Origin of the sequence: Lentzea flaviverrucosa, from assembly GCF_003350445.1 — a bacterium.
In the GTDB taxonomy this organism is placed as follows: Bacteria; Actinomycetota; Actinomycetes; order Mycobacteriales; family Pseudonocardiaceae; genus Lentzea; species Lentzea californiensis.
In genome coordinates, this window is record NZ_QQAU01000004.1 from 1 (window position 1) to 55,794 (window position 55,794).

Here is a 55,794-nt window from a genome sequence, read left to right on the forward strand (position 1 = left end):
ATAAGGATTGTGTTTGATCGCTCCAGACGGAATATGTCTGGCATCAATCTAGTCTTGCCTCAAAGGAACTACCTCGACGAGGAGGTAATTCATATATTACTGGCTGTGTTTCGGCACGCTGTTGAGTTCTCAAAGAACACGCGCTCACCGGTTCCAGTCTCCGTTTCCGGAGGCTTTCTCTCGGGGCTTGTGTTGAAAGCTTAGCCAGTTCGTTTTCGCTTTGTCAAATCGGCCGTTTCGGCTTCTTTAGCTCGGCGCAAACTCGCTTCGCATTCAGTTTTTGGCTTGGTTCAGAAGTTATCTGAGTGGCTTTCCCGGTGTCAAATCGGGGTCATTTTCAGATCCCGGACAGCACGTTAGGCCGCTTATTTACTTCTGGGGGGTTTGACGCCGTGGAACTCTACTCGGCCCGATCCGCGGTGTCAACCGCTCGTTCCGTGGTCCCGCTTGCGACCTGGAGAAAGTTACTCACGGGGACGATCAAAGTCAAATCGCCTGGTCAGCGGGCTGCTTGATCGGCACGGACGGCGAAGGGGCAGGTGGCTTGGCCCCGACCGGGCGCGGTCGCAGCCACAGGGTGATGGAACGAAGTCCCTCCATCGCCCGCACGATCTGGTCCGGCGCGGCGGGCTGACGGGTCGCCACCGGCACCAGGTCGTAGCCCCAGACGCCGAACTCCTTGAGCACCGTCACCGGATCGTCACCGAAGTCCGCCGTCGCGGTCGCGGAGAACTCGAGGAACACGTGCGGCCTGTCGCGACGCAACAACCGGACGAGTCCCGCGAGAGCGCGATGCCCGCGTCCAGGCGTGTCGACCTTGACGACGGAAAGCTTCATCCCCTGCACCAAGGCGATCTCTTCGAGCGCCTTGTCCAGGCGCACCGCCTGCACGCGCGCGACCTCGGCCGGGGCATCGGCGGCCAGCGGCGAGACCGACACACCGCCGGTCAGCGTCGGCGACACGGCCAGCTCCCCCGCGCTCTCCCACGCCGCGCCCTCGACCACGGTCATCCGTTCGGCGACGGCGGCGGGCAGGTTCGCCGAGACGTTGTGCCTGAGCAGAGCAGCGGCGGAAGCGTCCGGCTCCACGGCGACAACGGCGCCCATCAGCCCGAGCCGCGACAACACCCGGATCGAGTGGTAGCCGACGTACGCGCCGACGTCGAGGAAGATGCCGTCCGGTTCCAGCACGGAGTCGAGCAGTTCCGCGAGGTCGGGCTCCCACACGCCGTTGGACGACAACAGCGGGAGCATGAACGCGTCGTCGGAGGGCAGCCGCATCATGCCCGCGTCGCACAACACCAGCGACGAACGCACCGCAGGCGCGTCGCCGGCGTTCTCGTGTTGACGAACGACCACGCGACGCAGCGCGTCCGCGGTCTGTTGTGCCTGGTGAGCGGTGCGAAGTGCGGCGTCCAGGCGCGTGTCGCGCTCGCGGAACACCTCGACGACCTTGGACTCCAGCGAGTCGATCCGGTCCAGCGTGCGGTCGAGCGCCACGGTCAGCTTGTCGATCCGCTCGGCGAGCACCTCGTCCGACTTCGCGCGCTTGGCCGCCTCGGCGACGACCGCGTCCTCGACGTCGCGCTGCCGGCGGCCCTGCCCCGCCATGTCCGCGCGCACGCGCACGACCCCGTCGTCGACGCCGACCAACTGGTCGACGAAGTGCGACTGCCGTTGCGCGACCTGCTCGACCTCGGCGCGGAGCAGTTCCAGCTCACCGGCACCGACGCCGGCCTTCAGCGCGTCCTGCCTGTTGACCAGCTCGGACACCGTGCGCTCGACCCCGTCGATCAGGGTGTGCAGCACCTGGCGCATGTGGTTGTCGTAGTGGTCCAGCGCGCGCAGCACGACCTTGCGCAGCGCGGGTGCCATCGGCGTCCGGTGAGGGCCGTCCACGGTCGGCTGCCTCAGCAAGGCGTGCTTGGCCGACTGCAGCGCGAGCATCGGGTCGACCTCGGTCTTCTGCTTCGGCCGGCGCGCCCGCCATCCGCGGTACGCGTGCTCGACGCGTTCGCGGAGAACCTCGGCGACCCGTGCGACCGAGCGCACGGACAGCACGTGCTGACGGCCGGCCGAACCGAGCGCCGCGGCCGTGGGCAGGTCATCGGCCAATGAACGCAGCAGCTTCGCGGCGGCCTGCACGTCCGGTTCGGCGCCCTGGTGGCACGGCACGAGAACAGCCGTCTTGCCGAACAGCTCGGCGACGGCGCCGTGGTCCGACGCGACGACCGGGACTCCCCGCACGGCGAGCTCGGCCAGGCGCAACGCGATCCGGTCGTCCGCCCCGCCGCGGTGCAGCGACACCACGGCGTCGGCGGTCGCGGCCACGTCGAGGCCGTCCACCAGCGAGATCCGCGGGTCGGAGGACGTGGCCAGGCGCAGTCGCTCGGCCGCCTCCGGGTGTTCGAGCGCACCGGACACGGCGATCTTCAGCTCGACGTCCGTCCGGTCCGGGAACGCGGTCAGGAACGCGGACACGGCGCCCAGCACGTTGCCGGGCCTGTCGAGGTCGTGGTCCGCGATCGCCGCGAACACCACCACTTCGCCGGGCTCGTGGTCACGCGCGCCGACGTCCCGCACGGGCACCGGCACCACGCGCACGATGGGCCCGCCGATGCGTTCGGCAGCAGCGCGCGACGCCTCGGACGAGAGCCATAGTTCGTTCACGCCCGTGCGGTCGTCCGCGGCGGTGACGTCCAACGCGACGTCGACGACGAACCGGCCGGAGGGCACCTCGTCCGAAGAAGAGGCGCGCACCACGACGGGATATCCGGCGGCGGCCGACACCGGCAGCCCTGACGCACGCGCGGCGGCGAGCATCAGTTCCGCCAGCTGTCCTGAGCCGATGACGGACACACCGAGCTGGTCGAGCAGCGCCGGCCCTTCCGAGCGGGGCTGCGGCACGGCGGGCGCGGGCAACCGTCCAGAAGCGACGCCGACCCCGGCGCACCACTCGCGCCAGGCTTCCGCGTCCGCGCCGAAGGGTGCCGGGAACTGCTGCTGCAGCGCGGTGTCCGCACGCCATACGGCGTCGGCCCAGCGGGTACCACCGGCCTCGGTCTGCTCGCACGCCCACATGAGGAACCCGCCTCCACCGTCCTCACCGAACGCCGGCGGCGGCGTCTGCGCGGAGGCCCGGTAGTCGGCACGCAGCTCGGACGGGATCTGCGTCCCGTCGATCAGGGTGTCGAACCGGTACGGCACTGGTGCCACGGACCAGCCGTTCCGCACCAGTTCGGCGCGGTAGGACTGGCAGAGCTCGGCTACCTCCGTGTGTTCCGAGAGCAGCACACGGGGACGTTCGGCGAAATCGGCGGACAGCAACCACGGCCGCCGTGGGTCGAACCCGCGGAAGTGCACCGTCAGCAGGTCTTGGCCGATCACGGCCAACGAACCGGATTCGGTGCGGTGCAACGGCCGGTCCGCGACGTTCCACACGGACACACCGATCCGTGCGTCGCGCACGACGTGGTGCGGCACGATCGCCGGCATGTCCAAAGAGGTCAGGTAGGGCTCGGAACCGGGGCCGACGGCGATGAACCCGGGGTCGAAGGCACCCTGGTCGTGCAGGTCGGCGGGACCGGGCTGCAGGCCGTCGGACGCCAACGGCCGCAACGTGCGCGGCAGCATCACGACCGGTGCGGTGCGCAGCGCCTCCAGCACGACCTTCGTGAGCGACCCGAACACCTGCACCCACGGGTCGAGGTACAGCACGGGCATGCCCTGCGACAGCAACGCCTCCAGCAGCCGCGGCACCATCGCGGCCTTCAGCCCGGCGGCGTCCAGGGACGTCGCGAGCACGTGCAGCTCGTCCTCGGCGACGCCGATGTCCAGCGGCGTCATCATCCCGGGCCCCGCGTGCTCCGGCTGCGCGTCGACGACCAGCGCGACGAACCTGCCCTCGGGGTGCTCCGCGAGGAACGAGCTGGACAGGACCTTGACCGCGGGCAGCTCCGCCGCCGTGGCGACGGTGCACGCGCAGATCGTCGGCTGGAACTCGGGTACCTCAGTCACGGAGAGCACGTATCTGCCTCACAGCATGGGGAGAAGTGTGCGCAACTCGTACGGGGTGACGCTACGACGGTACGCGTCCCACTCCGTCCTCTTGTTGCGCAGGAAGAAGTCGTAGACGTGCTCGCCCAGTGCCTCGGGGAGCAGCTCCGAGTTCTCCAGTTCGGTGAGCGCCTCGCCGAGGTTCTGCGGCAGGTTCGCGTACCCCGCCGCGCGCCTTTCGCGGTCCGTCAGCGACCACACGTCGTCCTCGGCGGGCGGCGGCAGCTCGTAGCCCTTCTCGATGCCCCGCAGGCCGGCGGCCAGGATCACCGAGTACGCCAGGTACGGGTTGCACGCGGAGTCCAGCGAACGGACCTCGACGCGGCGCGACGACGACTTGCCGGGCGAGTACATCGGCACGCGCACCAGAGCGGAGCGGTTGGCGTGACCCCAGCACACGGCCGTGGGGGCCTCACCGCCGACGATCAGGCGCTTGTACGAGTTGACCCATTGGTTCGTGACGCCGGAGATCTCGCGCGCGTGCTTGAGGATGCCCGCGACGAACTGCTTGCCGATGTCGGAGAGCTGGTACGGGTCTTCCTCGTCGTAGAAGGCGTTGCGGTCGCCCTCGAACAGCGAGAAGTGCGTGTGCATGCCCGACCCGGGCTGGTCGGAGAACGGCTTGGGCATGAACGAGGCGCGCACGCCCTGCGTGATCGCGACCTCCTTCACCAGGTAGCGGAACGTCATGACGTTGTCCGCCATGGTCAGGGCGTCGGCGTAGCGCAGGTCGATCTCCTGCTGGCCGGGCGCGCCCTCGTGGTGGCTGAACTCGACGGAGATGCCCATCGCCTCGAGCGCCTCGATGGCGTGACGGCGGAAGTGCGTCGCGGTCTCGTGCGAGGTCTGGTCGAAGAAGCCGCCGTTGTCCGCGGGCTCGGGCTCGCTGCCGTCACCGGGCAGGCCCTTGAGCAGGAAGAACTCGATCTCGGGGTGCACGTAGCAGGTGAACCCGGCCTCACTGGCCTTCGACAGCGTGCGGCGCAGGACGTGGCGCGGGTCGGCCCACGACGGGGAGCCGTCCGGCATGGTGATGTCGCAGTACATGCGCGCCGAGTAGTTGCTGCCCTCCGGTGTCTGCCAGGGCAGCACCTGGAACGTCGAGGGGTCCGGCTTCGCGACCATGTCCGACTCGTAGACGCGGGCGAAGCCCTCGATCGCCGACCCGTCGAACCCGATGCCCTCGCTGAAGGCACCTTCGAGCTCGGCCGGTGCGACCGCCACGGACTTCAAGAAGCCCAGGACGTCCGTGAACCAGAGCCGGACGAACCGGATGTCGCGTTCCTCTAGCGTGCGGAGCACGAACTCCTGCTGGCGGTCCATAGAGCGCAGCTTAGGGCCCGCCGACGTACGTTTCTAAGCGGAGGCGGCATTTGACACAGTAGGAGTCTCTACGATCAGCGCATGTCCGCCCGTTGGTTGTTGGTTTGCGCACTCGCCCTGCTCACGAGCTGCACGTCCGGGGGAGATCTCCCCGATGGTGCGACCTTGCTCTCGAAGTCGGCCGAATCGATGCGCTCGGTCCAGAGCGTCCACTTCACCATCAAGGTCGACGGTGAGCTGCCGGACGTGCCGGTGAAGGAGGCCGACGGCGACCTCACCTCGGCCGGTGACTCGAAGGGCACCGCGAAGGTGACGTTCGGCGGGCAGCTGCTGTCCATCGAGTACGTGCTCACCGGCGGAAACCTGCACTTCAAGGGCCCGACCGGCGGGTTCACGAAGCTGCCGGCGGCGTTCGCCGGCCAGGTGTACGACCCCTCGGCCATCCTGAACCCGGACAAGGGCGTCGCGAAGGTCCTGTCCAGCTCGAAGGACGCGAAGACCAAGTCGTCCGGTGACGTGTCGGTGGTCGAGGCGACGGTGCCCAAGGACGTGGCGGCCGGGCTGGTGCCGGGCATCTCCGCGGACGTGAAGGCGACGTTCTCGATCGACAAGGACAACAAGCTCAAGAGCGCGTTGTTCGAGCTCACCACCGGTCAGAAGGTCGACATCGGCCTCACGGACTTCGACAAGCCCGTCACGGTCACGGCGCCCGCGTAGATGAGACGAGTCGCTCTCGCCGCGTCCGGCGCGGCCGTGCTGCTGGGGGCGCTCGACGCGTACGTCGTCGTCGGCGTCCTGACGGACATGGTCCGTGACCTGGGCATCGCGGTGAACGAGCTGGAGCAGGCGACGCCGATCGTCACCGGGTACCTGCTCGGGTACGTGGCGGGCATGCCGCTGCTCGGGCAGCTGTCGGACCGGCTCGGGCGGCGGTTCGTGCTGCAGGTCTCGCTGCTCGGGTTCCTGGTGGGCTCGGTGATCACGGCGCTGGCCGCGGACGTGCCGTTGCTCGTCCTCGGGCGGGTGGTGCAGGGCCTGGCCGGTGGCGCGCTGCTGCCGGTGACGATGGCGCTGGTCGCGGACCTGTGGGAGGAGCAACGGCGGTCGGCCGCTCTCGGGACCGTTGGCGCCGCTCAGGAGCTGGGATCTGTTCTCGGCACGCTGTACGGCATCGCGGTGGCCTCGCTGTTCAACGCGTGGCCGTTGTTCGAGGCGTGGGAGCCCCAGAGCTGGCGGTGGATTTTCTGGGTGAACATCCCGTTGGCGATCATCGCGATGGTGGTCGTGCAACGGACCGTGCCGAACACACGGCGCGAGGTGCGCATCGACGTCGTGGGCGGGGTGTTGCTGGCGGCAGCGTTGTCGTTGCTGGTCGTCGCGCTCTACAACCCGACGCCCGCCGAGTCCGTGCTTCCGTCGTGGGGCTGGCCGACGCTCATCGCGGCGTTCGTCGTGCTGGCCGGCTTCTTCTTGTGGGAACGCCGTAGTGCCGTGCGGCTCATCGACCCTGACGGCGTGCAGTGGCGGCCGTTCTGGGCCGTGCTCGGGGTGTCGCTGGCCGCCGGTGCGGCGTTGATGGTGACGCTGGTCGACGTGGAGTTGTTCGCGCAGACCGTGTTGCGGCGCGACTCGGCGTCCGCGGCGACGTTGCTGACGCGGTTCCTGATCGCGTTGCCGGTCGGCGCCGTCCTGGGCGGGTTCCTCGCGTCACGGCTCGGCGACCGCTGGGTGTCGTTCGGCGGGCTCGCGATGGCGTCGGTGTCGTACGTGTTCATCGCGCAGTGGCCCGCTGACGTCAGTGGGCTCGTGCTCACGCGTGACCTGGCCATCGCCGGTTTCGGGCTGGGCCTGGTCATCGCGCCGTTGTCCGGTGCCGTGCTGCGTGTCGTGCCTCCCGTCCGGCACGGCGTGGCGTCGGCGTTCGTCGTCGTCGCGCGCATGACGGGCATGCTCGTCGGTGTGGCGGCGTTGTCCGCTTGGGGACTCCACCGGTTCCGCGAACTCACGGCAGGCCTGAACACACCGCTGCCGTTCGGCGTCGAACCCGCTGAGTTCCAGCGGCAGATGGCCGAGTACCAGCGCGGGCTCACCGAGGCGCTGCTCACCGAGTACCACGAGATCTTCCTGATCACGGCGGTGATCTGCGCGCTCGGGGCGCTGGGTTCGATCTTCCTGCCGGGGAAGGCTCAGCAGACTGAGTCCGTTTCGGGCAGCCTCAGGTCCACCAGGTAGTTCGTGCCCACGCCGTCCACGCAGCCGATGCCCGCGAGGAACGCCGTGTGCTGGTTCCCGTTGTACGTCAGCAAACGCGCGCCCAGTGCCTGCGCGAGGTCCACGCCGGACTGGTAGGGCGTCGCCGGGTCACCGGTCGTCGACACCACCAGCACCTGCGGCAGCCCCTCCACGTTGGGCGGATGCGGTTCCGACGTGTGCGGGGCCGGCCAGAACGCGCACGGGCCGAGCGCGGTCTCGTCGGTGGGGATCGTGTCGTTGCCCAGCAGTTCCAACAGCCTCCGACGGTTGGACTCCAGGGTGGCCCGGTCCTTGATCGGCGGTTCGTCGACGCAGCGGATTGCCACGAACGCGTCCTGGATGCGGCTGTAGGTGCCGTCCTGGGCGCGGCCGAGGTACTGGTCGGCCAGTTGCAGCAGGGTGTTGCCCTTGTTCTGCCGCAGCTCCTGAAGACCCTTCAGAGCGGTCTCCCACAGCCGGTCCGTGTACATCGCCTGGATGATCGCGGTGTTCGCGTCCGAGTGGGACAGCCTGCGGTCGCCGACCTGCAGCGGGGTCTTCTTGAGCGGCTCGATCATCTGCCGGAACTTGGACTCCGCCGCGCTCGTGTCCCTGCCGATGGGGCAGTCGCGTTGCGCGCACCAGCCGGCGAACCGCTGGAACGACTCCTCGAAGCCCTGCGCCTGGCGTGCCGACGCGGCCACCTTGTCGCTGTTGGTCTCCACCGCGCCGTCGAGCACCATCGCGCGCACGTTGCGAGGGAACATCTCGGCGTACAACGTGCCGATGCGCGTGCCGTAGGAGTAGCCGAGGTAGGTCAGCTTGCTCTCCCGCAACGCGCCGCGCAGCACGTCGACGTCGCGTACGACGTCACGGGTACCGACGTTGCGCAGCAGGTCGATGCCGCTGCGTTCGGCACAGCGGTCGACGAAGAACTTGTTCTCCTGCTCGGTCAGGTTCGCGCTCTCGCCCTTGGGCCGCAGCCGTTGCGCGTCGCGTTCCGCGTCGGTCAGGCACTGGACGCGGGGCTGGCTCGCCCCCACGCCGCGCGGGTCGAAGCCCACGACGTCGAACCGCTTGCCGACCGGGTTGCCCGGCTGCATGTTCGCGACGTGCGACATGCCCGAACCTCCCGGGCCGCCGGGGTTCACCACCAGGGAACCGACCCTCCGGTCCTTCTCCGCGGCAGGGCGCCGCAGCAGGCCGACGGTGATCGTCCCCGCGTCCGGGTTCTCGTAGTTGAGCGGAACGTACAGCCGAGCGCACTGGATGCCCTCGCGCTCGTACAGGCCCTTGCTCTTCGCGTCGGTGGCGTAGGGCTGGCACGCACCCCACGCCAGCGTCTGCTCGTAGAAGCGCGCCAGACCCTTGCGCGCGGCGACGGGTGAACCGTCGATGCGCGCGTAGGACGTGGACGTGCCGAGCAGAACGATCAAGGCGAACAAGGCCGCGGTGACTCGGGATCGCCTCTTCGTCATTAGGCGCACCGGGTTCCGTCAGCGGGCAAGGTCTGGTCGATCAGGTACTTCACGCCGGCGCCGTCGACGCACTGGTCGCCCTGCAGGAAGACCGTGTGCTGGACGCCCTCGTAGGTGAGGAGCCGGGAGTTGAGCGCTTTGGCCAGGTTCACGCCCGCCTCATAGGGCGTGGCCGGGTCGCCGGTCGTGGAGATGACCAGCAGCGGCGGGATGCCCTCTGCCTTGGGCGGGCCCGTGCGCGCGGTGACCGGGGCCGGCCAGAACGCGCACGAGTCGAGGGCCGCGCCGGCCGGGTTGCCGTCGTCGAGGAACGGTGCCGCCTCCTTGTACTTCCTCTGGGTCTCCAGCAGCGCGTTCTTGTCCGTCAGCCGTGCGTCGTCAACGCAGTGCACCGCGTTGAACGCATCCGTGATGGTCGAGTACTGGCCCTGTTCGTCGCGGTCGAAGTACGCGTCCGCGAGTCGCAGCAGCGTCGTGCCCTTGCCGCTCTTGAGCTCCTGGAGGCCGTCGAGCAGGAGGGGCCACAGCTGTTCGGAGTACATCGCCTGGATCGCCGCGGTGATGGCGTCGTTGTAGGACAGCTTGCGACCACCGACGTCGACCGGCTTCTGGATCAACGGGGTGGTGAGCTGCCGGAAGCTCAGGTTGGCGTCGGCCTCGAGTGGGCACTCCTTCTTCTCTCGGCACCACTTCACGAACTCGTCGAACGCCTTCTGGAAGCCGGCCGCCTGTGCGACCAGCGACGCGAGCTGGTCCTGGGTCGGGTCGACGGCACCGTCGAGGATGAGCGCGCGCACGTTCTGGGGGAAGGTCTCGGCGTATTCAGTGCCTATGCGGGTGCCGTACGAGTACCCGACGTAGCTCAGCTTCGCGTCGCCGAGCGCAGAGCGGAGGACATCCATGTCCTTAACTACGTCCCGCGTGCCCAAATTGGCGAGCATTGATGCACCGAATTTTGTACCGGCGGCACACTTCTCGGCATATGCCTTGTTCTCTTGCTCCGTTTGGGCGATTCCGGCCGGACTTGTGTCCGTGTCGAGGTCCAAACGCTCCGCGTCGCGCTCCGGTCCGGTGAGGCAACTGACCGCCGGCTCGCTCGCGCCGATGCCCCTCGGGTCGAATCCGATGAGGTCGAACCTCGCCGCGAGGCCGGTCTTGCGGTAGGCCGGGACCATGCCCGCGGCCGACGCCATGCCGGACGCGCCGGGGCCGCCGGGGTTGGTCAGCAACGAGCCGATCTTCTGCCCGGTGGCCTTGTACCGGAGCACGCCGATGGTGATCGTGTCGCCGGTCGGCTTGCTGTAGTCGAGGGGAACCTTCAAGCGTGTGCACTCGACGTCGCGCCTCTTGCCGTACGCGTCGCGGCTCGACCCCGTCGTGGCGTACGGCTCGCAGTTCTCCCAGGCCAGCTGCTGGCCGTAGAACTCCTCCAAACCGGCCGGGACGACGCCCGCCGGGCCGGCCTTTTCGAAGGTCACGCCCGGTTTGGCGGTCCCCTCGACGATCGACGTGCAGGACGCGAGCAGCGGAATGACGAGCAACACGCTCAAGAGACGGACCACAGCCCGATGGTATGGGAGATGATGAGGGCATGCCGCAGCTTCGGATCGCGCTGGCCCAGGTCAACGCCACTGTTGGTGATCTCCAGGGCAACGCTTCGCTGGTCGTGGAGTGGACGCGCAAGGCCCGTGAGGGCGGTGCGCACGTCGCCGTGTTCCCCGAGATGGTGCTGACCGGCTACCCGGTCGAGGACCTGGCGATCCGCACGTCGTTCGCACGCGCGTCCGCCGAGGCGTTGGAGGCGCTGGCCGGGTCGCTGGAGGCCTCGGGCCTCGGTGACGTCGCCGCCGTCGTAGGCTACCTGGAACACGACTCCGTCGGCCCGCGCAACGCCGTCGCCGTGCTGCACGGCGGCCGTGTCGTCGCACGGCAGTGCAAGCACCACCTGCCGAACTACGGCGTGTTCGACGAGCGCCGCTACTTCAAGCCGGGTTCGTCGCTGGACATCGTGCGGATCAACGGCGTCGAGGTCGGCATGGTGATCTGCGAGGACCTGTGGCAGGACGGCGGCCCGATCACCGCGCTCGGTGACGCCGGCGTCGACCTCGTGGTCTCGCCCAACGCCTCGCCGTACGAGCGCAACAAGGACGACCAGCGGCTGCCGCTGGTCGCGCGCCGCGCCGCGGAAGCCCACGCGCCCCTCGCCTACTGCAACCTGGTCGGCGGCCAGGACGAGCTGGTGTTCGACGGCGACTCGCTCGTCGTCTCCGCCGACGGACAGCTGGTCGGGCGGGCACCGCAGTTCGTCGAGCACCTGATGTTCGTCGACTTCGACGTGCCGGGCGGCCGCGAGTACGAGCAGGGCCAGATCGGCGACTTCTACGTGCGCCGTGTGTACCTCTCCGACGCGATCCCGGCGTACGAGCCGTTGCCCGCGCCACGCGTGTTCGAGCCGCTGTCCGACGAGGCAGAGGTGTGGCACGCACTGGTGACCGGTCTGCGCGACTACGTGCACAAGAACGGCTTCCGGTCCGTGGTGCTCGGTCTGTCCGGTGGCATCGACTCGGCCGTGGTGGCCGCTCTGGCCGTGGACGCTCTGGGCGCCGACGCGGTCTACGGCGTCTCGATGCCGTCCTCCTACTCGTCCGAGCACTCGCGTTCGGACGCCTCCGACATGGCCGTGCGCACCGGCCTGCACTTCACCACCGAGCCGATCGGCGAGATGGTGTCGACGTACGTCTCGCAGCTGCGGCTGACCGGCCTGGCCGAGGAGAACATCCAAGCCCGCTGCCGCGGCATGCTGCTGATGGCGTTGTCGAACCAGCACGGCCACCTGGTGCTCGCGACGGGCAACAAGTCCGAGCTCGCGGTCGGCTACTCGACCATCTACGGCGACGCGGTCGGCGGCTACGCCCCGATCAAGGACGTGCTGAAGACCCTGGTCTGGGACATCGCCCGGTGGCGCAACGCCGAGGCCGAGAAGCGCGGCGAGACCCCGCCCATCCCGGAGAACTCGATCTCCAAGCCGCCGTCGGCCGAACTGCGCCCCGGCCAGGTCGACACCGACTCGCTGCCGGACTACGAGGTGCTCGACGCGCTGCTGGACGACTACGTCCACTGCGACCGCGGGTACGACGACCTGCTGGCCGCCGGGCACTCGCCGGAGCTGGTGGACCGGGTGCTGCGGATGGTCGACAAAGCCGAGTACAAGCGCCGCCAGTACCCGCCGGGCACCAAGATCTCGAACAAGGCCTTCGGGCGCGACCGGCGGCTGCCGATCACGAACGGGTGGCGCGAGGGCTGAGCACCCGGTCACCGAGGTGATCCACGGGAGTGGAGCCTGCTCTACCGCGCCGGACCTGGTCAGACCGCTACGTTTGCTCCCATGAAACGGTTCTGGGCGGCGCTGGCCTATCTGGCGACCGGTCTGCTGACGGCCATCGCGGCCTGGCTCGCCATCGGTGTTCTGCTGCTGTCCGTGGTCGTGCTGCCGTTGCTGCCGATCACCGCGCCGTGGATCCGGCGGATCGTGGACTTCGACCGCCTGCGCCTGGCGCGCTTCAGCGGTGTCGAGATTCCGCCGCCGCTGCCGCTCGACGGGCCGTGGTTGCACCGGGCACAGCGGGTGCTGGCCGATCCGGACAGCCGCCGGGACGGGCTGTGGGTCGTCCTGCACGCCCTGTTCGGCACGCTTTTCGGCTCGATCGCCATCGGTGTCTTCGGCGCGTTGGTGCAGCAGCCGGTGGCGGCGACGCTGTGGTGGGCGGTGCCGATGGAGAACTCGTTCGGCCTGCGGGTCGACTCGTGGGCGAAGGCGGCGCTGAGCGTACCGATCGCGATCGGGCTGGCGTTGGTGCTGACCCAGTTGCCGCGGCTGGCCGAGTTGGACGCGAAGTGGGCGCGGAAGCTGCTGGCACCGCCGAAGGCCTCGCTGGAGAAGCGGCTGGCCGAGGTGGTGGCGACCCGGGCGGCGGCGTTGCAGGCGCACGGGGCCGAGTTGCGGCGCATCGAGCGGAACCTGCACGACGGCACGCAGAACAAGCTGGTCGGCGTGGTCATGATGCTCGGCATCGCGGAACGGACGCTCAAGCAGAACCCGGACAACGCGTTGCAGGCGCTGCTGCGTGCTCAGGACGCGGCGGGCGACGCGCTCGAAGAGCTCCGCAACGTCGTGCGCAGCATCCACCCACCGGTACTGGATGATCTGGGACTGGACGGGGCGATCCAGGCGCTGGCGGCGCGGTGCCCGGTGCCGTGCGTGTTGCAGGCCGACCACCTCGGCCGGTTGCCCGCGGCGGTGGAGGCGGCGGCGTACTTCGCGGTGGCCGAGGCGCTCACCAACGTCGCCAAGCACAGCGGCGCCCGGCACGCCTGGGTCAGCCTGGGCATCAACGAGGACCAGCTCACCGTGGTCGTGCACGACGACGGCAAGGGTGGCGCGGACGAGAAGCAGGGGACGGGCTTGGAAGGCATTCGCGGCAGGGTGGCGGCGTTGGACGGCAACGCGGAACTGAGCAGTCCCGAGGGCGGGCCCACCGTGCTCACCGTCGTGCTGCCGACGGGGAGGTGACCCGATGCGCATCGTGATCGCCGAAGACGACGCGCTGCTCCGCGAGGGGCTGACGTTGTTGCTGCGCAACGAAGGTCTGGACGTGGCGGCGGCCGCGGACAACCCGGCCGACTTCCTGCTGGCCGTCGCCGAGCACGAGCCGGACATCGCCGTGGTCGACGTGCGGATGCCGCCGACGTTCACCGACGAGGGCCTGCGGGCCGCGGTGGAGGCACGCCGGCGGCACCCGAAGCTGGCCGTGCTGGTCCTGTCCGCGTGGGTCGAGCAGAGCTACGCGCACGAACTGCTGGCCGGCTCCGGCGGCGGCGGTGTCGGCTACCTGCTCAAGGAACGCGTCGGCAAGGTCGCGGACTTCCTCGACTCGCTGCACCGCGTCGCGAACGGCGGCACGGCGCTCGACCCCGAGGTGGTGTCGCAGCTGCTCGTGCGGCGCAAGGCGGACGACGCGCTCGGTGTGCTGTCACCGCGTGAGCGCGAGGTCCTCGGACTGATGGCGGAGGGTCTGTCGAACGCCGCCATCGGCGAGAAGCTCGTCATCAGCGCGGGAGCCGTGCACAAGCACATCGGCAACGTCTTCCTGAAGCTCGGCCTCAACAGCGAGGACGGCTCAGGAGACCGGCGCGTCCAGGCTGTGCTCGCGTACCTCGATCACTGAGCCGGTTCACTGAGGACGGACGAACGGGAAGAGCACGGTCTGCCGGATCGACGTACCGGTCAGCATCATCAGCAACCGGTCGACGCCCATGCCGAGCCCGCCGGTCGGCGGCATGCCGTGCTCCAGCGCCCGCAGGAAGTCCTCGTCCAGTTCCATCGCCTCGACGTCACCGGACGCGGCCTTCAGCGACTGCGCCTCCAGCCGCCGCCGCTGCTCCAGCGGGTCGGTCAGCTCCGAGTAGGCCGTGCCGATCTCCGCGCCGAACGCCACCAGGTCCCACCGCTCGGCCAGGCGCGGGTCGACGCGGTGCTGGCGGGTCAGCGGTGACACCGACGTCGGGAAGTCGATGTAGAACGTCGGGCCGACGGTCGAGGCCTCCACAAAGGAGTCGTAGGCCTCCTGCACGAGCTGGCCGTGGTCCCAGTCCTCGTTGATCTCCACACCCCGTGCGCCCAACTGCGCCCTCAGTTCCGCAACGGACGTGTCCGGGGTGATCGACGCGTTCAGGGCCTCGGAAACCGCCGTGTAGACCGGAATCACCGGCCACTCCCCCGAGATGTCGAACGAGCCCTCGGGCCGCACGGCGATCTCCGAGCCGAACGCCGTGCGGGCCGCGTGCTGGATGAGCGTGCGCACCAGGTCGAGCATGACCCGGTAGTCCGCATAGGACTGGTAGGCCTCCAGCATCGTGAACTCGGGGTTGTGGGTCGCGTCCGCGCCCTCGTTGCGGAAGTTGCGGTTCAGCTCGAACACCCGGTCCACGCCCGCGACGCAGAGCCGTTTCAGGTACAGCTCCGGCGCGATCCGCAGGTACATCCGCATGTCGTAGGCGTTGATGTGGGTGACGAACGGGCGGGCGTTCGCGCCGCCGTGCACCGCCTGCAGCATCGGCGTCTCGACTTCGAGGTACTCCTGCGCGTGCAGGAACTCGCGCACGCTGCGGATGACGTCGCTGCGCAGCTTCAGCAGGTGCGCCGAGTCCTGGTTCACGACCAGGTCCAGGTAGCGCTGGCGGACGCGGGCCTCCGGGTCGGTGAAGCCCTTCCGCTTGTCCGGCAACGGGTGCAGGCACTTCGCGGTCATCGTCCACGACGACGCGAGCACCGAGATCTCGCCGTGGTCGGACTTGACCACCTTGCCCGTGACGCCGACGTGGTCGCCGAGGTCGACGTCCGACTTCCACGACGCCAGGGCCTCGCCCAGCGAGTCGACTGCCAGCATCAGCTGGATCTCGCCGCTGAAGTCCCGCACCCGCGCGAAGCAGAGCCTGCCCATTTCCCGCAACGCCACCACGCGTCCGGTGACCGAGACATCCTCGCCGAAGCGTTCGCGGGCCCCGGCCAGGAGATCGGTGCGCGCGAACCCCACGGGGTACGGGTCGACGCCCTCCGCGACCAGCCGTTCGACCTTCGCGATCCGCACCCGGACCTGCTCCGGCCTGCGCACGGACTTCGGTTCGACCCGGATCGCGTCGATCTCGGCGACCTTCGAAGCGAACTCGTCGCTGACATCCGTCTTCTGCAACGCCCGCTTGCGCAACGAGCGCAGCGACGGCACGAAACCCTCGGCGACGCCGGCGGCGATGCTGACCCGCGGCAACGACCGGGAGCGCTGGTAGCAGAGGAACCTCGGCTCCCACTCCGGCAGGTACTTGGCGTTCGACCGGTACAGCGACTCCAGCTGGAAGAACCGCGACGCGAGCGACAGCACCCGCCGCCACGCCCGCAGGACGGGGCCGGCGCCGATCTTCTCGCCCTCCTCGAACACCGCGCGGAACATCGCGAAGTTCAGCGAGATCCGTTGCACGCCCAGGTGTCCGGCGGCGGCCGCGAGCTGGGCGACCATGTACTCGTTGAGGCCGTTCTCCGCCGCGCGGTCGCGGCGCATCAGGTCGAGCGACACGCCCCGGCGGCCCCACGGCACGAACGACAGCAGGCCGCGCAACGCACCGGACGCGTCGTAGGCCTCCACCATCACGCACCGGCCGTCGCTCGGATCTCCCAGGCGCCCCAGCGCCATCGAGAAGCCGCGTTCGGTCTCGGCGCCGCGCCAGGCTTCCGCGAGGTCCAGGATGGACGCCATCTCGTCCGGCGCGATCTCGCTGTGCCGGCGGACGCGGGTGGTGTACCCGGCGCGTTCGACACGGGACACCGCCTGGCGCAGCCCTCGCCGTTCCGGACCGGCGAGCACGAACCGGCGGACGTCCAGGATCGCCTCGTCGCCGATCTCCAGCGCCTTGAGCCCGGCGTCGGAGTAGACCTGCGCACCTCGTTCGGACGCGCCGAGCACGCCCGGAGTCCATCCGTACGTGCGCGCCTCGGACAGCCACGCCCGCACGGCCTCGGGCCAGTGCTCCTCGTCGCCGATCGGGTCGGCGGAGGCCAGCGTCACGCCGCCGATCACCCGGTAGGTCAGCGCGGCCCGGCCGGACACCGCGAACACGACGCTCTTGTCGCGCCTGGTCGCGAAGTACCCCAGCGAGTCGGGCTCGCCGTCGGCCGCGAGCAGCCGGCGCACGTCGAGCTCCTGGTCGCCGGTGATCATGCTCTGGCTGCGGACACCGCGGAAGAACAGGTACATCGCCCGGATCGCGACCAGCACGCCGAACAGGCCCAGCACCACGCTCAGCCACTGCGGGCCCTCGGGGATGTCGAGCCGGCCGAGCCGGACCACCTCGCCCGTCGCCTGGTTGGCCGCCCACACGATCTTGTCGGTCTGCGCGACCAGCCTGCCGGGGAAGATCTCGGCGAGGCCCCAGCCGATGACGACCAGCCCGATCATGCCCAGCACGAACGACGCGAGCGCCCGCCGCCACGCGCCGCGGGCCAGCCGGGCGGGGAACGCCTCGCGCACCACGAACAGCAGTGCCACGAACAGCAGCGAGGTCGTGGCGCCGACGCCGAGGAACACCCAGTGCGGTTCTTCGCCCGGATCCAGGACTTCTTCAGGCGCCAGGGCCAGGATGACCATGATGGAGCCGACCAGCACGAGTCCGATGACCTGGAACAGCAGCAGCGTCCACAGCGCCGCTCGCTTGTGCCTGCGCAGGGCGGCCCCGAGCACGAAGAACACCATGGCGATGAACAGGTTGCCGTCGATCGGCAGACCGAAGAGGTACCCGATGCCGTCGGCGAGGTCGGTGAACCAGCCGTCCTCCGGCAGAATCACCCTGAGCAGCGACAACACCCCGGCCAGCTGCACGATCGTCGCGATCGCGCCCGCGGTCTTCCACTTCCACGCCGGTGCCACTACCACTCCCGAGGTCAGCCGATGACCGTCATGATCCCGTCTTCCGCCGGAAGGGTGCATGTCGCCGCCTCCGGGCGTGTCGAGGGACCCGTCGTGGTGCTCAGCTCAGGACTGGGCGGGGCGTGGTTCGACTGGGACCGGACCGTGCGGCTGCTGGCACCCCACGCCAGGGTGGTCGTGTTCGACAGGCCGGGGCTGGGGTTGAGCGGCCCCGCCCGGCGCGGGCCGTCGCTGGCACGGGAGGTGGCGGTGCTGGACGCGGTGCTGCGCGGGGTGCCGCGGGCCGTCCTGGTCGGGCACTCGATGGCGTCGATGCACGTCGAGGCCTACGCACGGTTGCGGCCGCACCGGGTCAGCGGCCTGGTCCTGCTGGACCCGGACGCCGAGACGCCGGGCTCGGGAGCCCCGTTCGACCTGTCGGCGGTGGCCGCCCAGGGCGTGCGGGCCATCGGCAGCCGCTGGCTCGGCGCCCGGATCACCCAGCGGTACGGGCACTCGTTCCGCAACCTGCTGACCGCGGTCTCGACGCTCGGCGTGACCGATCCGGCGCCTTCTGACCTGGTCGAACTCGTCTACCGGCGCCCCGGCGTCGGGCGGGCGGTGCTGTGGGAGCTCGCGTCGTACCCCGGCCAGGTGGCGACGCTCGAACGGCTGCGGAAGCGCCGGCCGTTGCCGCGTGTGCCCTGGTTGGTGCTCACGGCCGGGCGAAAGGTGTGGCCGGAGCACCGGTCGTTGGCCGCTCTCGTGCCGTGGGGACGCAACGTGCCGGTGCCCGGAAGCAGGCACATGATTCAGATGGACCGGCCGGACGCCGTGGTCATGGCGGTTCGTGAATCGCTCAAGGGCGTGCCCGACGAGTGATTCGAGGGGCCAGGCGTGTGACGGTAACCGCATCTGCGTTCCGTTTCTCGCCGGCGGTGCCACTCTGGTGTTCGGCAACCGTGCACGAAGCGCCCGGGGACCCACACACGTGGGCCTCGAGGAAAGGAACGGTCGACGATGACCACTGCCGAAGTTTCCGCGCCCTACGGCTCCGGAGCGGGCCAGAAGCCCCCGGCCAAGCGGGTTCGCGTTCACCACCTGCGTGAGATGAAGGAACGCGGCGAGCCGTGGCCCATGCTCACCTCGTACGACACCTTCACCGCCTCGATCTTCGACGAGGCCGGCATCCCCGTCCTGCTGGTCGGTGACTCGGCCTCGAACACCGTCTACGGCAACGACACCTCGCTGCCGGTCACCGTGGACGAGCTCGTACCGCTCGTGCGCGCGGTGACGCGTTCGGTCAAGCGCTCTCTCGTGGTCGCCGACCTGCCGTTCGGCTCCTACCAGGTGTCGGTCGAACAGGCCGTGGCGACGGCGGTCCGGTTCATGAAGGAAGGCCAGGCGCACGCGGTCAAGCTGGAGGGCGGCGCCTACTTCGCACCACACATCCGCGCGATCACGGCCGCGGGCATCCCGGTCATGGCGCACATCGGCTTCACCCCGCAGTCCGAGCACCAGCTGGGCGGTTACCGCGTGCAGGGCCGCCACGACAACCACGACGTCGTGGTCCAGGACGCGCTGGCCGTGCAGGAGGCGGGCGCGTTCGCGGTCGTGCTGGAGATGGTGACCGCCGAGGTCGCGAAGCAGATCACGCACGACCTCGTCATCCCGACCGTGGGCATCGGTGCCGGTCCGGACACCGACGCCCAGGTGCTGGTGTGGCAGGACATGATGGGCCTGAACCGCGGCAAGGCACCCCGGTTCGTCAAGCGCTACGCGAACATCGGCGACATCATGCTGGGCGCCGCCGCGGAGTTCGCCAACGAGGTGCGCGGACAGCAGTTCCCCGGACCCGAGCACACCTTCCACTGATCTGCGCTTTCAGCGGGTCCAGACCTCCGGGTCTGGGCCCGCCGGCACGATCCCGCTCGGATTGATGTCGTGGTGCGTCACGTAGTAGTGGCGCTTGATGTGGTCCCAGTTCACGGTGTCCCCGAACTGGGCGTAGAGGCGTTTCGCGTACGCCCACAGGTTCGGCATCTCGGTGAGCTTGGTGCGGTTGCACTTGAAGTGGCCGTGGTAGACCGCGTCGAACCTGACCAGCGTGGTCCAGAGCCGGATGTCGGCCTCGGTGAGCTGCTCGCCGACCAGGTACGTGTGGTCTTCGAGGTGGGCCTCGATGCGGTCCAGTTCGGCGAACAGGTTCGTGTACGCCTGCTCGTAGGCCTCCTGCGACGAGGCGAAACCGGCCTTGTACACGCCGTTGTTGACGTTGTGGAAGATCGGCTCGATCCAGGCGTCGATCTCCTCCCGCAGGTGCTCCGGGTAGAGCGTGCTCTCCGGGCGCCACCGGAGGCTGAAGTCCAGGGTGATCTGCGGGTAGTCGTTGGTGACGACCTCACCGGTCGTGGTGTCGACCAGGGCCGGGACGGTGACTCTCCCCTCGTAGCTCCCATCGGCCTTGTCGTAGGCCTGCTTGAGGTAGTCGATGCCCAGGACCGGGTCCGTGCCGGCGAAACGCCAGCCCTTCTCGTCGCGGATCGGGTCGACGACCGCCAGTGAGATGGCGTCCTCGAGGCCGAGGAGCTTGCGGACGATGACCGCACGGTGCGCCCACGGGCAGGCGAGGCTCACGACGAGCCGGTAGCGGCCCGGCTCGGGCTCCGGCCGTGCGGTGAAGCGGTTCGGCTGCCTGACGAACGCCCCCGTGGTGGAGGTCTCCTGCGAGAACTGCGCCATGTGTCCGACGATAGGCGCATGTACCCGGAGATCGAGCCCCACGCGTCGGGCCACCTGGAGACCGGTGACGGCAACCTCGTGTACTGGGAGGAGTGCGGCAACCCGTCCGGCAAGCCCGTGGTCTTCCTGCACGGCGGTCCCGGCGGCGGCTGCTCGCCGTCGCACCGGCGCCTCTTCGACCCGTCCGCCTACCGGATCGTCCTGTTCGACCAGCGCGGTTGCGGGCGTTCGGTGCCGCACGCCTCCGTGTCCGGCGATCTGTCGCTGAACACGACCTGGCACCTCGTGGACGACATGGAGAAGCTGCGCACGTCGCTGGGAATCGACCGCTGGCAGGTCTTCGGCGGCTCCTGGGGTTCGACGCTGGCGCTGGCGTACGCCGAGACGCATCCCTCGCGCGTGTCGGAGCTGGTGCTGCGCGGCATCTTCACGCTGCGCTCGTCCGAAGTGGACTGGTACTACCGCGGCGGGGCGGCGAACCTCTTCCCCGACCTGTGGGAGAAGTTCACGGCGCCGCTGGCCGGTCTGTCCGGTGATCCCGTCGAGCTGTACGCGAAGCTGCTGGCCTCCGAGGACCCCGAGGTGCACGGGCCCGCCGCCGTCGCGTGGAGCACGTGGGAGGGCGCGACGGTGACACTGCTGCCCCGGCCAGAACTGGTGGCGGAGTTCGCCGTGCCGGAGTACGCGCTGGCGTTCGCGCGGATCGAGAACCACTACTTCGTGCACCGCGGGTGGTTCGAGGAGGGGCAGCTCATCCGGGACGCCGCGCGGCTCGAGGACATTCCCGGCGTGATCGTGCAGGGGCGGTACGACATCGCGACCCCGGCCGTGTCGGCCTGGGACCTGCACAAGGCCTGGCCCGAGTCGGAACTGGTGCTGGTGCCGGACGCCGGGCACGCCTACGACGAGCCCGGCATCCTCGCTGCCCTGCTGGCGGCGACGGATCGGTTCCGGGACTAGCGGAGGCCGATCCACCTGGAGCTGGACGTCGCGCAGGTCCCGACCGTCACCTGAGCCGTGAGGCACTTGTTGGTGCCGACGTTGCGGAACCGGAAGGAGGTTCCGGACACTTCGCGACGCCAGCGCTGGTTGGCGCTCGTCGTGCAGGCCTGGCCGAGCACGTCACCGGCGGCGGTCGCGCCGAGGCACCTGTCGGTGAGCATGTTGTGCGGCCAGTCGACGCCACCGCTGATCGGGACGATCCAACGCTGCTCGTCGGCGAGTTCGTTGCACTGCTTCAGAACGACGTCCGTGCCCACGTCGGCGAGGCAGCGGGTGCTGCCGGCGAGCTGGTAGACGACGACGGGTTCGGCGCTGGCCGGGACGGCGGTGAGCGTGACGGTGGCGGCGGCTGTCGCGATGATCGCGGCTAGTTTCCCCATGGGCGAGAATCCTGGCAGCGCACGGGGTTCCGCGAATCCACCCGAGGTTGTCAACCCTGGCCGTAGTCCAGTGCCCTCTGGAGGGCAGGCTTTGCTTCCACGAGCGAAGGCCCGTACCAGGTGAGGTGCCGGCCGTTGACGAGCGCGTAGGGCAGGCCCGGGAAGCTCTCCGGGCCGTCCTCGTGGGTGAACACGTACGGCTCGTCGGGCAGGATCACCAGGTCGGGGCGCTTGTCGTTGAGCTCGTCGAGGCCCGGACGCGGGTAGCGCTCGTCGTGCGTCGCGTAGACGTTCTCGATTCCCAGGCGCCGCAACACATCGGTGGCGAAGGTATCGCGGCCGACGACGACCCACGGGCGGCGCCAGACCGGGATCAACGCGGTGAGCTTCGCCGGTTTCGCGTCGCGCCACAGCTCTTCGGCCTCGGTCAGCCACTCGGGCACGAGGTCCCAGCCGAGCGCGAAGAGCCGCCTGAGCGACTCCAGCGCCATCGGCACCGTCTTCGGCGCCTCGGTCACCCAGACGTTGACGCCGTTGGCGCGCAACCGGTCCACGTCCTCGGCGCGGTTCTCCTCGGAGTTCGCGATCACGAGGTCGGGCCGCAGCGCCAGGACCTTCTCGACGTCCGGGTACTTGGACCCGCCGACGCGCGCAACGTCGAGATCGGCCGGGTGCGTGCAGTAGTCCGTTGCCCCGGCCAGGGATCCGGGCACGCTCACCGCGACGGCCTCGGTGATCGACGGCACCAGGCTGACCACCCTGCGCGGCTGGTCCAGCGCGACCGGCTCACCGAGGTCGTCGACGGGGAGCATCAGACTCCCGTGATCTTCAGGCCGGCGTGGGTCTTGTAGCGGCGGTTGACCGCGATGAGGTTCGCGGTGAACGCCTCGACCTGGTGGGCGTTGCGCAGCCGGCCGCCGTAGACGCCGCGGAAGCCGGGCACGAGCTCGGCCAGTTCCCGGACGGTGTCGGTGGCCTCGCGGTCGTCGCCCAGCACCAGGACGTCCATGTCCACTTCGGACACGCTGAGGTCGGCCAGCAGCACGGCGGACACGTGGTGGAACGCGGCGGTGACCCTCGACTCCGGCAGGAGGAGCTCGGCCTGCTGCGCCGCGCTGCCCTCGGTGACCGGCAGTGCGAACGGCCCCTGCTTGTCGAAGCCGAGGGGGTTCACGCAGTCGATGACGATCTTCCCGGCCAGCTGGTCGCGCAGGCTGGCGAGCAGGTCTCCGTGCCCGTCCCACGGCACCGCGACCAGCACGACGTCGGAGTCGGCGGCGCAGTCGGCGTTGTCCGCGCCCCGGACGTCGCCGCCCGCGATCTCGACGATCTCCTTGGCCGCCAGCTCCGCCCGGTCCGCGCTGCGGGAGCCGATGATCACCTTGAGGCCCGACTTGGCCCAGCGGATGGCGAGGCCCTTGCCCTGGGCTCCGGTGCCGCCCAGGACGCCGACGGTGAGGTCACGAATGTCTGTCACCCCTGCATCTTCACACGCCCCGCCGGGAGCGGGCTGCCCAACGTGACCTTGGGCTCTCAGCGCACGGCCTCGAAGCGCACGCGCCGTTCGGCCGGGTCGGCCTCGGCCAGGCGCACGCGAATCGATTCACCTTCCGGCAGCCGCTTCCCGGAGCACTTGGCGAGGATCGGCGGCGCGGACACGAACACCTCGGCGTCGTTGTCGCCGGACCGCAGCACCACGGCGTCGAACTCCTGCCCGACGCGTCCGGCCAGCACCCACGCCTCGACCTGGTCCAGCGACGCCCGCTCCACCTTCGAGGCGAGGGAGTCGGACGACCCCATCAGCGACGGCAGCTGCGGCAGGGCCTCGGCCAGCCAGGCCGGCAGCTCCTGCCCGGCCGTGACCGCCAGGCACACCTCGGTGGCGAAGCGGTCGACCAGGCGGCGCAGAGGTGCGGTGACGTGCGTGTACGGGGCCGCGACACCCGCGTGCGCCACGAGCTCGGGGACGGACCCGTTGAACGCCGAGTAGCCCGCACCGCGCAGCAGCCGCGTGGCGTCCGTGAACAGTGCCAACGCTTCTGGTGTCGAGGCGTCCAGGCCAGCCAGGAACGCGCCCGGCGACAGGTCCGCGGGCCACTTCACCTTCAGCGCCGCCGCGGACTTCCGCAGCGAGGCCACGGCGGAGTCGTCCGGCTCGGGCAGCGTGCGCAGGACGCCCACGCGGGCCTCCAGCATGATCGACGCGGCCGCCATGCCGGTCATCAGCGAGATCTCCGCGTTCCACGAGTCCACCTCGGCACGGGGCCTGGTGACCAGCTGCCAGCCGTCCCCCTCGGACTCGATCTCCTGCTCGGGCAGCTGCAGCTCGATCGCGCCGCGCTGCCGGGCCAGTGCACGGCGCAACGGCCCGAACTCGGCCAGCGCCGCCACGGACGGGTGCGGATCGCCCGCGTCGAACGACTTCTGCACCGACTCGTAGTCGAACTGGGCCGTCGAGCGCACCATCGCCCGGCGCACCTCGACAGCCGTGGGAACGCCATCGGCCCCGCACGTGAACGTCCACAGCACCGCGGGGCGCACGACTCCGGGCAGCAGCGACGCCGCGCCCTCGGAGAGCACGGTGGGGTGCAGCGGGACGTTGCCGTCGGGCAGGTAGAGGGTTTGCCCGCGCCGCCGGACCTCCAGGTCCAGCGGACCGCCGGGCGTCACGAACAGGCCCAGGTCGGCGATCGCGTAGTGCACGACGAAGCCGTCGCCGGACTTCAGGACGCACAGCGCCTGGTCCAGGTCCTTGGCGCCGGGCGGGTCGATCGTCACCAGGGGCAGCGAGGTGAGGTCGGGGCGGTCTCCCGGGGAACGGGAGACCGCCGCCTCAGCCTCGGCGAGCACGGCCGCGTCGAAGGAGGACGGCAGACCGAACTCGGTGCGGATGCCGTCGAAGGACACGTCCGCACGGCCCGTGCGGATCACCAGGGAAGCCACCCGCACAGACTAAGGACCCGAAACTCAGTCCTCGTCGTCGCCGCGCCACTTCTTGTCGGACTCGTCCGCGGCCTTGGTCCGTTCGCGGGCGATCTCCAGGGCGCGGGCCGCGGTGGCCTCGTCCTGGTACGGGCCCATCCGGTCCGGGCCCTTGCAGCCCTTGCCCTGCTCCACCGTCTGGTGGGTCAGGCAGTAGTACCAACCGTTGCTGTCGCTCATACGCGTTCGCCTCCCAAAGGCGCGGGGAACCCCCGCGGCGGCGTGGACTGGTTGGCGTTGGCGTACTCCGCCGGGATCGGATCCAAACACGAGACCAGCACCGTGCGGTCCTCGGCGTTCTCGATCTTGCGCCCGGAGCGGTCGCGGTAGACGAGAGAACCGTCGGAGTCGATCTCCATGATCGCGCCGACCTCGGCCAGCTGTTCCTCGTCGAGGTCGGCCAGCTTCTCGTAGCGCGACGGCACCACCCGGTACACCGGCCACTTCAGGTGGGCGTAGGTGCGGTGGAAGTCCGCCAGCAGGTGCACGAGGTGCTGCTGGAACGGCAACGGCATGGCCTCGGCCAGAGCACGTGGGATCACCACGTAGTCGGCAGAGACTCCCGGTGCACCGGCCGCCACGTAGTCACGCACTGGTGTGCTCGACGCGGGCGGTCCGGAAGGCCTCGGGATGGGGTCGTGGTTGAACATGGAGCGCCTCCCCGCGATCTACACGCCCGGCCGGACGGCCAGCGGCATCAACTCGTAATAGTCCCAGTTGACCTTGCTGATCTTCACGACATCACCCGTCTGGGGAGCGTGGATGTACTCGTCGCCACCGAGGTACATGGCCACGTGGTGCACCGTCCTGGGGTTCGACGTGTCGGTCGCCCAGAAGATCAGGTCGCCTGCCTGGGCGTCGCGCACCGGGAGGTGGGCGCCGCCCTTCTCGTACTGGTCGTTCGCGACGCGCGGGATGCTCACACCGGCCGCGCCGAAGGCCTTCACCAGGATGCCGGAGCAGTCCCACGCGTCCGGGCCGTTGCCGCCCCACAGGTACGGCTCGCCCAGCTGTTCCTTGGTGAACCCGATCGCGATGCCCGCCGCGTTGGACGCCAGCAGGAACTCCCCCGCGCCCGAGCCGCAGCCCGCCGGGTCGGTGATCGCGCCCAGCTCACCGAGCAGGAACGCCGCCATGGACTCCCAGTTGTGGTACCGGTCGGGGTACGCCGACCGCTCCACCGCCTGCGCCGAGTCACCGGGGCGCCTGTTCTCCCAGTCCGGCACCTTGAGCAGCACGTCGTAGAACTTGTTGATCGCGTACGTCGGGTCGGTCACCTCGGCCGGCGTGCCCCAGCCCATCGACGGGCGCATCTGGAAGATGCCCAGCGAGTCGCGGTCGCCGTAGTTCAACGGACGCAGACCCGACTCGGTCATGCCGGCTTGGATCGCGATCTGCCACGCGAGCGGGGGCAGCTTGCGCTCCTGGCCGATGGAGATGATGCGCGCGACGATGTTGCGCTGCTCCTCGTTGAGGCGCGACGCGTCGTGACGGCCCTTGTCACCGTTGCCCGAATCCCACGGGCCGATCGCCGCGTTGCAGCTCATCCGCATCAGGTTCGCGCCGGCGGCGGGGTTCGTGGAATTGCTGACGACCTGCGACACGCCCGACGTCGTGACCGCGATCACTACGATCATCGCCAGCGCCCCGATCAGCAACATCACGCGCATGGCTCAGTCCACCTTCGTGTAGCTGTTCACTCGCCACTTGCCGTCCGGTGCCTTGACCAGCGTGATCCGCACCTTGCCCAGGTCCGTGGGGACCTCGAAGTCGATCGACGACGTCGTCGACTTCACCGCCTTGACCTTGTCGGTGAGCTTGTCCGGCACGTTCCGCGGGTCGATCGTGGCCATCTGCGCGAGGAACTCGGGGGTCGTGTACTCCTCGAGCTGCTTGAGCCACTTGGCGACGTCGTTGTTCGGCGGCGGCTTGACCCAGGTCTCCGCCCACAGCTCCGCGATCAGCTGCGCGTCGGCGGCGGGGGGCGCCGCCTTCGCGGAGTTGGACGGCACCGGCAGCTTGGTCGGCAGCGAGGTGCCGCTGGACGGCAGCTGACCGACCTGGGTGCCCTGCGACGACGTCGAGGTCTGCCCGGCGGCGGACGGATCGGTGGGCTTGCGGTCGAGCACCTTCGGGATGATCACGCCGAGGGAGACGACGAGCACCACGAAGATGATGATCGAAGCGGCCAGGTGACGCGGGGAACGCAGCGGCCAGCCCCACAGCCTGCGGTAGACCGCGGCGCGGCCGCGGTTGGTACGGATCGGCACCTACGCCTCCCTTCAGTTGTCCCTGACTTCGAACCCGCGCGACGGCCGGTAGATCACGTGCACCGGACGCCCCGCCACCACTTCCGTCTCCGCCCTGCGCGGTTCCTGCACCGGCGCGGAGTAGGCGCCCGACCGCGACGGCACGAGCACCGCGTCGTCGACCCTGTCCCACTGGCGGTCGGTGACCGTCGGGCTGTCCACCACGCGCGACCGGGCGGCCGGCAGTGCCGCCGGACCGGATCCCGCGGGCAGCGCGCCCGCCCGCACCGACGAGGAGTCGCCACCGTTGACGATCTGGCCGGGCGCGGAGTCCCGGTCGAGCCGCTGCGCCGTCGCCATGACCGGGTTGGACGCCTCCGGGCGCACCCGGCCGCGACCGCGCTGCGGCACCGCGTCGCCCTCGGCCTCGTTCTCCCGCACGGAGTCCCAGAACTCGTCCTGCGGCGTCGGGCCCGCCTGCTTCCTGCGGCCCGCGAGCTTCGACCAGACACCACCGCTCATCGGCAGGACGTTGCTCGCCGAGCCGACGGACATCTCGACCATCTGCCACATGCGGCGCAGCGGTTTGCCGATCACGAAGCACACGAGTGTCAGCATCAGGCCGAGCAACGTCCGCGTCAGCAACGAGAGCCCGGTCGCGTTGAAGATCGCCTGCAGCAGCAACGCGTGCACACCCGCGAGGACCGCGAGGACCAGCACGTTGAAGATCGTCACGGCGGCCGCGCGGGCGACCTTGCGCAGCAGGTCGTGGTGCAGCAGCGCGACCAGGCCGATGAGCGGCCCGGCGAGCGTCAGGATGCGCAGCAGCAGCTGGGCCAGCAGCACCGCGGCCTTCGCGAACAGCTGGAACAGCGAGAACGCGATGGACTGCAGCAGCGCCAGGAAACCGGCACCGGTGCGGCTGCCGTCGGCGCCGTCGAAGTAGCCCTTGGCGGTGCCGAGCTGGGCCTCGAGTGCCTTCCACTCGGCCTTCTTGGCGTCCAAAGCTGCCTGGTCGGCGTCCTTGCCCTCGGCGATCTCGGCCGTGGTCCACGCCTGCGCCTTGAGGATGCGCGGCCCGTACTCGGCGGCCTGCGGTGCGTCCGGCGTGCCGAACGCACCGCGCAGCCAGCTCTGGTAGACGACGGCGTCGTGCAGTTTCGTCGGTAGTACGTGGAGCGTGCCTTGTTCTTCAGGCGCCTCGATGAACCCTGCTTGGATCTCCGAGGTCTTGGAGACCAGCGTGTTGTCGAGGAGGTTGTAGAACTGCGGCAAGGCCAACGTGGACGTCGCCAGCCACATGGCCGCGAGCGCCCAGAGCCCGCGTTTGGAGATCGCGGCGAAGTCGCCGGTCCAGATCTGCCGGAACATCAGGATCGCGAGGAGCAACGCCACCAGGCCGAACCAGCGCAGGTAGACATTGTCGTAGACCTTCTGCACGCCGTTCTTCACGGCGTCGTCCAGCGGGACCAGCAGACCGCGGCCCATCACCGTGTAGTGCAACGCGTTCGTGGCACCGACGATGTTCTTGCCGATGCTGAAGAGCTCGTTGCCCGCCCACGTGTCGAGCGTGGCGTTGGCGTCCGGCAGGACACCGCACTTGGCCTGGTAGTTGTGCCAGACCATGCCCGCGTAGCCGTAGTCGAGGTACGGCGAGCCGGGCAGGCCGTTGCCGACGGGCGGGTCGAGCGCGCCGACCATGCCGGCGCCGGGCCGTTCCGGGTTCGGCGCCTCGCCACAGGATTGGGCGTGCGCCATCGGGGCACCCATGACCACCTGCAACGCCAGGATGGCCGCGACGAGGCCGACCGACCTGGTGCGTGCTGACGCGCGCAGCGCGAACCGCCGCCTTGCCCAGAGCAAGGCGGCGATCGCGAGCACGATCGTCAGCGCCGTCATGCGCCGCCGTCCCGGTGGCGGTTGGTGCCGTCACCGTGGGCCACGAGTTGGGCCTCTTCCTCCGTCAGTCCTAGCTCCATGTCCGCCGCCAGTTCGTCGTCGATCTCGTCGGGCACGTAGGCGGGCGGCATCGGGGCCGCGTTGGGGTCGTCCGCCGGCACGAGTTCGCCCTTGCCGTTGTCGCGCTTGGCGTCGGGGGTCGTGTCGAGGGCGTTGCGCAGGTGCTCCAGGTGCGGGCCGCTGAAGTCGATGCGGATCCGCTCCACGCCACCGGCGCCGTCACCGAAGATGAACTGCCGCGGCGCGCGGTCGCGTTCGGTCGCGTTGCGCTCGCCACCGGGACGGCGGCCGAGCGAGGCGATGACCTGCTCGTACCCGGCGCCGATCGGCACCTTGAGCAGCCGCAGCGCGTCCGCCTGCGCCGAGTCGTCGTCGAGCCGGCCGACGAAGACCGAGTCGAGCAGCGTCACGAAGCCCTGGATCTTCAGGAAGTCGGCGGGGATCTGCGACGACAGCAGCACGCGGACGTTCCACTTGCGCGAGTCACGCGCGAAGCGGTTCATCAGCACGCGGCCGGTCGGGACCTCGGAGAGGAAGAACGCCTCGTCGATCCAGACGCCCTTGCGCTGGTCCTTCGGCTTCTCGTAGATCGAGCGCTGGGTGAGCCACGCGGCGAGGTTCAGCATCTCGACGCCGAGCGACTCCGCGTCCGTCCAGTGCTCGCGGCCGACGCCGTCCTTGGGCAGGTTGAGGCCCGCCATGGTGAGGACGGTGAGGCGGTCGTCGCGCACCTCGTTGTACGGGTCGAGGTTCTCCTCGGGGATCAGCAACGACATGCGCTCGCGCATCTCGTCGAGGAAGTCCGCGACGACGACGGCGTGCTCGTGGTGCTCGGACGCGTCCCTGCGCAGCGCCTCGAAGACGAGACCGGGGTGCGCGTCGAAGCGGCCACCGACCGTGCGGACGGCACGCAGCAGCACGATGCGCGTCTGGGGCAGACGCGCGACCTCGTACGGCAGCAGGCCCGTGAGCACGTCCAGCACGAGGCGGCGGCGGGTGGCGGCCGCGAGGGCCTTCTCCCGGCGCCAGGCCCGTTCCGGGTCGTCCTCGTCGAGGAAGTGGTCCAGCAGCGGCTCGGCGACCACCCGGTACGGGTTGAGGATGCCGGGCTGGGCGTTGAGCAGGTTGATCGGACGCGCGTACGGCCGCAGTTCCGGCAGCTCGCACAGCGCGGACAGCGGGCCGGACGGGTCGAGCAGCGTCCAGTGCGCGCCGGCCCGCAGGGTCTTGTAGACCATGCCGCCGCCGAGGAACGACTTACCGGCACCCAGGCCCGCGACCATCGCCGTCAAGCCGGAGGCGTCGCGGAGCTCCTGCGCCATCCAGGGGTCCCACGCGACCGGGCGGCGGGTGGCCGTGACGGTCTCGCCGAGCAGGATGCCGCGGCGGTCACCGACCTCGGCCGTGGCCGTGGGAACGGCGGACGCGGCCCACAGCACGCTGCCGCGCCGCAGGTACGCGCCGCTGGACAGCGGCTCGCCCGGGATGAACTCGCGCGCGATCGCGTACTGGGCCTCGGGGTGCTCGATCGCGACCTTCGGCTTGTACAGCTCCAGCAGCGACTGGGCCAGGCGCAGGGCCTCGCGCTCGGTCGGGCCGGAGACGGCGAGGCGCCACCACGAGCGCACGCGGGTGCCCAGCGCGGTGAAGCCCGACGTCATCTCGTCGTCGATCTCCAGCACGCGACCGGCCTGGCGGGCCAGCGACTGCGGCGGTTCCAGCTCGTGCTCGTCGGTGTAGTGGCGGACCTGTGAGCGGACCTTGCTCATCTGCCGCGACAGCTCGCCCGAGACCTCTTCGGGCTTGCGCACGTAGATGCGGGCGGACCACTCGACCGAAGCCGGCAACCTGTCCGCGCGCTGCACCCACGGGTCGTCGACCTCGGGGATCTGCAGACCGTGCATGAGGCCGACCGTCAGGACCGCGACGTGCCGCTTGATGCCCGCGTTCGAGCCGGTGCGGCCGCGCACGGTCACCGTCGGCGAGTAGGGCTCCTGGTGGAAGTCCGCGGCGTCGGTGAACGACGCCAGGTCCTCCGGTTCCCACGCGGCACCGGGCACGGCGGGCAGGTTGCGCGGCGCGGGCAGGCCCAGCGAGCACGACCTGTGCATCAGCCAGGACATCTCCTCGGCCGTCGCGGGACGCCCTTCGAGACCGGCGGACCCGATGACCTGGTCGAGGTGCTCGACCTCGGAGTCCAGCGCCACCAGTTCGGCGTCCACGGCGTCCGGGAAGACCTTGCGCAGCACGGGGGCCGCGCGTTCGACGGCGCGGTCCATCATGTTGCGGGTCTGCACCTGAACGCCCAGGTAGACCTCTTTCTCCGCCATCGAGCGGCCCATGAGCTGCTGCTGCTCGCCGACCATGTAGTCGTCGAACGACAGCGTGCCGGGGGTGTCCGGCAGGCGCTTGACGGCGTTGTGCACGTGCGCCTCGGCCCACATGCGGATCGGGTACGGCCGCGTGGTCACCCGCAGGTGCATCCAGCGGCCCTGCAACTCGGCGTACTGCCCGGCGATGGCGGCGATCAGGTCCTGGCGCTGCGAGTCGCTGCGGAACGACCAGCGCTGCGGCGCGAGCCGGTACCAGGCGTAGACCTCCTGGCCGGTGCGCAGCAGGTGACCGTCGATGCTCCTGGCGGAGATCGACGGCGTGTAGCTCGGCACGGCCTGCTCGCCGGGCAGGCGGCGGCCACGCTTGGAATAGGCGGCCCGGTCGCGGTCGCGGGGGTCGGCCGCGGCGGCGTGCTGGGCGATGTGCTGGGCGGAGCGACGGTCACGGTCTCGCCGGCGTCCGAACACCGCGAACCTCCTTCTTACGGCTGTCTGGCGTCCGGCGGGGCTGGGCCTGCTGTCTCGCCCGTCGTTGTTGTTTCTTGGTCAACTTGGGACGAGGCCGCTGCGGACTGACCCGGATCCGGGCGGCGCTGGCCGCCCCGCCGGTGCTGGCCGTGCGCTCTCGAGGTGCGGTGAGCTCGCGGACCCACATCGACATGACGGCCGTGAGGGGCCGTTCATGGCTGATCCGCTGGGTGATGAAACGAGTGAGGATGATCGTCGCGACGAGGGCCCACGCGGTCGAGAAGAACCCGAACCCGATGCCCATCTGCCGTTCGATCGTGAGTACGACGAGGAAAACGACGATCCCGACACCCCACGCGACGTATCGCGCGCGCCAGGGGAACGTCGCCTTGGGCGGACCGAGCCAGACGGCGTCGACCCGGTAGACCTCGTCGTCGGTGCGGACCCGCACGGATCAGCCTCCGACGAACAAGCCGGCGAGCCACTTGCCGATGTTCGCGCCGGCGTCTGTGGTGACGGCGAGGCCGATGATGGCCAGCGCGACGATCACGCCGCCCAGACGGCGCATGACTCCCGCGTTGTCGCCCTTGCCACCTCCCAGCCAGAGCAGGAGCAGCGCGACCGTCAGCAGCAGCAGGGGAACGATGTTGTTCAGGATCCAGTCACGGACATTGCTTGTGCCCGGCACCGTCGGCTGCTGCTGAGCAAGTGTCACCAGGTCCATGGCGGTCATTCGGTACTCCAGAGGGCGCGGGGGCTAGCGCTACGAGTAGAACACGAGTTCGTCACGACGTGTGGGGCTGTTGCTGCGGGGTGTAGATCATCTGGCCGTTCCGCCTGGGGGGAATTACGTCTAATCTGGCCGACACATCATCACTGAGGAGCCGTCAGTGGGGAACACCAGGATCAAGATTCTCTCCGTCGCCGCCAAGGTTCACCCGACTGCGAACGCCCTGGTCACCCACAGTGCGTGCGCTTCAAACACGCGCATGTGCACACTCGTGTGAATGCCCTGAACGGCCGGTTCGCGACCCCTCTGATCGGCTCTGCCGGCACCGCGGGCGCGTTCCGGAGCGACGACTCCGAGGAGATTCGCCCATGCTCGAACCTGACCTCGTGCCGGATGGAAGTGTGGACGGAATCACAGCCTCCCCTAGTGCTCCAGGCGTGGACGAGCCTACCGGGCAGAGCACGCAATCCCGGCGCCGGGTCCAAAGGACGATCAACTTCGACAGGTCCGTGCTGGAGCGCGCTCGTGCGGCAGCCACCTACCTCGCTTCGTACGAGCCCCAGGCCGGGGTTCGGTCGCTCGCCGACATCGTGAATCCCGCGGTGCTCGCCTACGTGACCGAGTTGGAGGACCTCTACAACAACGGGGAGCCGTTCCGGCCCGTGCTGCGGATGCCGTCGGGGCGGCCGGCCAACAGGTGAAGCCCGGCGACCGAGGGCCGCCGGGCTTCTTCGAGGGACGCCGGTCGCTAGGACGCGCCGGAGATCCGCCAGAACACGCCGCTCGAGGCGTAGTCAGGGCCCACCGAGCCCTTGCCCCAGAAGTAGTCGTTGTAGTTGCCGAGCGCACCCGTCGAGGTGACCGGCCCCATGGTCGCCCAGCGGACGGACGCGGGCTGGGTGTCGATGCTGGCCTGCGCCCACGCGTCGCGGACCTTCATCGGGTTGTTCCACCACAGGAACGGCGAGCGCCACATGTAGTGGCCGAACTTGCCGCCGTGGTTGGCGGAGTTGTAGCTGACGGTCGTGAAGCTGTTGATCTGGTGCAGGCCGCGGAAGGCCTGGCCCCAGCGCTGCGCCCAGGTCTGGCCGCCGGTGCTGTCCTCGAGGACCTGGCAGGTGAACAGGCTCATCCACTCGACGTCGTTCTGGCCCCAGCGCGCGTCGGTGTTCGCGAGCTTGTTGTCGGTGTGGTTGGAGCAACCGGTGAAGTAGAAGCCGGTGCCGGAGCCGTGGCCCTGCCAGTAGGTGAGGTCGACGTCGTCGGCCCAGTTGGTGTCGTTCCCGCCGGCGAACATCGGGTCCTTGAAGTCGCTCTCCCACGCGTTGCCGTCGAGCCAGCTGAAGTCGCGGGTGATGCCGTGGTTGCTCGCCTCGGTGTTGAACGTGCCGATGTTGGCGGCGGTGTTGGGCAGGCCGGAGCAGTTGCCGGTGCCCTCGCTGCCGACCTGGGTGCCGGCGCCCTGGCTCTTGAACTGCTGCTCGGGCCGCGGCTCCTGGCCCGGTCCCGGCTGCGGCAGCTCGGCGCCGACCGCGGCGGGCAGGGTGATGGCCTGCGGAGCGCCACCGTCGTCGTTGCGGCCGGCGCAGCGGAACGAAGGCTCGATCTTGTCGACCTTGTCCTCCAGCGGCGGGGCCACGTAGACGTAGCTCACCTCGGGCTTGACCGAGGCGCCCAGGTACTTCTGGCACAGCTTGGCGCCGTACGCGAGGTCGTTCACCTCGACCGTGCCCGCCTTGTCGTAGGTGCGGGCCGCGTGGCTGACCGCCGTCACGCCCTGCGCGTCGAACGAGACGCGGATGTTCGCGCCCTCGCCCTCCAGCGGAAGGCCGTCGAGCTGGAACGTGTACGAGACGCTCGTGTCGAGGTTCGCCGTGAGTGCGTTGCGCCCGTTGGCATCGGAGAGCTCGAACGTCGTGTGCTGCGCACTGGGCGTCGCGTTGCCCGGCAGCACACCCGCTGCCCTCAAGGCTTCCTGCGCGCGCTTGGCGGCCTCGTCGGCGGGGATGGTCTTGATGCGCTTGATCGCCTCGGTGTCGAGCGCGGTCTGCGTGGTGGCGTTACCGTCCTCGTCCGGCCTGCCCTGTCCTTTGTCGACGGTCGGCAGGTACTGGTAGCGCTGCTCGTCCGCGAAGGACACCGCGCCGGCCTCGGACCTCTGGACGTCCTTGAGGCCGAACGCGCGTTGCAGCCTCTGCGCCTGCTCCTGGTCGAGACCGGAGCTCTTCACCCCGTAGACGGGCAGCTCCGTGGCGTCCGCGGTCGCGACGCCGACCGCTCCCGCGGTGACGAGACTGGACAGGGCCAGTACCACCGTCAGCTTGCGTTGCATGTGTCTTCCTCCCTCGGGGACGGCCGGCTGCAGGGGCCGGCCGTCTGACAGGAGGATCTGCACTTGTTCGTGGTGATACCGAGAGTGGCCAGTTGTGGCAGGCGCACCACTCGAACGGCCGAAATTCTGTAACACCCTTGGGGCAGCGGAGGATCTAGAGGCGGACAGCTGGGTACTTGATGCCCGCGCCGGTGTTCAGCACGACCACTTCGTCGTCCGCCCCGAGCCAGCCGTCCTCGCGCAGTGCGCGGACGGCGCTGATCGACGCGGCGCCTTCCGGGCAGAGGAAAACGCCTTCGAGACGGGCGGTTTCGGCGCGGTCGGCGGCGATCTGCTCGTCGCTCACCGCCACCGCCGTGCCACCGGTCTCCCTGATGGCCTGGAGGATGATGAAGTCCCCCAACGGTTTCGGCACGTTGATGCCGAACGCGCTGGTGTACGCGTCGTGCCAGAAGGCCGATTCCGCTTCGCCCGCCTCGAAAGCCCGGACGATCGGCGCGCACCCGGTCGACTGGACGGCGACGAGCCGGGGCAGGTCGCCGGAGATCCAGCCGAGCTCGCGCATCTCCAGCAGCGCCTTGTGAATGCCGATCAGGCCGACCCCGCCGCCGGTCGGGTAGACGATCACGTCGGGGACGCGCCAGCCGAGCTGCTCGACGATCTCGTAGCCCATCGTCTTCTTACCTTCGATGCGATACGGCTCGCGCAGGGTCGACGCGTCGAAGAGGTCGACGTCCGCGATGGCCTTGCCCGCGTCGGCGATGGTGCCCGGCACGATCCGCAGTTCGGCGCCGCTCGCCTCGACCTCCTCGCGGGTGATCAGCGGGGCGTCCTCGGGCATCGCGATGACGCTGCGGATGCCGGCTCGGGCCGCGTACAGGGCCCAGGCCGCGCCCGCGTTGCCGTTGGTCGGCATCTTGATGCCCTCGATGCCCAGCTCCTTGGCCCTCGCCACGCCGACGGCCGCGCCACGGGCCTTGAACGAACCGGTCGGGATGAGCGACTCGTCCTTCATGAGCACGGTCGCGTCCAGCGCCCGGCTCAGCGCGGGCAACGGCACGAGCGGCGTCATGCCCTCGCCGAGGCTGAACGCAGGGTCGGGGTCGCGGACCGGCAGGACGTCGCGGTAGCGCCACAGCGAGTTCTCGGCCGTCGGGCGGGCCACGCGCGTGAGGTCGTAGCGGGCCAGCAACGGCGAGGCGCACCCGTGGCAGAGGTTCTGGACGGCGTTGGCGTCGTGTTCGCGGCCGCAACGGGCGCATTCCAGATGCGAGAGCATGGCTTCATGCATACAGGCGGATGAGCCGGCATGTAAGCCGGATCCTGTTCATGGGACCGAGGTCCCAGTCGGCGGCCATCCATCTGGGCCTGCCGTTGCCGACAGGCTCTAGCGGCCTACCCGCGAGCATCGGGCGGGCAGCCCTCGAACGCTCGCGCAGCACCTTCACTTGCGATCCGGTGCCCTCTTGGCCTTGCTCCGGGTGGGGTTTACCTAGCCGCCCCAGTCACCTGGGGCGCTGGTGGTCTCTTACACCACCGTTTCACCCTTACCGCGGCTTTCACCGAGGCGGTCTGTTCTCTGTGGCACTGTCCCGAGGGTCGCCCCTGGTTGCCGTTAACAACCACCCTGCCCTGTGGAGTCCGGACTTTCCTCGACAGTCACCTGCCGCGGCCGCCCTGCCGACTCATCCGCCTCCCGAGGATATCCCAGCGGCTGGAACCGGTTGTCCACCGGTGCGGACGTTGGTTGACTTCAGCCATGACACGACGTCGCCACGTCGACTACGGCCGCGTGGCAGCAAGCCTGTGTTGCCTCCTCTGAGTGCGTTCTCCGTAGCCGCGAACTCAGGGAGTGCCTTGTCATGTCCGATCTGCTGATCATCTCCGGTGCGCCGTCCCACTCCGCGCCGACCGGTGTCGTCGTGTCGTTCGTGGAGGAGCAACTGCGAGCCGCCGGGCACCGCGTGTCTCTGCTCGACGTGCGGTCGCTGCCCACGTTGTCGCTGCTCACCGAGGACCTGCGGGACCCGGAGATCGCCGCGGCCGTGAACGGGCTCCTGGCAGCGGACGGCCTCGTGGTCGCCTCGCCGGTGTACCGCGCGGCGTACAGCGGGCTGGTAAAGGCGTTGCTCGACCTGCTGCCGCGCAAGGCGTTGCGCGGGCGGCCTGTGCTGCCGCTGGCGACGGGCGGCAGCCAGGGTTTCCTGGTGGCGATGGACTACGCGCTGCACCCGTTGCTCGCGGCCAAGGGCGCGGACCAGGTGGTGCGCGGCGAGTTCGTGCTGGACCAGAACGTCGGGACGCCCGCCGCCGCGGCGGCCCTGGAAGCGGCGGCCGACCGGTTCACCGCGGCGCTGACGCCCCGGCTGCGCAAGGTCAGCTGACACCTGCTCCTCCCTGGGACACTGCTCCGGGGAGGACCGATGGTGAAACCGCTCCGCATCGCCTTGGCCGTGGCAGCCGCAGCGCTGGCCGCAGGCGCGTTCCTGCTGTTCAGCGGCCCGGAGAAGACGGTCGCGGCCCAGACGACCTCGACCACGGTGCCGTCGGGCTCACCCGGCGCGGGCTGGACGGAGGAGGAGATGCGCAACGCACGCGGCCCGGACATGACGGCCGGCCCCAGCGCCGAGGCCCTGGTGGCCGGCGGCGCCGCCCTGGCCACACTGACGATCCTGCTGGTGGCGCGCCGCCGTTCCTCTTCGCGCTGACCTCAGCCGAGGTGCGAGGTGTCGTTCACGAGCTTCACCGACGCGTGCCCGTCCGGGTAGAACTCGGCGATCGACACCCCGGTGAGGTCGAGGTGCATCCGGAACAGGAACTGCGGCCCGACGTCCAGCGCCTGCCGGAGCAGCGTCTTGATCGGCGTGACATGGCTGACCAGCACCAACGTCTTACCGCCGTACCGCGCGATGATGTCCGTGCGCGCCTTGCGAACCCGCGCGTGCACCTCGTCGAAGCTCTCGCCGTTCGGAGGCTTCACGGCCGTGTCGCCCAGCCACCTGCGGTGCACCTCGGGGTCCTGCTTGCTCGCCTCGGCGAACGTCAGCCCTTCCCAGGCACCGAAGTCGGTCTCGATGAGCCCCTGGTGGGTGACGACCTCGAGCCCGATCTTGTCCGCGAGCTTCTGCGCGGTCTGCTGCGCCCGCTGCAGCGGTGACGAGATGATGCCCGCGATGCCGTCCACCTTGGACAGCCGCGCCGCGGCCTTCTCCGCCTGCTCCAGCCCGAGCTCCGTCAGCGGGTGATCGCCCCGCCCCGAGTAGCGCCGGTCGACCGACAGCTTCGTCTGCCCGTGCCGCAGCAGGATCAACCTCGTGGGCTCCCCCGCCGCGCCACTCCAGTGCGGCTGCTTGGCCCCTTCGGCCTCTCGGGGCTCTTCGGGCTTCTGGGGCTTGGCCTCGTCGTCCATGGCCTCGTTCGCGAGCCGGTCCGCCTGCCGGTTGCGCTCACGCGGGATCCACTCGTACACGACCTTCTGGAAGTCGCGCGCGACCTCCTGCGCCTCCCGCGCGAGGGGCTGCATCGAGGGGTGCTTGATCTTCCAGCGCCCGGACATCTGCTCGACGACGAGCTTGGAGTCCATCCGCACGTCGACGGTCTCGGCGTTCAGCTCCCTGGCCGCCCTGAGCCCCGCGATCAGCCCCTGGTACTCGGCCACGTTGTTGGTGGCGACGCCGATGAACCCCTTGCGCTCGGCCAGCGTCTCGCCGCTGAGCTTGTCGCGCACGACGGCGCCGTACCCGGCTGGACCGGGGTTGCCCCGCGAGCCGCCGTCAGCCTCGACGATCACCTTCACGGGCCGATCGTAGCCCCGCGTGCAGGTGCCTCCGGACGGCCTGTATTCTGTTCACATCAGTCTGGGTGGCGGAATGGCAGACGCGCTAGCTTGAGGTGCTAGTGCCCGAAAGGGCGTGGGGGTTCAAGTCCCCCCTCGGACACCAGCTTTAACCACACGCAAAAGAGGTCGTCGCACAGACGGCCTCTTTTGCTTTGTCGTGCTGCGGTAACCCGGGCTCCGTGGTAGACGTTGGCGCGGTGCCAGGTGAAGTAGGGCTGCGAGTCGGCGCGGTGCGCTCCGCAGGGGCGTCCGTGCAGCTGGTCAAGGTGATCGCGCAGCCGACCGGGATAGCGACGATCACACGGTGATGACGACCTTCGCGCGGGCGTGTTCGGTCTCGACGTAGCGGACGGCATCGGGCACCTCGTCCAGCGCGTAGGTGCGGTCGATGACCGGCGTGAAGCCTCCCGACTCGGCGAGGTGCCGCAGCGCCGTGAGGATCTCCCGGCCGGGCGTCGTGGTGAGCACCAGCAGCCGGTCGCGGACGAACGGGGCCAGCAGCTTCGCCCTGATCATCAGCCGCATCGGCCCGGCGAGGCTGCCGCCGCTGAACACTCCGCCGCCGGACAGCACGATCGTCCCGCCTGGTGTGAGCGCGCGGCGCAACGTGGTCAGCGAGTGGTTGCCGACCAGATCGAGGACCAGGTCGTAGCGCGTGCCGCTCGTGGTGAAGTCGTCCGCGGTGTAGTCGATGACGTGGTCCGCGCCGAGCGACGCCACCAGTTCGACGTTCCTCGTGCTGCACACGCCGGTCACGGTGGCGCCCGAGTACTTCGCGATCTGCACTGCGAACGTGCCCACGCCTCCGGACGCTCCGTTGACCAGGACGTGTTGTCCCGGCTGGAGGTTTCGCAGTCCCTTCAACGCGGTGTGCCCGGCCAGCGGTACCGCCGCGGCCTGTTCGAAGGTCAGGTTGGCGGGTTTGGTCTCGACGAGGTCTTCGGACACGCACACGTACTCGGCGAACGCCCCCTCGGCGGCGCCGGCGTCGCCGTACACCTCGTCACCTGGCCGGAAACGCCGCACGTCCCTGCCGACCGCCTCCACCGTGCCCGCGAAGTCGCGACCGCGGATCTTCCTCCTCGGAGCGGTGACTCCGATTCCGGTGAGCCGGGCCAGGTAGGGGTCTCCGCGCATGACGTGCCAGTCGTACGCGTTGACCGAGGCCGCGTGCACCCGCACCAGCACCTCGTCGCCGGAGGCCGCCGGCGGTTCCACGTCGCGGAGTTCCAGCACGTCCGGCGATCCGTACCGGGCCTGGACCACTGCCTTCATCGGGTCCCCCCGAACGCGGGCGCGACTCCGGCGCGGATCGGGCGAGCCGGCCACTGGCGGCGGATGATCCACTCCGCCACGGCGGCGTTGACCAGCCAGGCGGCGAGCATCAGCAACGCCTTGCTGAGCCGGTCGGGCGTGCCGACGGCCACCAGCCACGCGGACAGCGCCACCGCCTGTGTGGCGGCGCCGAGGCCTACCGCGAAACCGCGGATCATCCAGGCGCGGTGCCGGGTGACGTCTCGGCGGAGGATGGCGGCGACGCCGAGGGCGATGAACACCACCCACGCCGTGCCGAACACCAGCCGGACGCCGGTGAGCAGAGCGCCCACGTCGTCGGGCTTGGGGTAGAAGACGGTCATCCACAGACCCGACAGCGCTCCTACCAGTCCACAAAGGACCAGAAGTCTCCCTGCGGCCCGGTGCCACCCCGGTCTGCGGCGGCGGAAGCCCGGAGCGAACTGGAAGGCGCCGAGGACTGAGTACACGCTGACGGTGATGGCGTGCACCACCACGGGCACGGGTGAGGCGAAGAAACGCGCGTTGTCCGGTGTGATCTCCGCGCCGCCGCCCAGCTCGGTCAGCCGGAGGACGCCACCGAGCACCGGGATGACGCTGAACAGGATGATCGCGGCCGGGATGAGCTTGTCCTGCTTGGTGGAGGAGGGCATGCGTCAGATCGTGGTGCCTGGGGCGGTGCCGACTCATCGGCACAAGGGCCGCGATCGTCCCCGCCGATGGTCCGACCCGCTCGTCGTACTTTCGGCTACTGACGCCGGAGTCCACTCCGGACGCGCTTGGTCTCGTAGGCCCAGATCGCGATCTCGACGCGGTTCCTGGCACCGATCTTGGCCATCAGGCTGGCGACGTGGCTCTTGACGGTGCTGAGCGCGATGTGGAGGTCCTGGGCGACCTCGCTGTTGGTGCGCCCGCCCGCGACGGCGACGAGGACCTGCTCCTCCCGTTCGGTGAGCGGGTCGACCGGTTGCCCGGCGCGGCCGGCGGGACCGGTGTCCGCGAAAGCCTCGATGAGCCGGGCGGTGACGCTGGGGGCGATCAGGGCGTCGCCTGAGGCCGCGGCGTGGACGGCCTGGGCGAGCAGGTCGGTGCCGGCGTCCTTGAGCAGGAAACCCCTGGCTCCCGCGCGCAGTGCGGCGTAGACGTACTCGTCGAGGTCGAACGTGGTGATCACGACGACGGCGAGCGGGTCGGCGACGCCGGGCCCGGCGAGCAGGCGGGTGGCCTCGATGCCGTCGGTCCCGGGCATGCGGATGTCGAAGAGGCACACGTCCGGCCGCAGCCGGCGGGCCAGTTCCACTGCCTGTGTTCCGTCCGGTGCCTGGCCGACGACCTCGATGCCCGGCTGTGCGTCGAGGATCATCGAGAGGCCCGTGCGGACGATCTCCTGGTCGTCCGCGACGACCACCCGGATGCTCATGCGGCCGACCCGGTGAGCGGCAGCACGGCGGTCACGGTCCAGCCCCGGCCGGGGTTCGGGCCCGCCTCGCAACTGCCGCCGAGCAGGCCGGCGCGTTCCGTCATGCCGATCAGTCCGTGCCCCAGCGCCGCGGTGCCGCGGAGGGTGCCGGTGTCGCCGTCGTCGCTCACCCGGAGGCGGACCGACGAGTCGCCGACGGTGACCCTCACCTCGATGCGGGTGGCGTGCCGGGCGTGCCGCCGCGCGTTGGTGACCGATTCCTGGGTGAGCCGGTAGATCGCGGTCCCCACCGATCTCGGGAGGTCGTCGACGGCCCCGTCGATCCGCACGTCGACCTCGGGTCCGGGCCGGCCGGGGCTCGCGAGCCGTTCGATGTCGGTGACGCTCGGGCTGGGTGCCAGGTCCGCGGGCTCGTTGTGGCGCAGGGCCCGCACCATCGTGCGCATCTCGGCGAGCGCCCGCGACGCCTCCGATTCGATCAGGCTGAGCGCCTCGACCGCCGCCTCCGGCCGCGACGCCACCGTTGCGAGCCCCGCCTGGGCCCGGATCGCCATCGCCGACACGTGGTGCGCCACCGTGTCGTGCAGGTCCCGTGCCAGCCGTTCCCGTTCCAGCAGCTTGACCTGGTCGAGCTCCCGTGCCCGCGCCCGTCCCCGGTAGCGCACCGCGGCACCGAGGGCGCACGCCGCCCCGAGGACGGCGCTGCCGCCCACCGCCTCCCCCAGGCTGATGAAGCCGAGCACCGCCGACAACCCGACCTTGCCGACCATGATCGCCAGCCCGGTCACGGCTTCACGCCCGGAACCCCACCGGAACAGCGAGAACGGGAAGAGCACCATGTACAGCATCACGTTGAGCTCGGGTTCGCCCCCGAGCACCAGCGAGGCGAGCGCGGCCACGCCGAACGCGACGGCGACCACCAGCAGCGGCCTGCTCCGGCGCAGCAACAACAGCGGCAGCAGCCCCACCGCCAGGACCAGCGAGCCGGCCCGCGCGCTCAGGTCCGGCCGCAGCACCACCTCGAGCACCGCAACGGGCAGGAGCACGGCGACGAGCGCCCAGTCCCACCACAGCCGCGCCGCCGCACGCACCGGCCGGGGCTCTTCCCACACCGACCGCAGAAGGGCGAACACGTCCTCATCGTACGAGAGCCGGCAGCGGGACAGATCCGTCCGAAGTACTAGACCGCGGCCTCCGGAGCTGGTCGAGCGGGCCGCGACGCCGGAGAGTTCCAGCCCGCTCCCCCACCCGGGATCACCGCTTGGCGTAGTCGTCCATGCCCTGCCAGTCGACGATGACGCACGGTTCGTCACCGACCGTCCACGCGTCGTGGCCCGGTGCGGCCATCATGAAGTCACCCGAGCCGATCTCGGCCTCCTCGCCGTCGTCCATCACGATCTTCATCCGGCCGGACACGACGTAGCCCTTGTGGGCCACCTGGCAGCTGTCGGTCCCGGCGATGGGCTTCACGTGCTCGGCCCAGTGCCAGCCCGGCTCGAACACCGCGCGGCCGACGGCGCCGGCCTCCGAGTTGATCAGGTCGAGATGGCCCGTGCTCTGCTCGAAGGGACGGGTCTCCTCGGGCTTGTTGAAACTCTTGACCAGCAGACCGGACATGACGAACCTCCTGAAAACGCCGATCAGCCAGCGGAACACGTCCGCGACGACCGTGCTCGCCGCAGACGACCCGAACCACCGGGCCGAAATACCTGAACTCGGACGGTCGGGTGTCGGACACGCTTGGTGGTCACCCGCTCGGCCGGCCACGAGGTCGTCCGGTTGTAGGTTCCGGACATGATCAAGGCCGCCCCGGACCTGCTGGAGATCGCGTCCGCCCTGCTGCCCGGCACAAGCCTGGACGACGCCTTCGTCGCGCCCGACGGCAACATCCACCGCGTGCTGCTGATCCCGGGCGTCGCCGCGGTCCGCGTCAGCAAGCGCCCACTGGCCGCCGCGTCCATGCCCCGCCGTGTGGAGGTGTTGCGGCAGCTGGCTTCCGCGGGCCTCCCGTTCCAGGTGCCGGTGCCGCTCACGCCCGTGACCGCGTTCGGCGACCAGGCCGCCGTCGCCGTGTCGTGGATCGGCGGCACCGCTCTGCCCCGGGGTGCCGGTGATCCGGGGCAGGTGGCCGAGGTGCTGGAGGCCGTGCGTTCCGTACCGCTCGACGGAGCGCTGCTGGAGGTTCTGGACGACCGGGCGCAGGGTCCGTCGTGGTCGGAGATCATCGCTGAGGAGATCATTCCCCGCCTGCCCGCTCGCTGGCAGACCGAGGGCCAGGCACGCCTGGAGGCCTGCCTGGCCCTGGAGCCGGCGCCGGATGCCTTGGTGCACGGCGATCTCAGCGGTTCGAACGTTCACTGGTCGGCGGACGGGAGGCTGCTCGGCGTCCTCGACTGGGACATGGCCATGCCCGCCGACCCCGCCATCGACGCCGCGCTGATGGCCTGGCACGGCTGGGAGAACGTACGTCGTGCCGTCTCCGCCTCCACGTACCGCCGTACCCGCACGTGGGACGCGCTGTTCGGCGTCGAGCACCTGGTCGCCACGATGAATGGACGGCCCATGACCAGTCCGGACGGCTTCGTCACCGCGATCGTGCCCTGGCTGGAGGCCAACGTCCCGATGATCCGCTGACGCCGTGCGACCGGTGGACGGTCTCGCGGCAGGTCGTCCGCGTCGAGGGAGAGGTTCGCCCGCTCGGCCGCCTCGCAGAGCATGGAGACGAGCGTGGGGAAGAAGTCCCGGTCGACCAGGACGTCGGATTCCTCGGTGACGACGACAACAGGCAGCAGACCGTGCCCGCTGCCGTGGAGGTCGTCCACGAGCGCGTACCAGTTGTGGCCGAAGTACGGGGAAAGCCGAGTTTCTCCGCGAACTCGCGGAACAGGCCGACCTCCTCGGTCATCTTCCCGGGGCCAGGCGCCGGACGACGCCGGCGGACTCGATCGCCGCCACCTGCTCCCGCACCGAGCGATCGCCGTTCTGCGCCACCACCACCCAGGGTTCGACCGGCGTGGTGGGGTCGACCGGCGTCATGGCGTTGGTCAGCGATGTTCCTTGGTTCTCGAGTGATCCCGTGATTCAGGCACGTGCTCGGAGGATGCCTTCCACTGCTTCGAGGAGGGTGTCGCCGATCGGGCCGGGATCCGAGAGGCAGCCGGCCGCCATCGCGCCGTCGCGCAGCATCACGAAATGCCTGCCGTCGCGCTCCGCTGGAGCGTCTCCCACGCGGGCGAGCAGGGCCGTGACGGTGTCGAGGAACCATTGGCGGTGCGCCAGGACCGCCTGGTGCACGGGGTGTCCGGGGTCGGCGTACTCCGCCGCGGCGTTGAGGAAGGCGCAGCCGCGGAACTCCTCCAGGCGGATGTGCGCGGCGATCCCCCTCGCGACGGAACGCACGGCGTCCGCGTCGTCCGGCGCCGCTGCCACGCCCGCTTCGACGTTGCGGCGGGTCGCGTGGTCGGCCTCGGTCAGGTAGGCGAGGACGAGGTCCTCCTTGCCCGCGAAGTGGCGGTACATCGTCGCGCGGGTCACCTTCGCCTCGGCGAGGATGCGGTCGACTCCGACGGAGTGCAGGCCCTCCGCGTAGAACAGCCGGCTGGCCGTTCCCAGCAGGCGGTTCCTGGCGTCGGACACGGTGCGGGTCACCCTTCCGACGGTAGCAGAGAGAACGTTCGGTCTTGACAGGCGAGCGGAAGGCTGCCAGCCTCGAAGCAGAAAGAACGTTCTCCCTACTTCAAGGACATCCCGTGAGCATCGACGCAGCGTCACCCGCAGGCCTCGCCCCCGCCCTCCGCACGCTCTACCTCGTCCGCTTCGGGTTCGCGGTCGTGTGGGCGGTGCTGCTGTTCCTCACCGCGACGGAGATCGGCCCGGTCAGCGGCACGTTGCTGGTGCTCTACCCGCTCTTCGACGTGGCTGCGATCGTCGTCGACAGCCGGGCGGCACGCGCCGGCCGGGCGTCCGCGGCCCTCTACGCCAACATCGCCGTCAGCACGCTCGCGGCGGCGGGCCTGGCGTTCGCGGTGACGTCCGGCATCCCGGCGGTCCTGCAGGTGTGGGGCGTGTGGGCCGTCGTGTCCGGTGTGGCGCAGCTCGCCGCCGGTGTCGTGCGGCGCAGCCTCGGCGGGCAGTGGCCGATGATCATCAGCGGTGCGATCTCGACGCTCGCCGGGACGTCGTTCTTCCTGCAGGCGAGCGCTCCGGACGCGACGTTGCGCAACCTCGCGGGCTACGCGGCGATCGGTGGTGTGTTCTTCCTCGTCTCGGCGCTGCGGCTGCGGCGCCGTGGCGAGTGAGGGGCGCTTCGGAGACGAAGAAGGCCCGGTAGGAACAGGAAACTGTTCCTACCGGGCCTGCGTTCGTCCGGCGACTCAGACCTTGGGCTCCGCGATGCGGACCAGGATCGTGCCGCACTCCTCACAGCGCACGATCTCGTCCGCCGCCGCTTCCTTGAGCTTCGACACCGCACCGCGGTCCAGCTCGATCCGGCACGCTCCGCACCGGCGCGACTGGAACGGCGCGGCGCCGATGCCGCGCTGCTCGCGCTGGCGGTCGTAGAGCTTCAGCAGGTCGTCCGGGAAACCCTTCGCCATCGCCGAACGGTCGGCGGTGCGGCGGGTCTCGGTCGACTCCAGATCGGCGAGAGCGGCGTCACGGCGGCGCGTGGCGTCCTCCAGCGTCTCGCGGGCCTTGTCGAGCTCCACGCGCGCGAAGGAGGCGTCGGCGTCGACGGCTTCGCGGCGTTCCATCAGTTCCAGCAGGTCGTCTTCGAGGATGCCCTGACGGCGCTGGATGGTGGCGAGCTCGTGCTCCAGGTCGGTGAGCTGCTTGGAGCCGACGGAGCCGGACTGCATCAGCTTGCGGTCGCGCTCACCGCGGGCACGGACCTGGTCGATCTCGGTTTCCTGGCGCTTCACGTCGCGGTCGAGGTCGGTGAGCGTCGTCTCGACGGCCACCAGCGCGTCCTGCTTGGCGCGCACCTGCTTCTCGACCTCGTTGATCTCCGTGATCTCCGGCAGCGTGCGGCGGCGGTGGGTGACACGCGCCAGTTCGGCGTCGACCGCGGCCAGGTCGAGCAGCCTGCGCTGCACTGCGGGATCGGCTTTCACGCATGTCCTCCTACTGCTGTGCTCGTCGCACCGACGGTCCACGGGTCGGTCCGGCGGGTGGAGACGAGTACGTCGACCCTACCGCCGAAGGCGGACCGCAGGATCTCCGCCGCCTGCTCGCACCACGGCCACTCGCTGGCCCAGTGCGCGACGTCGACCAACGCGGGCCCGCCGGACTCGACGTGCTCGCTCGCCGGGTGGTGCCGGAGGTCCGCGGTGACGTAGGCGTCGACGCCGGCCCGCTTGACCACGTCCAGGAAGCCGTCTCCCGCACCACCGCAGACCGCGACCCGCTTGACCAGGCGTTCCGGGTCTCCCGCCGCCCGGACGCCCTGGACGGTCACGGGCAGCGCGTCGGCCACGCGCTGGGCGAAGGCCCTGAGCGGCTCGGCCTCGGGGAGCTCGCCGATGCGGCCGATGCCCGTGTCCTCCGTCAGCGCCGCCTCGAGCGGACCGGTGACCGTCAGCCCGATGGCCTTCGCGAGCGCGTCCGAGACACCCGGCGACGCCGAGTCGGCGTTGGTGTGCGCGCAGTACAGGGCGGCGCCGTTGCGGATCAGCTTGTGCACCAACGCACCCTTGGGGTCGTCGGCCGGGACACCGTTGACGCCCTTGAGGAGCAGCGGGTGGTGCGCGAGCACGAGCTGCGCGCCCCGTTCGACGGCCTCGTCCACAGTGGACGACGTCGGGTCGACGCAGACCAGGACCCTGGCGACCTCCTCCCGCGGATCACCGCAGACCAGGCCGACCGCGTCCCAGTTCTCGGCGGTCTTCGGCGGATACGCGGACTCCAGGACCGCGATCACGTCGGCGAGCTTCACGCCAGTTCCTCCATCACGACGCGCAACGCGTCCACGAACACAGCGAACTCCTCCGGCGGCCGGATCGCCACGCGCAGGTACGTGTCGTCGAGCCCAGGGAACGTGTCGCAGCGCCGCACCGCGATCCCCTTGTCCCGCAACGCCTGCCGCGCGCCTCGCGGCGCCCTGATCAGCAAGAACGGCCCCTTCGGAGCAACGACGACGAGGTCTTGGAGCTGCTCCAACGCATGCGCGGCGTACTGCTCGGCCTCCAGCGCGAACCGCGCGGACTGCTCGAGCGCCTCCGGTTCGCAGCACGCCGTGATCGCTTCCAGCGTGAGACTGCCCACTGGCCAGTGCGGACGGCCGTGCGCGAGCCTCGCGAGCGTCTCCGGGTCGCCGAGGAAGTAGCCGGCGCGCAACCCCGCGAGACCCCAGGTCTTGGTCAGGCTGCGCAGCACCAGCACGCCGGGGTCGTGCGCGAGCGACTCGGGCTCGCCGGGGACGGCGTCCATGAACGCCTCGTCGACGACCACCCTGCCGGGCAACGCCTTGAGCGCGGCGGCCTCGTGCAGCACGGACGTCGGGTTCGTGGGGTTGCCGATGACGGTGAGGTCGGCGTCCGAGGTCACGTCCCGCAGGCGGAAGTCGCCGTCGAGCAGCACGTGGTCGACCGGAATCCCGGCATCGCGAAAGGCCACCTCGGGCTCGGTGAACCCGGGGTGGACGATCGCGGCACGGCGCGGCGCGAGCTTCGGCAGCAGCGCGAAGCCCTCCGCGGCACCGTTGAGCAGCAGAACCTCGTCCGGAGAGCGCCCGTGCCGGCGTGCGACGGCCTCACGAGCGCGGTCTTCGGCGAGTTTCGAGGGGTAACGCCCGAGGTCGCCGAGCGCCGCGGCCAGCCGTTCGCGCAGCCAATCGGGCGGGTGCGGCACCCGCACGTTGACGGCGAAGTCTGCGAGGCCTGGTGCGGCGTCGACGTCACCGTGGTGGCGCAGGTCTGGGCTGGTCATCGCCTGAATTCTAGGCGACCGGCTCAGACAGGCGCGTCACTGCATGTAGCGGCGGAGCTCGGTGAGGTGGCTGATCAGCTCGTCCAGCTGGAACGCGTCGAGCTGCGCGGACTCACCGGGCGGGGTGCGGAAGCAGACGCGACCCTTCTCGTTGAGGTACACCTCGAACGCGCGACGGCGCCCGAGGGCGTCGGTGCACCCGATGATCTCCCGTTGCGGGGGCACGTCGGTACCTGTCTGCATGGGCGGCCTCCATGTCGTTTGTCCGTACATCTTGCGACAACGGTTGAGCGTTACCGTGCGGCGGCACCACATAGGCTGCTCGACATGCACGTCTCGTTCGTCTGCACCGGCAACATCTGCCGGTCCCCCGTGGCAGCGCTCGTCTTCCGGGAATGGTTGTCCCGGGAAGGATTGTCGTCGGAGGTCCGGGTGTCCAGTGCCGGGACCGGCGGGTGGCACGTCGGCGACCCGGCCGACCCGCGCTCGTTGAAGACGTTGGCGGACAACGGATATCCCGTCGACCACGTGGCCGCGCAGGTCGGCGCCGAGCACCTGGACGCGGATCTGCTGGTGGCACTCGACTCCGGTCACGCCCGCGCGTTGCGCCGGATGGCCGATCCCGAACGGGTGCGACTGCTCCGTTCGTTCGACCCGGACGCCGACGACGTGGACGTGCCGGACCCGTACTACGGCGACGACGCCGGGTTCGCCGAGGTGCTGGTGATGATCGAGGCGGCGATGCCGGGGCTGGTCACGTGGGTCCGCGAGCGGCTCTGAGGACGAAGCACCAGTCACCCCAGGGCACCGCCGCCGAGGCCGCGGGCCTGCGGTGGCTACGTGTGGACGGCGGCCCGCCGATCCCCTCGGTGCACAGCGCTTCCGGGGGCACGCTGGTGATCGACGAGATCCCGGCGGGCGAGCCGAATCTTCAGGCGGCCGTGACCTTCGGCCGCCGGCTGGCCACCCTGCACCTCGCGGGAGCCCCGGCGTTCGGCTCCCCGCCTCCCGGCGGCCCGCGCGAGGCCACGATCGGCCTGGCCGAGATGGTCAACGAGCCCGCTCCGGAGTGGCCAAAGTGGTTCGCATCACAGCGAATCGCGCCGTACGCACGGCAGGCGGGCATCGACGTCGGCGAGGTGTGCTCGCGGATCACCGAACTCTCCGGTCCGCCGGAACCTCCCGCACGGCTGCACGGCGACCTGTGGAGCGGCAACGTCCTGTGGGGCGCCGACGGCCAGGTGTGGCTCATCGACCCCGCGGCCCACGGCGGCCACCGGGAGAGCGATCTCGCGATGCTGCAGCTCTTCGGCTGCCCGTTCCTCGACCACGTGCTCGGCGCCTACCGGGAGGTCGCGCCGCTGGCAGACGGCTGGCAGGCGCGGGTGCCGTTGCACCAACTGTTCCCGCTGCTCGTGCACGCCGTGCTGTTCGGCGGCGGATACCGCTCGCAGGCCATGGCCGCGGCACGCGCAGCTTTGCAAGGATGACGTCCATGGACCTCACCGGCTGGACGTGGCTCAACGAGCCGCAGAAGTGGTCTCCCACCCCGCTGACCGTGCACGCCGACCCGGGCAGCGACCTCTGGCGCCTCACCGGCAACGGCATCACCCGCGACAACGGCCACCTCTACGCCCTGAGCCTCACCGGGGACTTCACCATCACCGCCACCTTCACCGGCGAGTACGCGGCGCAGTACGACCAGGCCGGCGTCGGGCTGCTGGCCGACGGGGAGACCTGGATCAAGGCCGGGGTCGAGCTGTTCGACGGGGAACTGCGGGCCAGCACGGTGGTGACGCGGGGCTTCTCGGACTGGAACGTCGCGCGCGTGGAGCCGTTCGAGCGGTTCACCGTCAGTGCCGAACGCAGCGGTGACGCGGTCTGGGTGCGGTACGGGACCGACGGGCAGGAGCCGGTGACGCTGCTGCGTCAGGCGTACTTCCCGCCTGACGTGGAGGTCAGGGTGGGGATCATGGCGGCGAGCCCCGAGGGCGAGGGGTTCGTGACCCAGTTCCACGAGGTTCAGCTCACCCGATAGCGCGTTGCGTTTGCTTCGAATACTGCGGATACTTCGATCAGGGAGGTGGTGTGGATGAGTGCAGCATTGCAACCGGTACAGCCTGACAGTGAGGACATCGTCACGGCTGACGCAGCACTGCCCACGGTCAAGGCGTACCTGAACCTCCACCGGGAGAACGACGACCTGGTCCGCGTCCGCGTTGAAGAAGACGGCGAAGTACTGACGCTGCCACGCGCAGCTGTCGAGGTTTTCACGCAGGTGCTCGCCTACATGGCCGCAGGTCATGGGGTGGTCGTGGTCCCCGTTGACGCGGAGCTGACCACCCAACAGGCGGCCGACCTGTTGAACGTCTCCCGGCCGTACCTGATCGGACTGCTCGAAGCCGGTGTGATCGAGTACCGGAAGGTCGGCAAACACCGCCGGATCAAGGCTGTCTCGCTGACGGAGTACCTGCGCAACGACGACCAGCGCAGGCGCCAAGCCGCGGACGAGTTGTCGGCACTCACGCAAGAGATGGGCCTGGCGTAAGTGAGCTTCGTCGTCCTTTACGACGCCAACGTCCTCTACCCGAACACGCTGCGAGATCTGCTCATCCGAATCGCGGCATCTGGTCTCGTCCAGGCGAAGTGGACTGACCAGATCTTGGACGAGGTGTTCAGGAACGTCCGCAAGAACCGACCTGACCTGGCATGCGACGTGCTCGACCGCACTCGAGTCCTGATGGTGAAGGCCGTCCGAGACTGCCTGGTCAGCGGGTACGAACCGCTGATCCCCATGCTGGATCTGCCGGACCCCGACGACCGTCATGTGCTCGCCGCCGCGATCCGGACCCGCGCTCAAGTGATCGTGACCGACAACCTCAAGGACTTCCCGGAAGAAGCTTCGTACCCCTGGGACATCGAGCCCAAGTCGGCGGACGACTTCGTCAGCGACCAGATCGGGCTCGACGCCAAGGTCGTGTGGAGCTGCGTCCAGCAGATCGCGAACTCGTGGCGCAAGCCACCGGGCACGATCGGGGACGTCCTCGCCTCGCTCGAACGCTGCGGGTTGGTGCAGTCAGTGGCCGCACTCAGGGCGCTCTGACCGGTCATCTACCGTGAGGACGTGCGGTTCAAGTTCCTCCTCAAGCCGGGCTGGCTGGCGCTGACCCTGGCCGTCTGGGTGTTCGCGGGTGCCTGCATCTACCTCCTGTCGCCGTGGCAGTTCGGCCGCAACGACGAACGCCAGGAGCAGAACTCCGCCATCACCAAGTCGCTGAAGAGCGATCCCGCCCAGTTCGGCGCGAAGCACGACGAGTGGCAGAAGGTCGAGATCAAGGGCCGCTACCTGCCGGAACTGGAAGCGCTCGCACGGCTGCGCACGGTTCAGGGCGAGGCGGCGTTCGAGGTCATCACGCCGTTCGAGACCACGACGGGCCACCGGATCCTCATCGACCGTGGGTACGTCCGGCCGATCAACGGCATCAAGCCACCGAACTTCGACGCGCCGCCCACCGGCGAGGTCACGCTCATCGGGCTCGCCAGGCCCAACGAGTCGAACGACCAGCCCGCGTTCGAGCAGGACGGCCGCAAGCAGATCTACTCGATCAACAACAACGCGGTCGGTCCGGGCATCGAGCCCGGCTACTACCAGCTGATCGAGAAGCAGCCCGGTGCGCTGGACACGTTGCCGCTGCCGCGGATCGAGTCCGGGCCGTTCTTCTCCTACGCGCTGCAGTGGATCGCGTTCGGCGTGATGGCGGTCGGCGGCTGGCTGTACTTCACGATCCGCGAGGCGCGGCCGGGTGGCGTGCTCTACGAGGGCAGGAAAAAGAAGAAGTCGATCGCCGAGCTACTTGCGGAAGAGGGCGATGACGGCGCTGACGAAGCCGGCACCGAAGCCCACGACCCGGGACAGCTCCACGGCACGCGTCACGTGCCCTGAGTCCGGGTTGCGGCCGTGGCCGAGGACCGGGCGCTCTTCCACGCCGTGCGAGTAGACGGTGCGGCCGCCCAGCCTGATCTCCAGGGCGCCCGCGAAGGCCGCCTCCACCTGGCCCGCGTTGGGCGACGGGTGCGCTGACGCGTCACGGCGCCAGGTCTCCAGCGCCTGCGAGGCCGAGCCGCCGACGACCGGTGCGCCGCCGACCGTCAGCAGGGCCGCCAGCCTCGACGGCACCAGGTTCAGCAGGTCGTCGAAGCGGGCCGAGGCCCAGCCGAACCGCAGGTAGCGCGGGGACCGGTGGCCGACCATGGCGTCCAGGGTGTTCGCCGCGCGGTAGCCCAGCAGGCCGGGGACACCGGCGACCGCACCCCAGAACAGCGGTGCCACGACGGCGTCCGAGGTGTTCTCGGCCACGGACTCCACGGTCGCGCGCGCCAGGCCCGTGGTGTCCAGCCGGGACGCGTCACGGCCGCACAGGCTCGGCAGCCGCGTCCGGGCCGCGTCCAGGTCTCCGTCGGCCAGTTCCCGGCCCATCGACGTGCCCTCGGTGGCCAGCGAGTTGCCGCCGAGCACCGTCCAGGTCGCGAGGGCCGTGGTCGCCGTCTGCAGCAGCCAGTGCTTGCGCGAGGCCCGTTCCACCGCCACGCCGAGAGCCACGGTGCCGCCGACCAGAACGGCGGAGTAGACGGTCCCGGCGGCCTGCGAGTCGGCGTAAAGCCGCTTCTCGAGGGCCGCGGCGGACGAACCGAATGCCGCTACCGGGTGAAATCGGCGCGGATCGCCGAAGACCGCGTCCGCGGCCACGCCCAGCAACAACCCCAACGCGCGCCCCGCACCCACGGCATCCTCCCCAGCTCGTCGAAGGCACGGTAGCGCCGCGTCGGGCGAGCGCGCGCATTAGGGTGGCCGGTCGTGGAGCACAAGCGGCTGAAGCTGTACGCCTATCTGGACGCGCGCGATCACCAGCGCACGTACCTGGCGATCATGCGGCTGTTCACCTCCACGCTGCTGGCGGACCTGAGCGCGGGCGAGGTCGCCGGCGCGCTGGCCGGGCAGGAGCGCGAGGGCCGCGTCGAGCAGGGCGAGAGCCGCATCGAGAACGTCATCAACCGCCTCAAGCAGCTCGTCGAGTGGGGCAACCTGGTCCAGGGGCGGCGTGAGGTCGTCGCCGCGAGCATCGCCGAGTTCCAGCACGGCAGCGTGCGCTACCAGGTGTCCAAGCTGGCCGTCCGCGTGCAGCGCGACGTCGACGAGCTGCTCAGGGTCCCCGAGGGCGCCCGCGAGGTCTCCCGCGAACTGCTCCCCGCGATCGAACGCGGCCTCAACGAGCTGGGCGGATCGCTGTCCGTCGCCCTGCTCAACGAGGGCGACAGGACCAGGGAGCTGCTGGCCGAACGCGTCACGACGCTGTTCCTGCAGCACGCCGAGCTCGCCGCGACGGTCCGCGACTTCTACGCCTACCTCGGCCAGGTCGTCACGAGGAACCACCTGGCGCCCGAGGAGATCGCGGGCTTCCGGAACCTGCTGGTCGAGTACATCCAGCGGGTCGTCGAGGACGTCCTGAAGTACACGCCCCCGATCGCGGAGGCCCTGGCCGGCCTCACGAAGGCCCGCACCGAACTCCTGCGGCTCCTCGGCACCGACCTCGGCCACAACGTCGAACGCGCCCGCGGCCGCACGCCGGAGGACTGGCAGGAGCTCACGGACTGGTTCGTCGACCGCCCCGGCCGCCCGAGCCAGGTCACGGCCCTGCGCGAGGCCACGGCCCGCGCCATCGGCAGCCTGCTGGCCAGCGTGAAGCGCGCGACGTCCGGCGGCGGGCTCCTGCCGGGCCGCCGCGCCGAGCTGCTCAAGCTCGCGAAGTGGTTCGACACCTCGACCAGGGAACAAGCCCACGAGATCTACGCCTCCGCGTTCGGTCTCTACAGCTCCCGGCACCTCTCCCCCGCGCCCGAACACGACTCGGACAACGAACGCACGCCGTGGCGCGACGGCCCGGTCTGCGACGTCACGGTGAGCGTCCGGACCCGCGGCGACCGGGGCGGGCGCGGCAGGCCGTCCCGGATCCTCGACGACCCGATGACCGAGCAGTCGCTGCTGGCGGAGGCACGCGAGGCGGACGAGATCCGCGCGAGGCACGTCGCGGAGCTCACCAAGGCCGCCGGAAACCTGGAGAACACGACGCTCACGCACGGCGCGCTGGAGGTCTTCTGCGAGCTGCTGACGCTCGCGATGGCCCAGCGCGACTCCCCGAACGACAGCGGCTCGGCCAGCGACCCCGTGCGCGGCCTCGAACTGGAGATCGCCCGCGGCACGACGACCCGGATCAGGTCGGCCGCCGGGACGCTCACCCTGCACGACGCAACGGTGGCACTGAAGCGATGAACCACTTGGACAACCTCTCCGACATCGACGCCGCCAACGTGGTGCGGTGCGCACGAACGTTGCTGCGCAGGCCAATGCTCCGCACCGACGGCCCGGACGGCGAACTGCTCAGCCTCGTCTACCGGCACCGCGCGACCCTCCAGGACCTGTTCGCGGGGCTGCTCGGCTACCGGCTGGTCGTGGAACGCCGGTTCGCGCGCCTGTACAAGTCCGGTCCAGGCCACGACGACACGCGCGGTGTGCTCAGCATGTCCCCGCGCGGTTACGCGTACCTGGCGCTGACGCTCGCCGTGCTCACCGGCATCGGCCGGCAGACGCTGCTGTCCCGCCTGGTCGCCGACATCCGATCCGCCGCGGCGGAAGCGGGCATCAACGCACCGGACGACGTCACCGAACGGCGTGCGCTCACCGCGGCCCTGCGCCACCTCGTGTCCCTCGGCGTGCTGCAGGAGACCGAGGGTTCGGTCGCCCAGGACGTGCTGCCCCAGGAAGCGCTGATCACCATCGACACCGACCTGCTGGGCCAGCTCGTGACAGGCCCGGTGGGCGAGGCCGAGAGCCCGGCCCACCTCGTCGAACTGGCAGCCCGCCCCGGTCCGCGCGGCATCGAGCACGCGGTGCGGCGCAGGCTGGTCGAGACACCGCTGGTGCTCTACGCGGACCTGCCGGCCGAGCAGGCGGACTGGCTGCGCCGCAACCAGCGCAAGGAGACCGCGTTGCTGGAGCAGGCTTTCGGCCTGCACACCGAGTGCCGGGTCGAGGGCGTGCTCGCCGCCGACCCCGAGGACTTCCTGACCGACCTGTCGTTCCCCGGCGTCTCGACGGTCGCGCGGCTCACGCTGCTGGCCCTGCCCGAGCTGCTCGACGGCGAGGAGGAGGACGCGCCCGCACGGCACGTCGTCACCGCCGAACGCCTCCGCGAGGTCTGCGCCGGTCTGGTCGAGGACTACCCCGCGGCGTGGTCGAAGCAGTTCACCGACGACCTCGACCGGCTGGTCGCCGAGGTGACAGAACTGTTGCGCCGCATGGGCTTGGCCGCGCGAGCCGACGACGGCTCGTGGTCGGTCAGCGCGGCCGCGCACCGCTGGCTGCCGTCGCCCGACGGCGACCCGGAACGAGAACAACAACAACCGGAACCCGTTGTGGTGCCCGAAGTACCGAGCTGGTCCCTGTTCGACGAGGAGAACGTGTCATGAGCAGGTGGCGGCTGCACCGCGGCGGCGTGGTCAACATCTGGCAGTACACCGAGCAGACGTTCGACTTCTCCGGTGG

The 55,794-nt window shown here is 69.9% G+C and carries 55 protein-coding genes, 1 tRNA gene and 1 other RNA gene (1 of these 57 only partly in view); 23 read left to right on the forward strand and 34 right to left on the reverse strand.

Annotation, left to right across the window (positions count from 1 at the left end; translation table 11 throughout):
* Positions 1-486: 486 nt before the first annotated feature.
* The gene (locus DFR72_RS13610; RefSeq protein ID WP_143086712.1) at positions 487-4,017 is read right to left on the reverse strand and encodes an FkbM family methyltransferase; all 3,531 of its coding nucleotides are present in this window, start codon (positions 4,015-4,017) and stop codon (positions 487-489) included.
* Positions 4,018-4,035: 18 nt separating this feature from the next.
* Entirely contained in the window at positions 4,036-5,379 is a 1,344-nt protein-coding gene (gene glnA / locus DFR72_RS13615) for a type I glutamate--ammonia ligase (protein ID WP_090065791.1), read from the reverse strand.
* An 81-nt stretch (positions 5,380-5,460) separates the two neighbouring features.
* On the opposite strand from glnA, the gene DFR72_RS13620 reads away from it, so the two are divergent.
* Together DFR72_RS13620 and DFR72_RS13625 are read left to right on the forward strand one after the other, a co-directional pair.
* Positions 5,461-6,096 (forward strand): LppX_LprAFG lipoprotein, encoded by a 636-nt coding sequence (locus DFR72_RS13620; RefSeq protein WP_090065790.1) that lies wholly within the window; start codon positions 5,461-5,463, stop codon positions 6,094-6,096.
* Positions 6,097-7,611 carry an MFS transporter gene (locus DFR72_RS13625; RefSeq protein WP_090065789.1) on the forward strand — a complete coding sequence of 505 codons (1,515 nt, stop codon included), beginning with the start codon at positions 6,097-6,099 and terminating at the stop codon, positions 7,609-7,611.
* Here DFR72_RS13625 and DFR72_RS13630 read toward each other — a convergent pair.
* Positions 7,566-9,089, reverse strand: a complete 1,524-nt coding sequence (locus DFR72_RS13630; RefSeq protein ID WP_090065788.1) for an alpha/beta hydrolase — start codon at positions 9,087-9,089, stop codon at positions 7,566-7,568. The genes DFR72_RS13625 and DFR72_RS13630 overlap by 46 nt on opposite strands.
* The gene (locus tag DFR72_RS13635; RefSeq protein ID WP_090065787.1) at positions 9,089-10,651 is read right to left on the reverse strand and encodes an alpha/beta hydrolase; all 1,563 of its coding nucleotides are present in this window, start codon (positions 10,649-10,651) and stop codon (positions 9,089-9,091) included. The genes DFR72_RS13630 and DFR72_RS13635 overlap by 1 nt, the downstream gene beginning before the upstream one ends.
* A 29-nt stretch (positions 10,652-10,680) precedes the next feature.
* Here DFR72_RS13635 and DFR72_RS13640 point away from each other — a divergent pair, with 29 nt between their 5' ends.
* The 3 genes from DFR72_RS13640 to DFR72_RS13650 all read left to right on the forward strand — a co-directional run bounded on the left by DFR72_RS13640 (position 10,681) and on the right by DFR72_RS13650 (position 14,314).
* Positions 10,681-12,393, forward strand: a complete 1,713-nt coding sequence (locus tag DFR72_RS13640; RefSeq protein WP_090065786.1) for an NAD+ synthase — start codon at positions 10,681-10,683, stop codon at positions 12,391-12,393.
* Positions 12,394-12,474: 81 nt separating this feature from the next.
* Entirely contained in the window at positions 12,475-13,659 is a 1,185-nt protein-coding gene (locus DFR72_RS13645; protein WP_090065785.1) for a sensor histidine kinase, read from the forward strand.
* 4 nt (positions 13,660-13,663) lie between these two features.
* The gene (locus DFR72_RS13650) at positions 13,664-14,314 is read left to right on the forward strand and encodes a response regulator transcription factor (RefSeq protein WP_090065784.1); all 651 of its coding nucleotides are present in this window, start codon (positions 13,664-13,666) and stop codon (positions 14,312-14,314) included.
* Between the two features lie 6 nt (positions 14,315-14,320).
* Here the strand turns inward: DFR72_RS13650 and lysX are convergent, their stop codons facing one another.
* Positions 14,321-17,623, reverse strand: a complete 3,303-nt coding sequence (gene lysX, locus DFR72_RS13655) for a bifunctional lysylphosphatidylglycerol synthetase/lysine--tRNA ligase LysX (protein ID WP_090065783.1) — start codon at positions 17,621-17,623, stop codon at positions 14,321-14,323.
* Between lysX and DFR72_RS13660 the strand changes: the two genes are divergently transcribed.
* On the forward strand, positions 17,585-18,424 hold the full coding sequence (locus DFR72_RS13660) for an alpha/beta hydrolase (RefSeq protein WP_090065782.1): 840 nt from the start codon (positions 17,585-17,587) through the stop codon (positions 18,422-18,424). The two genes, lysX and DFR72_RS13660, sit on opposite strands and share 39 nt — an antisense overlap.
* A gap of 138 nt (positions 18,425-18,562) precedes the next feature.
* Positions 18,563-19,417, forward strand: a complete 855-nt coding sequence (gene panB / locus DFR72_RS13665; RefSeq protein WP_090065781.1) for a 3-methyl-2-oxobutanoate hydroxymethyltransferase — start codon at positions 18,563-18,565, stop codon at positions 19,415-19,417.
* A 9-nt stretch (positions 19,418-19,426) separates the two neighbouring features.
* Here panB and DFR72_RS13670 read toward each other — a convergent pair whose 3' ends face one another.
* Positions 19,427-20,284, reverse strand: coding sequence for a glutathione S-transferase family protein (locus DFR72_RS13670; RefSeq protein WP_090065780.1), 858 nt, complete (start codon positions 20,282-20,284; stop codon positions 19,427-19,429).
* An 18-nt stretch (positions 20,285-20,302) separates the two neighbouring features.
* On the opposite strand from DFR72_RS13670, the gene pip reads away from it, so the two are divergent.
* Complete coding sequence (gene pip / locus DFR72_RS13675; protein ID WP_090065779.1) at positions 20,303-21,244, forward strand: prolyl aminopeptidase; 942 nt, start codon at positions 20,303-20,305, stop codon at positions 21,242-21,244.
* Here pip and DFR72_RS13680 read toward each other — a convergent pair.
* From DFR72_RS13680 to DFR72_RS13735, 12 genes are read right to left on the reverse strand one after another with little or no spacing between them, the layout of a single operon-like run.
* Complete coding sequence (locus tag DFR72_RS13680) at positions 21,241-21,666, reverse strand: RICIN domain-containing protein (RefSeq protein WP_090065778.1); 426 nt, start codon at positions 21,664-21,666, stop codon at positions 21,241-21,243. The genes pip and DFR72_RS13680 overlap by 4 nt on opposite strands.
* 50 nt (positions 21,667-21,716) lie before the next feature.
* Complete coding sequence (locus DFR72_RS13685; protein ID WP_090065777.1) at positions 21,717-22,478, reverse strand: helical backbone metal receptor; 762 nt, start codon at positions 22,476-22,478, stop codon at positions 21,717-21,719.
* On the reverse strand, positions 22,478-23,143 hold the full coding sequence (gene npdG / locus DFR72_RS13690; protein ID WP_090065776.1) for an NADPH-dependent F420 reductase: 666 nt from the start codon (positions 23,141-23,143) through the stop codon (positions 22,478-22,480). The genes DFR72_RS13685 and npdG overlap by 1 nt, the downstream gene beginning before the upstream one ends.
* Positions 23,144-23,199: 56 nt before the next feature.
* Entirely contained in the window at positions 23,200-24,609 is a 1,410-nt protein-coding gene (locus tag DFR72_RS13695) for an RNB domain-containing ribonuclease (protein ID WP_090065775.1), read from the reverse strand.
* Between the two features lie 24 nt (positions 24,610-24,633).
* Positions 24,634-24,828, reverse strand: a complete 195-nt coding sequence (locus tag DFR72_RS44975) for a hypothetical protein (RefSeq protein WP_090065774.1) — start codon at positions 24,826-24,828, stop codon at positions 24,634-24,636.
* On the reverse strand, positions 24,825-25,298 hold the full coding sequence (locus DFR72_RS13705) for a hypothetical protein (protein ID WP_090065773.1): 474 nt from the start codon (positions 25,296-25,298) through the stop codon (positions 24,825-24,827). Before DFR72_RS13705 ends, DFR72_RS44975 begins: the two co-directional genes overlap by 4 nt.
* Positions 25,299-25,316: 18 nt before the next feature.
* Complete coding sequence (locus DFR72_RS13710; protein WP_090065772.1) at positions 25,317-26,318, reverse strand: C40 family peptidase; 1,002 nt, start codon at positions 26,316-26,318, stop codon at positions 25,317-25,319.
* Between the two features lie 3 nt (positions 26,319-26,321).
* The gene (locus DFR72_RS13715; protein ID WP_090065771.1) at positions 26,322-26,918 is read right to left on the reverse strand and encodes a hypothetical protein; all 597 of its coding nucleotides are present in this window, start codon (positions 26,916-26,918) and stop codon (positions 26,322-26,324) included.
* A 12-nt stretch (positions 26,919-26,930) separates the two neighbouring features.
* Positions 26,931-28,796, reverse strand: a complete 1,866-nt coding sequence (locus DFR72_RS13720) for a hypothetical protein (protein ID WP_090065770.1) — start codon at positions 28,794-28,796, stop codon at positions 26,931-26,933.
* Positions 28,793-31,657, reverse strand: a complete 2,865-nt coding sequence (locus DFR72_RS13725) for an ATP-binding protein (RefSeq protein ID WP_090065769.1) — start codon at positions 31,655-31,657, stop codon at positions 28,793-28,795. The genes DFR72_RS13720 and DFR72_RS13725 overlap by 4 nt, the downstream gene beginning before the upstream one ends.
* Positions 31,632-32,108, reverse strand: a complete 477-nt coding sequence (locus DFR72_RS13730; RefSeq protein WP_090011217.1) for a hypothetical protein — start codon at positions 32,106-32,108, stop codon at positions 31,632-31,634. Before DFR72_RS13730 ends, DFR72_RS13725 begins: the two co-directional genes overlap by 26 nt.
* Before the next feature lie 3 nt (positions 32,109-32,111).
* Positions 32,112-32,390 carry a hypothetical protein gene (locus tag DFR72_RS13735; protein ID WP_170176263.1) on the reverse strand — a complete coding sequence of 93 codons (279 nt, stop codon included), beginning with the start codon at positions 32,388-32,390 and terminating at the stop codon, positions 32,112-32,114.
* A gap of 434 nt (positions 32,391-32,824) precedes the next feature.
* Between DFR72_RS13735 and DFR72_RS13740 the strand changes: the two genes are divergently transcribed.
* Entirely contained in the window at positions 32,825-33,088 is a 264-nt protein-coding gene (locus tag DFR72_RS13740) for a ParB family protein (protein WP_245982911.1), read from the forward strand.
* Between the two features lie 47 nt (positions 33,089-33,135).
* On the opposite strand, the gene DFR72_RS13745 is transcribed toward DFR72_RS13740, so the two are convergent.
* The 3 genes from DFR72_RS13745 to rnpB all read right to left on the reverse strand — a co-directional run bounded on the left by DFR72_RS13745 (position 33,136) and on the right by rnpB (position 36,407).
* Entirely contained in the window at positions 33,136-34,719 is a 1,584-nt protein-coding gene (locus DFR72_RS13745; protein ID WP_090065767.1) for a DUF6345 domain-containing protein, read from the reverse strand.
* Positions 34,720-34,873: 154 nt separating this feature from the next.
* Positions 34,874-35,998 (reverse strand): threonine synthase, encoded by a 1,125-nt coding sequence (locus tag DFR72_RS13750; protein ID WP_245982912.1) that lies wholly within the window; start codon positions 35,996-35,998, stop codon positions 34,874-34,876.
* A gap of 17 nt (positions 35,999-36,015) precedes the next feature.
* An RNA gene (gene rnpB / locus DFR72_RS13755) (RNase P RNA component class A) lies at positions 36,016-36,407 on the reverse strand.
* 174 nt (positions 36,408-36,581) lie between these two features.
* On the opposite strand from rnpB, the gene DFR72_RS13760 reads away from it, so the two are divergent.
* Both DFR72_RS13760 and DFR72_RS13765 read left to right on the forward strand, forming a co-directional pair.
* Positions 36,582-37,103 carry an NAD(P)H-dependent oxidoreductase gene (locus DFR72_RS13760; protein ID WP_090065765.1) on the forward strand — a complete coding sequence of 174 codons (522 nt, stop codon included), beginning with the start codon at positions 36,582-36,584 and terminating at the stop codon, positions 37,101-37,103.
* Positions 37,104-37,142: 39 nt separating this feature from the next.
* The gene (locus DFR72_RS13765) at positions 37,143-37,427 is read left to right on the forward strand and encodes a hypothetical protein (RefSeq protein ID WP_090065764.1); all 285 of its coding nucleotides are present in this window, start codon (positions 37,143-37,145) and stop codon (positions 37,425-37,427) included.
* 2 nt (positions 37,428-37,429) lie between these two features.
* Here the strand turns inward: DFR72_RS13765 and DFR72_RS13770 are convergent, their stop codons facing one another.
* Positions 37,430-38,509 (reverse strand): bifunctional RNase H/acid phosphatase, encoded by a 1,080-nt coding sequence (locus tag DFR72_RS13770; RefSeq protein WP_090065863.1) that lies wholly within the window; start codon positions 38,507-38,509, stop codon positions 37,430-37,432.
* Positions 38,510-38,574: 65 nt separating this feature from the next.
* Between DFR72_RS13770 and DFR72_RS13775 the strand changes: the two genes are divergently transcribed.
* Positions 38,575-38,660 (forward strand) — tRNA-Leu (locus DFR72_RS13775).
* Positions 38,661-38,854: 194 nt separating this feature from the next.
* Here DFR72_RS13775 and DFR72_RS13780 read toward each other — a convergent pair.
* The 5 genes from DFR72_RS13780 to DFR72_RS13800 all read right to left on the reverse strand — a co-directional run bounded on the left by DFR72_RS13780 (position 38,855) and on the right by DFR72_RS13800 (position 42,887).
* Positions 38,855-39,832 (reverse strand): NAD(P)-dependent alcohol dehydrogenase, encoded by a 978-nt coding sequence (locus DFR72_RS13780; protein ID WP_090065763.1) that lies wholly within the window; start codon positions 39,830-39,832, stop codon positions 38,855-38,857.
* Positions 39,829-40,503, reverse strand: coding sequence for a DUF2306 domain-containing protein (locus DFR72_RS13785; RefSeq protein ID WP_090065762.1), 675 nt, complete (start codon positions 40,501-40,503; stop codon positions 39,829-39,831). The genes DFR72_RS13780 and DFR72_RS13785 overlap by 4 nt, the downstream gene beginning before the upstream one ends.
* Positions 40,504-40,598: 95 nt before the next feature.
* Positions 40,599-41,270 (reverse strand): response regulator, encoded by a 672-nt coding sequence (locus DFR72_RS13790; protein WP_090065761.1) that lies wholly within the window; start codon positions 41,268-41,270, stop codon positions 40,599-40,601.
* Entirely contained in the window at positions 41,267-42,403 is a 1,137-nt protein-coding gene (locus DFR72_RS13795) for a sensor histidine kinase (RefSeq protein ID WP_090065760.1), read from the reverse strand. The genes DFR72_RS13790 and DFR72_RS13795 overlap by 4 nt, the downstream gene beginning before the upstream one ends.
* A gap of 121 nt (positions 42,404-42,524) precedes the next feature.
* Entirely contained in the window at positions 42,525-42,887 is a 363-nt protein-coding gene (locus DFR72_RS13800) for a cupin domain-containing protein (RefSeq protein WP_090065862.1), read from the reverse strand.
* Positions 42,888-43,064: 177 nt separating this feature from the next.
* Here DFR72_RS13800 and DFR72_RS13805 point away from each other — a divergent pair, with 177 nt between their 5' ends.
* Positions 43,065-43,904: an aminoglycoside phosphotransferase family protein gene (locus tag DFR72_RS13805; protein WP_090065759.1), complete on the forward strand. Its 840-nt coding sequence runs from the start codon at positions 43,065-43,067 to the stop codon at positions 43,902-43,904.
* Positions 43,905-44,171: 267 nt separating this feature from the next.
* On the opposite strand, the gene DFR72_RS47480 is transcribed toward DFR72_RS13805, so the two are convergent.
* Positions 44,172-44,306 carry a hypothetical protein gene (locus DFR72_RS47480; protein ID WP_256239117.1) on the reverse strand — a complete coding sequence of 45 codons (135 nt, stop codon included), beginning with the start codon at positions 44,304-44,306 and terminating at the stop codon, positions 44,172-44,174.
* A 45-nt stretch (positions 44,307-44,351) separates the two neighbouring features.
* Positions 44,352-44,906, reverse strand: coding sequence for a TetR/AcrR family transcriptional regulator (locus tag DFR72_RS13810; protein WP_090065861.1), 555 nt, complete (start codon positions 44,904-44,906; stop codon positions 44,352-44,354).
* A 113-nt stretch (positions 44,907-45,019) separates the two neighbouring features.
* Between DFR72_RS13810 and DFR72_RS13815 the strand changes: the two genes are divergently transcribed.
* Positions 45,020-45,568, forward strand: a complete 549-nt coding sequence (locus DFR72_RS13815) for a hypothetical protein (protein WP_170176264.1) — start codon at positions 45,020-45,022, stop codon at positions 45,566-45,568.
* A gap of 75 nt (positions 45,569-45,643) precedes the next feature.
* Here the strand turns inward: DFR72_RS13815 and DFR72_RS13820 are convergent, their stop codons facing one another.
* Genes DFR72_RS13820 through DFR72_RS13835 form a run of 4 tightly spaced genes read right to left on the reverse strand, consistent with a single transcriptional unit; the run spans position 45,644 to position 48,437 of the window.
* Positions 45,644-46,381, reverse strand: a complete 738-nt coding sequence (locus DFR72_RS13820; RefSeq protein ID WP_090065758.1) for a zinc ribbon domain-containing protein — start codon at positions 46,379-46,381, stop codon at positions 45,644-45,646.
* Complete coding sequence (locus DFR72_RS13825; RefSeq protein WP_090065757.1) at positions 46,378-47,202, reverse strand: Nif3-like dinuclear metal center hexameric protein; 825 nt, start codon at positions 47,200-47,202, stop codon at positions 46,378-46,380. Before DFR72_RS13825 ends, DFR72_RS13820 begins: the two co-directional genes overlap by 4 nt.
* Positions 47,199-48,194: an Rv2231c family histidinol phosphate aminotransferase CobC gene (cobC, locus tag DFR72_RS13830; protein WP_090065756.1), complete on the reverse strand. Its 996-nt coding sequence runs from the start codon at positions 48,192-48,194 to the stop codon at positions 47,199-47,201. The genes DFR72_RS13825 and cobC overlap by 4 nt, the downstream gene beginning before the upstream one ends.
* A gap of 36 nt (positions 48,195-48,230) precedes the next feature.
* Entirely contained in the window at positions 48,231-48,437 is a 207-nt protein-coding gene (locus DFR72_RS13835; RefSeq protein ID WP_030472678.1) for a hypothetical protein, read from the reverse strand.
* Positions 48,438-48,521: 84 nt separating this feature from the next.
* On the opposite strand from DFR72_RS13835, the gene DFR72_RS46855 reads away from it, so the two are divergent.
* From DFR72_RS46855 to DFR72_RS13860, 6 genes are read left to right on the forward strand one after another with little or no spacing between them, the layout of a single operon-like run.
* The gene (locus DFR72_RS46855; protein WP_281273324.1) at positions 48,522-48,974 is read left to right on the forward strand and encodes a low molecular weight protein-tyrosine-phosphatase; all 453 of its coding nucleotides are present in this window, start codon (positions 48,522-48,524) and stop codon (positions 48,972-48,974) included.
* Complete coding sequence (locus DFR72_RS13840) at positions 48,953-49,684, forward strand: fructosamine kinase family protein (protein WP_245982915.1); 732 nt, start codon at positions 48,953-48,955, stop codon at positions 49,682-49,684. Before DFR72_RS46855 ends, DFR72_RS13840 begins: the two co-directional genes overlap by 22 nt.
* Positions 49,681-50,232 (forward strand): DUF1349 domain-containing protein, encoded by a 552-nt coding sequence (locus DFR72_RS13845; RefSeq protein ID WP_090065754.1) that lies wholly within the window; start codon positions 49,681-49,683, stop codon positions 50,230-50,232. The genes DFR72_RS13840 and DFR72_RS13845 overlap by 4 nt, the downstream gene beginning before the upstream one ends.
* Before the next feature lie 54 nt (positions 50,233-50,286).
* The gene (locus DFR72_RS13850) at positions 50,287-50,742 is read left to right on the forward strand and encodes a helix-turn-helix domain-containing protein (protein ID WP_090065859.1); all 456 of its coding nucleotides are present in this window, start codon (positions 50,287-50,289) and stop codon (positions 50,740-50,742) included.
* Positions 50,743-51,297 (forward strand): PIN domain-containing protein, encoded by a 555-nt coding sequence (locus DFR72_RS13855; protein ID WP_090065753.1) that lies wholly within the window; start codon positions 50,743-50,745, stop codon positions 51,295-51,297.
* A gap of 21 nt (positions 51,298-51,318) precedes the next feature.
* Entirely contained in the window at positions 51,319-52,137 is an 819-nt protein-coding gene (locus DFR72_RS13860) for an SURF1 family cytochrome oxidase biogenesis protein (RefSeq protein ID WP_090065752.1), read from the forward strand.
* Here DFR72_RS13860 and DFR72_RS13865 read toward each other — a convergent pair.
* A complete protein-coding gene (locus tag DFR72_RS13865) occupies positions 52,045-52,977 on the reverse strand; it encodes a cobalamin biosynthesis protein (protein WP_090065751.1) in 933 nt (310 codons plus the stop codon). The genes DFR72_RS13860 and DFR72_RS13865 overlap by 93 nt on opposite strands.
* A gap of 72 nt (positions 52,978-53,049) precedes the next feature.
* Between DFR72_RS13865 and DFR72_RS13870 the strand changes: the two genes are divergently transcribed.
* The 3 genes in view from DFR72_RS13870 to DFR72_RS13880 are tightly spaced (each overlapping or abutting the next) and all read left to right on the forward strand, a layout consistent with a single transcriptional unit that may run on beyond the window.
* A complete protein-coding gene (locus DFR72_RS13870) occupies positions 53,050-54,522 on the forward strand; it encodes a DUF2397 domain-containing protein (protein WP_090065750.1) in 1,473 nt (490 codons plus the stop codon).
* On the forward strand, positions 54,519-55,718 hold the full coding sequence (locus DFR72_RS13875) for a TIGR02678 family protein (protein WP_090065749.1): 1,200 nt from the start codon (positions 54,519-54,521) through the stop codon (positions 55,716-55,718). Before DFR72_RS13870 ends, DFR72_RS13875 begins: the two co-directional genes overlap by 4 nt.
* Positions 55,715-55,794, forward strand: partial view of a TIGR02680 family protein gene (locus DFR72_RS13880; protein WP_090065748.1) — the 5' end (the start) only. Its footprint extends 3,949 nt past the window's final position; 80 of the gene's 4,029 nt are visible here — the first part of the coding sequence; its start codon is at positions 55,715-55,717; the stop codon falls past the right edge of the window. Before DFR72_RS13875 ends, DFR72_RS13880 begins: the two co-directional genes overlap by 4 nt.

Excerpts from the sequence above, each read along its gene's own strand:
- DFR72_RS13685 (WP_090065777.1), bottom strand. The coding sequence starts at position 22,478 with ATGCTCCCCGTCGACGACCTCGGTGAGCCGGTCGCGCTGGACCAGCCG.
- DFR72_RS13850 (WP_090065859.1), top strand. The coding sequence starts at position 50,287 with ATGAGTGCAGCATTGCAACCGGTACAGCCTGACAGTGAGGACATCGTC.
- DFR72_RS13845 (WP_090065754.1), top strand. The coding sequence starts at position 49,681 with ATGACGTCCATGGACCTCACCGGCTGGACGTGGCTCAACGAGCCGCAG.
- DFR72_RS13645 (WP_090065785.1), top strand. The coding sequence starts at position 12,475 with ATGAAACGGTTCTGGGCGGCGCTGGCCTATCTGGCGACCGGTCTGCTG.
- DFR72_RS13800 (WP_090065862.1), bottom strand. The coding sequence starts at position 42,887 with ATGTCCGGTCTGCTGGTCAAGAGTTTCAACAAGCCCGAGGAGACCCGT.
- panB (WP_090065781.1), top strand. The coding sequence starts at position 18,563 with ATGACCACTGCCGAAGTTTCCGCGCCCTACGGCTCCGGAGCGGGCCAG.
- DFR72_RS13750 (WP_245982912.1), bottom strand. The coding sequence starts at position 35,998 with ATGCTCTCGCATCTGGAATGCGCCCGTTGCGGCCGCGAACACGACGCC.
- DFR72_RS13805 (WP_090065759.1), top strand. The coding sequence starts at position 43,065 with ATGATCAAGGCCGCCCCGGACCTGCTGGAGATCGCGTCCGCCCTGCTG.
- DFR72_RS13875 (WP_090065749.1), top strand. The coding sequence starts at position 54,519 with ATGAACCACTTGGACAACCTCTCCGACATCGACGCCGCCAACGTGGTG.
- DFR72_RS13640 (WP_090065786.1), top strand. The coding sequence starts at position 10,681 with ATGCCGCAGCTTCGGATCGCGCTGGCCCAGGTCAACGCCACTGTTGGT.
- glnA (WP_090065791.1), bottom strand. The coding sequence starts at position 5,379 with ATGGACCGCCAGCAGGAGTTCGTGCTCCGCACGCTAGAGGAACGCGAC.
- DFR72_RS13785 (WP_090065762.1), bottom strand. The coding sequence starts at position 40,503 with ATGCCCTCCTCCACCAAGCAGGACAAGCTCATCCCGGCCGCGATCATC.
- DFR72_RS13660 (WP_090065782.1), top strand. The coding sequence starts at position 17,585 with ATGACCGTCATGATCCCGTCTTCCGCCGGAAGGGTGCATGTCGCCGCC.
- DFR72_RS13680 (WP_090065778.1), bottom strand. The coding sequence starts at position 21,666 with ATGGGGAAACTAGCCGCGATCATCGCGACAGCCGCCGCCACCGTCACG.
- DFR72_RS13630 (WP_090065788.1), bottom strand. The coding sequence starts at position 9,089 with ATGACGAAGAGGCGATCCCGAGTCACCGCGGCCTTGTTCGCCTTGATC.
- DFR72_RS13760 (WP_090065765.1), top strand. The coding sequence starts at position 36,582 with ATGTCCGATCTGCTGATCATCTCCGGTGCGCCGTCCCACTCCGCGCCG.
- DFR72_RS13620 (WP_090065790.1), top strand. The coding sequence starts at position 5,461 with ATGTCCGCCCGTTGGTTGTTGGTTTGCGCACTCGCCCTGCTCACGAGC.
- cobC (WP_090065756.1), bottom strand. The coding sequence starts at position 48,194 with ATGACCAGCCCAGACCTGCGCCACCACGGTGACGTCGACGCCGCACCA.
- lysX (WP_090065783.1), bottom strand. The coding sequence starts at position 17,623 with ATGCACCCTTCCGGCGGAAGACGGGATCATGACGGTCATCGGCTGACC.
- DFR72_RS13735 (WP_170176263.1), bottom strand. The coding sequence starts at position 32,390 with ATGACCGCCATGGACCTGGTGACACTTGCTCAGCAGCAGCCGACGGTG.
- DFR72_RS13710 (WP_090065772.1), bottom strand. The coding sequence starts at position 26,318 with ATGCGCGTGATGTTGCTGATCGGGGCGCTGGCGATGATCGTAGTGATC.
- DFR72_RS46855 (WP_281273324.1), top strand. The coding sequence starts at position 48,522 with ATGCACGTCTCGTTCGTCTGCACCGGCAACATCTGCCGGTCCCCCGTG.
- DFR72_RS13720 (WP_090065770.1), bottom strand. The coding sequence starts at position 28,796 with ATGACGGCGCTGACGATCGTGCTCGCGATCGCCGCCTTGCTCTGGGCA.
- pip (WP_090065779.1), top strand. The coding sequence starts at position 20,303 with ATGTACCCGGAGATCGAGCCCCACGCGTCGGGCCACCTGGAGACCGGT.
- DFR72_RS47480 (WP_256239117.1), bottom strand. The coding sequence starts at position 44,306 with ATGACGCCGGTCGACCCCACCACGCCGGTCGAACCCTGGGTGGTGGTG.
- DFR72_RS13765 (WP_090065764.1), top strand. The coding sequence starts at position 37,143 with ATGGTGAAACCGCTCCGCATCGCCTTGGCCGTGGCAGCCGCAGCGCTG.
- DFR72_RS13625 (WP_090065789.1), top strand. The coding sequence starts at position 6,097 with ATGAGACGAGTCGCTCTCGCCGCGTCCGGCGCGGCCGTGCTGCTGGGG.
- DFR72_RS13745 (WP_090065767.1), bottom strand. The coding sequence starts at position 34,719 with ATGCAACGCAAGCTGACGGTGGTACTGGCCCTGTCCAGTCTCGTCACC.
- DFR72_RS13780 (WP_090065763.1), bottom strand. The coding sequence starts at position 39,832 with ATGAAGGCAGTGGTCCAGGCCCGGTACGGATCGCCGGACGTGCTGGAA.
- DFR72_RS13790 (WP_090065761.1), bottom strand. The coding sequence starts at position 41,270 with ATGAGCATCCGGGTGGTCGTCGCGGACGACCAGGAGATCGTCCGCACG.
- DFR72_RS13650 (WP_090065784.1), top strand. The coding sequence starts at position 13,664 with ATGCGCATCGTGATCGCCGAAGACGACGCGCTGCTCCGCGAGGGGCTG.
- DFR72_RS13705 (WP_090065773.1), bottom strand. The coding sequence starts at position 25,298 with ATGTTCAACCACGACCCCATCCCGAGGCCTTCCGGACCGCCCGCGTCG.
- DFR72_RS13835 (WP_030472678.1), bottom strand. The coding sequence starts at position 48,437 with ATGCAGACAGGTACCGACGTGCCCCCGCAACGGGAGATCATCGGGTGC.
- DFR72_RS44975 (WP_090065774.1), bottom strand. The coding sequence starts at position 24,828 with ATGAGCGACAGCAACGGTTGGTACTACTGCCTGACCCACCAGACGGTG.
- DFR72_RS13670 (WP_090065780.1), bottom strand. The coding sequence starts at position 20,284 with ATGGCGCAGTTCTCGCAGGAGACCTCCACCACGGGGGCGTTCGTCAGG.